This window comes from Sphingobacterium alkalisoli, assembly GCF_005049105.1.
Taxonomy (GTDB): Bacteria; Bacteroidota; Bacteroidia; order Sphingobacteriales; family Sphingobacteriaceae; genus Sphingobacterium; species Sphingobacterium alkalisoli.
Genome location: NZ_SUKA01000001.1, coordinates 576714 through 634384, shown reverse-complemented (window position 1 = coordinate 634384; position 57671 = coordinate 576714). Strand labels below are relative to the sequence as shown.

Sequence of the window (57671 nt, the reverse complement as noted above, 5' to 3'; positions counted from 1 at the left end):
TTTAACTGTTACCGGACTCCAAAGCCGTCATAAATTATTGATAGACGACGAAGTGATAGGTGTGTGGTCGGCCGCCGACTTTGCCAAAGGTATCAACCTGGCAACACACACCAATACGCCACAGTACCAACAGGCGCTACGGGTAATGCATCTAAATGAGGCGCGTTGGGAGATCGAGCGGCAGTTTAGAGATTACGCCTGGGTACAGTATAATTTCTTTCAGCCCCGCGGTCTGCTCGATGCGAATAATCGAAAAGCAATCGAGGTACTCGATCAACATGTAAGTACGGACGGATGGCTGAGGGCCAAGCGGGATCTATATGCAAAAGCGATGTTTCCTGAAGTTAGAAATGCATGGCGGGGGCAAATGGACTTGTTGCTGGATGCCATCAAAGATGTAAACACACCGAAAAAGAGAACACTTAGTCTCGTACGCGTAAAGTAACGGACACGAAAATAGTATGATAAAAATTATAAGTATTACGCTTTTTACCACGCTGCTGCTGTTTGCCAAAGCCTATCCGCAACAACCCTACTTTGTAGACGGATACCACGGCGGCATCTACGGACATTACCCCATGTGGGTGACGCAGTTTATGCTCGACAAACTCGCCAAGCATCCTGAGTGGAAATTAGGCTTGGAAATAGAGCCCGAAACATGGGATAGCGTGCAACGTAATACACCCGACGCGTACCGTGGTTTTAAACGGATCGTAACGGATCAGCGAATTGAGTTTACAAACCCGACCTATGCGCAGCCATACTGTTACAACATTTCAGGAGAGAGTATTATCCGACAGTTTTCCTACGGCATCAAAAAAATGCAGGAACATTTTCCTGAAGTGAATTATACAACCTACGCGGTCGAGGAGCCTTGCTTTACCAGTAGCTTACCCCAGATATTAAATCAGTTTGGGTTCAAGTATGCGGTTTTAAAGACACCGAATACCTGTTGGGGGGGCTACATGAGGGCACACGGAGGACAGCTAATAAACTGGATCGGTCCCGACGGCTCATCAATACTTACGGTACCTCGCTACACCAGTGAAGCATTGGAGAAGAACTCCACCTGGCAGACAACGGCCTGGAACAATGCCTTGTCTTTTTTGCAAGCGAGCACTGCACAAGGAATTACGAATCCTGTAGGAATGTGTTACCAAGATGCAGGTTGGCGCAATGGCCCCTGGCTCGGACACGGCGACCATATCAAAAATAAATCTGTCTACGTAACATGGAAAGAATATATCGAACAGATCTCTGCCGGAAAAACGGACGACAACTGGCATTTATCCCAAGAGGACATTTTGGTTAATCTGATGTGGGGCAGTCAGGCCCTGCAACGGATCGCTCAAGCGGTGCGCAAATCTGAAAATAAGATCGTGATGACGGAGAAAGTAAGTGCTATGGCAAACATCGACAACCAATACATTCCGGCAAAAGATCGTATGGATGACGCATGGCGCACGCTTATGATGGCACAGCACCACGATTCCTGGATTGTGCCGTACAATAAATTGGATAAAGAGCAGACCTGGGCACAGGCTATAGACCGATGGACCGACCATACGAATAGGCTATCGGACGTCATCGTAGCAGAGGCCATGGAAAGTTATCATGACACGAACCACCGAACGGATCAGCTGGGGTATATTCGGGTTTTTAACACCGTTGGTACAAATAGAGCGGAGGTCGTGCGGGTGGAAATACCACAGCAGTACAGCACCATGTCAGTCGGTCTGTTCAATAGTAAGAATGAACCCGTTCCTAGTGTATTGCTGCAGGAAGATGAAGGCTTGTTTCTCACATTTAGGCCAGCGGTTTCCGGATTTGGTTATTCGACATATGCCTTACGGACAGAAAAACAACGCGATAACAAGCGCCAGGGCATAAGATTCAGTGCACAGGGGGATTGTATCATAGAAAATGATCGGTATCAGTTTACACTTGACCGGTCTAAGGGGGGAACAATTAAAAGTCTTGTCCTTAGACACGCCAAAAACAAAGAATTTGCAAACCTGGACACCACATACCGCCTGGGTGAAATAGCGGGCCACTTTTATGATGAACAACAGCTCTATTCATCAAAACAACAGGAGGCACGTTTTACGGTACTCCAAGACAACGATTTTCTGAAGCAGGTAAAAGTGGAGGGCACCATCGCTTCACATCCTTTTACGCAAATAATAACGCTTGAAGCGGGGCAAAAGCGTATAGACTTTGACTTGAAAATCGATTGGGAAGATAATGTGGGGATCGGAGAGTACAAACAGGAACACAACTGGACCGATAACAGAAGAGCGTATACCGATGATCGGTATAAGTTAAAAATCATGTTTCCCAATAGTTTGACCTCCCCCACACTTTACAAGAATGCACCGTTCGACGTATGTGAAAGTAGACTGGAAAATACATTCTTCGGAAAGTGGGATGAAATAAAGCATAACGTTATCCTGAACTGGATTGACTTAACGGAGGAAGATAATGAATATGGATTGACGGTATTATCTGATCATACAACCTCGTACGTTTGTGCCCCCGAATACCCATTAAGCCTTACTGCGCAATATTCGGGTATCGGACTGTGGGGTGTAAATTATGGTATAACGGAGGCGTTGCATATGAAATTTGCGCTGGTACCGCACACCGGGAAATGGGATGAGGCCAATATCCCTCTCGAAAGCGCCTCTTGGAACGAACCTCTGCTAGCGGGGTATCACACCAAGGTGGCGTTGAAAGACAGAACATTTGTCGATACGCATGCATCAGGCTTTGAAATAAGCACAATGCAAGTAGAAGGCGAAAACATCTTGCTTCGTCTGTTCAATTCCACCGGCAATCACAAACCGCAACGGATAACATTGCAGTTTCCCGTATCACGCATTCAAGAAGTCTTATTAAATGAACAAATAGTACAGCAGGTGCCTTTCGAACAGCACGGGGATCGCTCTATGGTGGATATTACTATGCCGCGCTTCGGAATAAAAACACTTTCCATACAAAAAACAGATAATTAATAACATAATGACACAAAAAATCACATCCTGTATCCTGGTCTTTTTTGGGTTTTGGTTAAGCTGCTGCTCTAATCCAAAAGAGCCTGAGTTCTTACCCGCACAGTATGTCAACCCATTTATAGGAGCGAGCACCAGCGTGGGGGCCGCCGGGGTGTACCATGGATTAGGTAAGACCTTCCCGGGAGCCACAACACCCTATGGCATGGTACAGGTCAGTCCAAATACCATTACAGGTGGCGACAATGGCTCAGGTTATAGCGATGAGCATCAAACGATCGAAGGCTTTGCTTTTACGCAAATGAGTGGTGTAGGCTGGTTTGGAGATCTGGGGAATTTTCTGGTGATGCCGACTACAGGAAAGTTGAAAACAGTGGCCGGAAAAGAAGACGGCAATATTGCCGGCTATCGCTCGCATTACAGCAAAGAGACGGAAATTGCACAAGCGGGCTATTATGCGGTAAATTTGAGTGATTACAATATAAAAGTCGAGACTACGGCTGCTCCACACAGCGGCATGATCCGCTTCACCTTTCCCCAAAACAAAGAATCGCGGATACAAATTGATTTGGCGCGCCGTGTCGGGGGTACATCGACCAAACAGTATGTACGCAAAGCAGATAGCCATTCGATCCAGGGATGGATGCGGTGTACACCTGAAGGGGGTGGCTGGGGAGATGGCGAAGGTAATGCCGATTACACCGTATATTTTTATGCTCGTTTTAGCAAGCCGCTGGACAACTACGGCTTCTGGAGTGCGGATATTAAAGCAGACTGGAGTCGGAAGCGAGACGATGTGGTAGCTATCCCCTATTTAAAAAAAGTGGACGAGGCAGATATAATTGTTGGCCAAACCCAATTGGAAGGCAAGCATCTGGGATTCTTCTCTGAATTTGAAACGCAAACTGATGAAGTGGTTACATTACAGGTCGGTATTTCGTTCGTGGATATGGAAGGAGCAGAAAAGAACTTTAAAAGGGAATTAGCAGGTAAGGAATTTGATGCCGTCAAAGCGGAAGCTACCTCTTTGTGGAATCAGGAGTTGAGCCGGATTAAGATACAGGGCGGTACCGAAGAGCAAAAGACTATTTTTTATACGGCCCTCTACCATACCATGATCGACCCCCGCTCCTTCACGGATGTAGATGGACGTTATATCGGTGGAGATAAGCAAATACATAAGAGTACAGGATTTACAAAACGAACGATATTCAGCGGTTGGGATGTTTTCCGAAGTCAGTTTCCCTTACAGACGATTATAAATCCAAGGTTAGTGAGTGATCAGCTAAATTCCCTGATTACGCTTGCCGACGAGTCTGGAAAAGGGTACTACGAACGTTGGGAACTACTGAATGCTTACTCAGGATGCATGATTGGCAACCCTGCCCTATCGGTACTTGCAGATGCGTATGTGAAAGGTATCCGCGACTATGATCTGGAAAAGGCATATCAGTATGCTGTACAGACCTCCAAGAAATTTGGCAACGACAAGCTGGGATACACAGGGCCACCATTTAGTATTTCCAACACCCTAGAGTACGCCTACACGGACTGGTGTATTGCACAGTTGGCAGAAGGTCTCGGAAAGAAACAGGAGGCCGCGCTTTTCCGTCAGAAGGGACAGGCGTATCACCATATTTTCGACCAGGAAAAAGGGTGGTTTCGTCCAAGAACGAATGATGGCTCGTGGGAAGCTTGGCCTGAGCAAGGGAGAACGAAAGAATGGTACGGCGCTATTGAATCAAATCCATACCAACAGGGGTGGTTTGTACCGCATGATATTCCGGGAATGATCGCGCTCATGGGCGGCCGCGACAAGACTCTTGCAGACTTGACGAATTTTTTCGAAAAGACTCCGGAGCATATGCGCTGGAACGATTATTATAACCATGCGAATGAACCTGTACATCTGGTTCCCTTTCTTTTTAATCATCTCGACGCGGCATGGATGACCCAAAAATGGACGCGCCATATCTGCGAAACGGCCTACAAGAACTCGGTAGAAGGTATTGTCGGCAATGAAGATGTGGGACAAATGTCGGCTTGGTATGTGCTGGCTGCTGCGGGAATACATCCCTCATGCCCTGGAAGTACGCGCTATGAAATAACAAGCCCGCTTTTCGACGAAGTAACGTTCAAAACCGATCCAAAGTATTTTTCGGGAAAACCTTTTACCATCAAGGCGCACAACAACACAGCCGAAAATATATACATACAAAAAGCATTGCTAAATGGAAAACCACACGATAAATGTTATTTAGATTTTCAGGAAATGGTTTCCGGCGGAAAACTCGAACTGTTTATGGGCAAGGAGCCTAATCCAGAGTGGGGAGTCCAAAAGAAAATATAGCACAGGATGAATACGAAATTTTTAATTTGGATAACGGGTGCCTTACTGGGTATAGGTTGCGGTTATTCGCAGGAGAGTGATTTGGTAAAGTATGTGAACACCTTACAGGGCACGGATTCAGAATGGGCACTATCCTATGGAAACACCTACCCTACAGTCGGTTTGCCATTCGGAGTACATTTCTTTTCGGCGCAGACCGGAAAAAACGGAGATGGTTGGAAATATCGGTATCAGGACAATACAATTAGGGGCCTTCAACAAGTGCACCAATGTAGTCCATGGATGAACGACTACGCTGTGTTTTCCCTGATGCCGGGTGTCGGAAACCTGATCGTTGACGAAGAGGCAAGGGCATTGCCATTTCATCATAGCAACGAAATAGCGAAACCGAATTATTACGCCGTAAAATTTGATAACGGTATAAAGGCAGAAATCAGTCCGGTCGAGCGCGGGGGACATATGCGGTTTAGCTTTCCGAAAAAGGAGAAAGCGCATTTAATAGTAGACGGATTTTTGAAAGATAGCGAAATAAAGATCATTCCCCATGAACGTAAAATTATTGGATATGTAAACAATGGCCGTTTTGTTCCCGAAAATTTTAGAAATTATTTTGTTTTAGTTTTCAACCAGGATTTTAAGGCTCATGGTACCTGGCAAAATACAAATGGAGAAATAAGGGCGGGCAATACGTATGATGCAGGTAAAGGCATAGGTGCTTATCTGGAATTTAAGTCCGGCGCGAAGGTAGAGGTCAAGCTGGCCTCCTCGTACATCAGTCCCGCACAGGCGGAATTAAATCTGGAACAGGAACTAACAGGCAACAAAGATTTTGAAGTCACCCAGAACAAGGCGTTTGCGATCTGGAACAAGTTGCTAAACCGTGTCGTCGTAGAGGGGGGGACAGAAGAAGAGAAAGCGACCTTTTATTCTTGTTTGTTCCGCGCAAACCTCTTCTCGCGCAAATTCTATGAGATCGATGCAACAGGTAAGCCCTACTACTATAGCCCCTACGACGGAGCGGTACATGATGGTTACATGTATACCGATAATGGATTTTGGGATACGTTCCGTGCGCAATTTCCCTTGAGCAACATCTTGCATGAGGAGATGCAAGGCAGATACATGCAATCTTTGTTGGGCGCGCAGCGGCAAGCAGGCTTCTTCCCTACCTGGTCTAACCCAGGCATGTCTGGCGTAATGATCGGAAACCATGCCATCTCCCTATTAACCGATGCCTGGGTAAAAGGTATCCGTACTTTCGATGCGGATAGCGCACTAACTGCTTACTATCATGAAGCGACAAATAAGGGTTTCTGGGGAGGATCTAATGGAAGAGAAGGCTGGGAAGACTATTTCACCAAGGGGTACATTCCGTATGGCGACATACATGAGAGCACAGCCAAGACACTTGAATACGCATATGATGATTTTTGCGCGTATCAATTGGCCAAATTAACGGGTAATACATTCTATGAAAATGTGTTTGCCCGACAAATGTATAACTATAAAAACGTATTCGATCAGAATGTCAATTTTGTAAGGGGACGATTGGCCGATGGCAACTGGCTTCCCGACTTCGATCCCGTGGAGTGGGGTGGCCCTTTTACTGAAGCCAACGCCTGGCAATATACCTGGTCTGTTCTACATGATATTAATGGACTGATCGATCTCATTGGAGGCGAGGAAAGTTTTAATACAAAATTGGATTCCTTCTTTACAATGGAGCAGACGATTAAATACGGTAGCTATAAACAGGAGATCCATGAAATGCGGGAGATGCTGTTGGCAAAAATGGGCCAATATGCCCATGGAAACCAACCTACACAACACGTCGCGTACCTCTATAATTATAGCGGACAACCCTGGAAATCGCAAAAGCAAGTTCGCCTGGTTATGTCAAATTTATACAATGCAACCGAAAGGGGCTATCCGGGCGACGAAGATCAAGGTCAGATGTCCTCCTGGTACGTGCTTAGCGCTTTGGGAATCTACAGTGTTTGCCCGGGGACAGACGAGTATGTGATCGGAAGCCCCCTGTTCGAGAAAGCGACCATTACCTTGGAAAATGGGAAACGTTTTGTTATCCAGGCGACAAACAATAGTGCGGAAAATGTCTATATCCAGTCGGCGCATTTGAATGGAAAGCTTTACGATAAGAACTTTATTAAATATGAAGATATCATGAACGGAGGAGAACTGAAATTCGTTATGGGCGAAACGCCGAAGATGAATCGGGGGGTCTCTAAAGAGGCAAGACCATTTTCGTTGAGTAAACTAAATTAAGAAGCATGCCAACATAATTTAAAAACCAATGCTGTCGAAAGCTAATAGCTTGAGCAGCAACACATAGTCATTATAAACCATTGTAATATCATTGTTATAGATCAAGTTATGAAAAAGAGGTATTTACTTCACGTAGCATTTGCTACGCTCGTATTCGCGTCCTGCAACAAACAGGGTTTTTTGGATCAGACACAATCCACCGATTTGAACGAGCAGGTCGTGTTTTCCGATAGTGTCTATACGATCAACTTTCTGTCGAGCATATACGCCGATATTGGTTTCGCGACCTGGCCAAGACGATTTGGAGGAGGGGGATTGGATGCGAGTACAGACGAAGCCGAAGGTGCAGGGCTGGGCAGCATCAATACGTTTATTCAGTTTGCTACGGGCACCGTGAATTCAAATTTGATTACCCGTGATGCCTGGGCAAATAGCTACACCAATATCCGACGGGTCAATATCATGCTGAAAAATCTGCCTCAAGCGAAGTTCGGGGACGATATAAAGGTAAGGGTAAAAGCAGAATCACGTTTTTTAAGGGCATACTATTACTTTATCCTGTTAGAACATTATGGCGGTGTTCCCTTAATGGGTGATAGCGTGTACCGGGCAAGCGATCAGATTCCTTTTGCACGCGACACCTACGAAGATTGTGTAAACTACATCGTCTCGGAGTGCGACGCGGCAGCGGAAGATCTTCCGTGGATACAGGAAGGAGAAAATTACGGACGGATTAATAAAGCCGCCTGTTACGGTTTAAAATCGCGGGTGCTCCTTTATGCGGCGAGTCCCCTGTTTAACGGTGAGGGGTTCGTGACGGCTGGGCCCTTGCAGGCTATCGTAGGCTACCCGAATGCCGATCAAACACGGTGGAAACGAGCTGAAGATGCTGCCGCCCAAATTATGGAATCAGGTCAATATGCTTTACATGTGGACAATAACACGGAGCCAGGATATGGATTTTATCGGGTGTTTCAATTGCGAAAAAACTCAGAATACCTATTGGCAAGAATGCAGGATGCCAACAGGGATTTGGAAGGCATCTGGCATCCGCCCACCTTTGGACTGGGCAGTCCGGGTGCATATCCTTATCTGGAGACAGTCAACGCCTTTGGCATGAAGAACGGGCTACCCATCGACGATCCACAATCGGGCTATGATCCTGCGCAGCCCTATAAAGACCGGGATCCTCGTTTGGCAAATACCGTGACCCGAGATCAGTCCCTGGTGTTTCATAGAGATGGGTTGGCGAGACGGCCGGTCAATATTTATATTGACAAAACGAACCCAAGTAATATCACCTCTGGTCAGGATGCGATTTATAAGGGTACCCCCACGGGCTACTACACGTATAAGATGGTTCACCGAGAGGTAGGGGCAGACTGGTTTAGTACGGAAACACCACGTTGTATGCCTATTATACGTTATGCGGAAATCCTGTTGAATTATGCGGAAGCGCGTAATGAAAGACTGGCCTCGCCCGATGATGAAATATACGATGCCGTAGAATCCATTCGGGAACGAGCGGGACTATCTCCTTTTGTCTTGCCTACGGACTTATCGAAGGCGGAAATGCGGGACATCATCCGTAATGAGCGCCAGAAAGAGCTGGCCTTTGAAGGACATCGGTTCTTTGATGTGCGCCGCTGGAAAATTGCCGAGGTCGTGGAAAACAGTCAGTTACACGGCACAGAGCCTGTCCGCACTTCAGCAGGTACGGCATACAATACCATAAATGTTAGAAAGCGTGTATTCAACAACCGTATGTACTTATGGCCTATACCGCAGTCTGAAGTGGCTAAATCGGTAGAATTATTACAGAATCCAGGATATTAAAAGAAAATAACGATGCACATGAAACGATTATCACATTGGGTGTTTACAGTGCTTTCACTGATCACCCTTTCTTCCTGCGAAGAGGAAATGTCGAACATAGTAACCGACGAGACAGCGAAAGATGTAACAGGTAACTGGAAGGTACTGAAGCTTACACGTAATGGAGAAGACCTCAGCAAACGACTGGATCTTAATGATTTTCAGATCAGTTTTAAAACAGATGGGACCTATAGCCTGTCGGAGCAATTACCTTTTGTCGTGAACGACGCTGGGAACTATACGCTGAGTGATCCACAATTCCCCTTCAGCCTAATACTGCAGCCCGAAGGGGAAACCACTGAAGTCCCCGTAAAATTCCAATTTCCGGTTGTGAAAGGTAAGCGCCAATTAAGCCTCACCTTCAGCCTGGGATGTTCCAGCAATACGTACCAATTCGATTTTGAACGACAAAATTAAAAATTATGAAGCGACCATTTCAAAAATTGACCTACCTATATCTCCTGATTGGACTAGGTATGACCTTATTCCTGGTGCACTGTGGTCTCACAGCATTGACCGTAACGGTACCGACACAAGCCAAGGCAAATGAAATTGCTACTTTTTATATGCACTCCGGTGCCGAACCCCAGATCGAAGAGCCAAATACATATACTACCCAATTGCTGGCGGGAATCATGGTGCCAAAGAGCTGGAATGCCCGAAAAAATGCGGTACTAACCTATACAAGTTCGAAGGGAAATGGAACCTTACGCATGATACCCGACGCAGAAACAGAACCGGTTTCGGGACTGAGCTGGCACGAAGCCGCCAAAAAGATGTTCGGAATCGGACCAAACCTTATAGACGACTTCGAATGGATCATCTATAGAAGCACACAGTCTTTCACCTTTGTTAACAATGAACATCAAACTGCTGATCTGAGTTTCGATGTCAAGGTAGAATGCCGTGTAGGACCTGAAAATATGTTGGCTAGCTTGGGCTTCTATGTGGGATCCTCGATCGAGAACCTAAGACCGGAAGATACCGATTATAAAAAATACACCTTTTCCAATCCATTGGAAATCATCGAGGGAGAGGGCGACCTGATTGATTTCGTTAACCCCCAATTGGGCACCGTACAGCCCGTAAAAAGCCTAGATAACGACATCGTCACCTTAACGTTTGATGCAGGAGTAACAAACACCGATTTGGATGATATGGACGAGATATATTTAAGTGCAAAGGCATTTGATGAAACCGGACAGCTCCTCGATGAAATAACTACGCGGGATGATAAAACGAAGCTCACAGACGTGGGAGGTAAGAAATTCATTCTCGATCTATGGCCCCGTGGTTATTTCAATATTCAGAAAGAATCACGAATTGCCAAACTTGAATATTTTTATACGGATGCCACCGGTACAAAAAAGGTTGGATATGGAAATACAGATGAACCTTTCACGTATACATTTCGTTGCGAATAGCCTCAGTGAGATCGAATACACATCAAAATTATGAATATGCTATATCATTATATAAAATTAAGTACGCTAGGACTACTACTGCTTTACTCAGGAACATACTTGGGCTATGCAGGTTCGGTTACAGAGACGGACGGCGTTGCTTTGCGTTACGCAATTCAAAAAAACGATCCGATCAAGGTGGTCGATGATTACGGAAAGCCGCTCATAGGAGCTAAAATATACACTCCCCAACGGGAATTACTTGCCACTACGGATGAGTTTGGGGAAGCCCGTATACCCCCTTCTGCAACAGACTCGGATATTCTTGTGCAACATCCGGGATATTACCCGAAAACGGTGAAGCGAGGGTCAACCCCTACCGTAGCACTAGTTGCCAACTATTTGGTAACAACCGATACAATTGAGGTGCTTTACGAAAGAAGGGATAAAAGGAGCCTTTTGGGTGCGGTGTCTACGGTAAATAACAACCAGTTAAAGAGTACACCCACACCGTTATACCTCAATGCCTTAACGGGAAGGCTCCCGGGGTTTTATACACAGGAGATCAGTGGTTTTAGATCAGCTCGAACTGCACCGATTTCCTATGTGGATTTGGCGGGTTCTCTACCTAGTGAAGCTACCCGATATAGCTCCAACCTAAACGATAATAGTGAGATTTCCTTTCAATTACGTGGCCAAAATCCGATTACTATTATCGACGGGGTGCAGCGGGAAATCTACTCCATCGATCCCGAAAGTATCGAGTCTATCACGGTAGCAAAAGATGCGCTGTCTTCTATCCTACTTGGGCAGCGAAGCTCCAGAGGTGTGCTCCAGATTACAACCAAGCGTGGTAAGGAGGGAGCTCCACGTGTCTCATTTTCCGCCCAAACGGGAGTACAACATGCATTGAAGCGTCCAGAACCATTGAGTGCGCATCAATATGCGTACTTATATAATGAAGCACTATTAAACACAGGCCGTCAACCGGTATATTCTCAGGATGATTACGAGGCCTTCAAAACCGGAAGTTCGCCTTATATATACCCGAACGTAAACTGGTATGACGCTATTTTGAAAGAAAACAACCCGATATCAAAGTATAATCTGGGTGTCAACGGAGGGATAAAAAATGCACGGTATGCACTTTCTCTAAGTTATTTGCGCCAAGAAGGTATGTTTCAATCGTCTGACGAGTTTGATTACGATACCAATCTGGATCAGCAGCGCTATCTTATTAATAGTACAATCGATGTGGACGTAACCAGTGATTTCACCATAGGATTGCAACTTTTTGGACGAATTCAAAATGGAAGACAGCCAGGTGCGGGAACCCAGAATATCTTAAACGGACTCTTCTCTACACCCAACAATGCCTACCCCATGTTTAATCCTGATGGGTCTTACGGAGGTTCCTCGGTATTCAGGACAAACCTTTACCAGCAGGCGACTGGTTCGGGCTATCTACTGGACAACACACGGGATATTTTGGCAAACCTTGATCTAAAATATAAATTTGACAGTTGGTTGCCTGGTTTATATGCGCAAGGGAAAGTGAATGTTTCTTCTACCTCGTCTAGCTTGGTGGACCGAAACCGCAGGCAGCCCGTTTTCGACGTACGTAATAATGAACAAGGCGACCTGACTTACGTTCGTTTTGGTGACATTGCCGACCAACCTAACGCATTCTCCACAACATCAACTGCTAACTTTTTCTATTTCCAGGGCGCGCTTGGTTACGATACACACATCGGTGGTGTACACCAGATTGGCGGAAAAATCTTCGTGGATCAACAAACATCGAACTACCAGTTCGACCTACCATCGATCTATACGAATATTGCCGCGACCGGTAGTTACGCATACGACAATAAATACTTTGCTGAATTGGCACTGAATTACTCGGGTTTCAATCGCTTTCAACCTGGAAATCGATTTGGGCTGTTTTATGCCGCAGGTCTTGGTTGGGACATGGCACGGGAGTCTTTCCTGGCAGATCAGTCTGAGTGGTTGGACCAGTTGAAGTTAAAGGCTACTTACGGACACACGGGCAACACCAATGAAGGCGCATTGGGGTATTACAGCTGGCGCACTTCGTATGGCCAGGGGGGTAGCGACGGCTATAGGTTTGGCTCGGAATACAGTTATGTGAACAGCATGGTCGAAAAGGGCTTGGCAAATGTGGATGCAACCTGGGAAAAGGGAAGCAAACTTAATGTAGGATTGGATATTTCCCTATGGAAGTCTATGTTCAAATTGAATGCGGCTTATTTTCGCGACAGCTACTCCGATCTGTTACAACAACGTGGGTCGACGATCGAGCTGATCGGCATAGGCTATCCAAATGAGAATATTGGCAAAAATCTGTATGAAGGGCAAGAACTGGAAGTGACCTATCAGAATCGGGTTGGCGGCTTCAACTATTTTATAGCGGCGAATGTTTCACGTATGCGCACGGAAGTGCTTTACATGAATGAAATTTACCAGCAATACCCTTGGAACCACCGTACAGGTATGCCGATAGGACAAACATTTGGCTATCAAGCGGATGGTTTGATACAAACACAGGAAGAGGCGGATGCGGCACCAAAGTTGGCTGGGAATGTAGTATATCCAGGAGACGTCAAATTGATCGACCTCAACGGCGATGGTGCGATTAACATATATGATCAGACGGCGATCGGAAACACAGAGCCTATTCTTTATTTTGGGACAACACTAGGTTTTAATGTCGCCGGATTCGACTGTAGTATATTGCTTCAGGGAGTGACAAACCGAACTTATCAACAGACGGATTATTCTTTTGGTAGTGATGGCGATAAACAGGGATATAGCTACATGCTAGGCAGATGGACTCCAGAAACGGGCGCCACAGCTACGTACCCTCGTCTAACCATTGGTCTGGATCCGACAAACACGCCGTATTTGAACAACTCCAGCTATTGGACACGTTCGGGGGCTTATTTGCGCGTTCGCAATGTGGATGTTGGCTATACGTTTCCATTTGCATTAAGCAAAAGAATCAACGTTTCGGCATTGCGTGTTTTCGCAAACGCACAAAATCTGTTTACCACCACACCGTATGATAGGCTGGATCCGGAAATCTATAGTAATACAGCTTATCCTATTCAACGGGTGATCAGCTTTGGTGTGAATATCAAATTATAACCTTAGACACATACAATATGAAGTATATAAATCTAACAGGGGTTGTTGCCCTTATCGGTCTTACCGTCTCCATGTACTCCTGTAAAAGTGACTTAGAGACGGAACCTATTGAACTGCAGACACTCGAAGAGATATTCAACCCAAGAGATTCTGCGGGCGCAAATGCGGAAAGGTTTTTAGCAGACTGCTATCGGTTTCTGCCCAATACAGGAAACAGGGTGGGTGGAGACTTTCTGGACGCCGCTACCGATGATGCGGTATCTTCTAACCCTACAAATACGTCGGTGCAACAATTGGCGCTAGGTACATACACGGCGGATAGTTACCCGGATAACTTCTGGACTAACGGATACCAAGGGATTCGCAGAACAAGTATTTTTATCCAGAATATCGACAAGGTTCCGTTAAAAGGCAAATTGGAGAATGGTACCCCATTCAACCGTGTATGGAAAGCGGAAGCTCGCTTTATCCGGGCGCTATTGTATTTCGAGTTGGTAAGACGCCACGGCGGAGTACCATTATTGGGCGACAAGGTGTACCAATTGAATGACGACATAAACTTACCTCGACAAAGTTTCCAGGAATGTATAGATTTTATCGTAAAGGAATGTGATCTGGTAAAAGATAGCCTGCGGGTAGATCCTTTTAATCTTACGTTCTACGGACGGCCCACGAAAACAGCGGCAATGGCGCTAAAATCCCGGGTACTGCTGTATGCAGCGAGCCCCTTGTTTAACGGGAACAACATCGATCCTCAAAATCCATTGACGGGTTATACGGACTTTGCGATAGCTAGATGGCAGCTTGCAGCGGAAGCAGCAAAGGCGATTATGGATCTGGAATTGTTTACGCTCGAACCGGAGTTCAAAAATGTCTTCATCACCCGGAACAATGAACGGATATTCTCGAAACAAGGCGATAATAATACCAGTATAGAAAATAACAATGGTCCTATCGGATATGCTGCGGGAGTCAACAACGGGCGAACTAGCCCAACACAGGAATTGGTGAATGCTTTCGGTATGGAAAATGGATTACCGATCACGGATCCCAATTCGGGATATGATGAAAACGATCCCTATGCGGGAAGAGATCAACGATTTTATGGGACAATTTTCTATTCTGGCGCTATGTGGCTGAGCCGGCCGGTGCAGACCTTTGAAGGAGGAGCAGACAAACCGGGTGGAACAAGGCAGCAAACGAAAACGGGTTATTATTTACGAAAATTTATGGGAAACTTTGAATCGGCTACCAACTATAGTAACGTAAACCATGACCATATCATTTTTCGCTATGCCGAAATCCTCTTAAATTTTGCGGAAGCACGTAATGAGCATCTAGCCGATCCAGATCAAGCGGTATACCAGGCCGTAGAGCGCATCCGGCGGCGCGCGGGACTTGTACCCTTCGCGCTTCCGGCAGGACTGGATAAAGATCAGATGCGCGGGATCATCCAAAATGAACGCCGCAAAGAGCTCGCCTTTGAAGAGCACCGCTTTTATGATGTGAGGCGATGGAAACTGGCCGAACAAGAATTCAATAAAGAACTGCATGCCGCAATTATTTACCAAACGGGTACGGGTACGATCCGCCAGGAAACACCTGTTTATAAAATGAATTTCGAAAAACGGATGTATCTGGCTCCCATCCCATTCAGTGAGGTGATCAAAAATCCGAGCATGGTACAGAATCCGGAATGGTAAGCAAATGATTTATTTTTTATTAGCTAACACAACATGAAAAAAAATATTTATCTCTTATTAGCAATCCTTATTACCCCGTTACTGACGTGGGCGCAGTCTACTGTCACAGGTATTGTTAAAAATACTGCAGGCCCACTGGCCGGTGTGACCATTTCGGAGAAAGGAGTAGCCAACATGGTTCAGTCCGACGAAGATGGACGCTTTAGTATACCCTTACAGGGAAATAGCGTCCTTGTATTCAGAAGCGTGGGCTATGCATTGCAAGAGCGTACGGTTAAAGAAGGTGACGAACTGGAAATTATTCTCCAATCCAACAGCCAAGATCTGAACGAAGTGGTGGTAGTGGGTTTCGGAACAACAAAAAAACTAACAAATACAGGTGCAGTAAGCTCTATTAAAGGTGCAGATATAAGGCAGGTACCTACTTCCAGCGTACAGAATGCGTTAACCGGAAGGCTACCGGGTTTTGTCGCTGTGCAACGATCTGGACAACCCGGAAGGGACGCTTCTGATTTTTATATCCGGGGTGTCAGTTCGTTAAATCCAGATGGTAACCAACCACTGATTATCGTCGATGATATCGAATATACATACGACCAGTTAGCGCAGATTAATGTGAATGAAATCGAAAGTATCTCCATTTTGAAAGACGCATCGACAACGGCGGTCTTCGGTATCAAGGGGGCAAATGGTGTATTGGTTGTAAAGACACGTCGTGGAGAATCTGGAAAGCCCAAGATCAATGTACGTTTAGAATCCGGCTTGCAGAGCCCGGTGACCCGATTGAAATTTGCAAACGCCTACGAAAGTGCTTTACTCTGGAATGAAGCGATTGCTAATACGGCAAACGACAACACTTATCAACCGTTTAGCGAAGAAGCCTTAGCTCATTTTCGCGATGGGGATGATCCCTATGGACACCCGGATGTAAATTGGTATGAGCGTATTTTTAAACCGAATAGTCTGCAGTACAACAGCAACGTGGACATTACGGGAGGTAGCGAGAGCATTAAGTACTTTATATCGGGCGGTGCTTTTTCGCAAGATGGAAACTTGTACGATTTTGAAAACGAAGAAAATAAGGTTAACAGCAACTATTACTATCGCCGTTTCAACCTGCGATCAAACCTTGATGTACAAGCTACAAAGAGTTTGAAGTTGCGATTGGATATGCGCGCAAATTTCAATCGGATAAATACACCGCGAGCGGGAAACATCGTTGGAGAGGTTTTTGATTTCAACAAAATCCGCCCTTGGTCGGCCCCTTTTCTAAATCCAGACGGCTCGTATTCCTATGCCAGCGATACGCAGGAGCTACTACCAACCGTCAATGCGCGCTTGGGAACGTCGGGATATTATTTGGACAGGCGCAACGATATCAACATGCTTTTTGGCGGTACACAGGAGTTGAATATCATTACGCAGGGCCTATCGCTATCGACAAGGATAGCTTATGCCAGTATCGAATCGAACGGGCGTGAGCAGGGCCGGGATCAAATACCGGTATACCGGTATTTTCCCGATTCGGACTCGTATGTCTTAAAAGGCGGTGCGCCGTATGTTATGGACAATTATACGCTCCGCGCATTTCAAGGTGATTACAATAGCCGTGTAAATGTACAGGCCAACCTCAACTACAGTAGGAATTTCGGTGCGCACCACGTCAATTCGTTATTACTCTACAACCGTGAATCGTATAATAGCCGAGGAGATAAGCGTACAAACTGGATCCCGCAAAATTTTCAGGGTTTTACGTTAAGAACGGGCTACGGTTATCAGGAAAAATACCTCGTGGATCTGACGCTGGCGTATAACGGTTCAGATCGATTTCAGGCGGACCAACGGTACGGATTTTTTCCTGCTGTTTCCGTGGGCTACAACCTGGCAAAGGAAAAGTTCTTTGAGGAAAGGTTCGATTTCGTCGACTTATTCAAGTTTCGTGGCTCATATGGTATCGTCGGTTCGGATAAGGTTGCTGGCGACCGCTACTTGTTCCAGCAGGTTTATAATGAAGGCGGAAGCTATTCCTTTGGCGTAGCGCATCAACCTGTAGGCACAATCTACGAAGGCAATCTGGGCAACAGCAATGTAACCTGGGAAAAACAGTCTTCTTTTGATATCGGATTGGATATGAATTTATTTAACAATAGGTTCTCACTGGCTGCCGATTATTTCAACAACATCCGATATGATCAATTGGTGATTTCGCAATCGCTACCCATACACATTGGTGTAGGCGTGTCTCCGACCAACATTGCACGCGTCAGAAATAGTGGGGTAGAATTTGAACTCAACTACAACGACCATATCGGTGAATTTAATTATAACGTAAAGGGTGTCTTGACCTATTTTAGGAACAAGATTTTATTTCAGGACGAACCGATGCCGGCCTTCCCCTGGTTACAGCTAACAGGACACCAAGTAGGCCAGCCCATGGGTTATCTGTTCGACGGATTTTATACGGAAGAAAATCTGGACGACAGTCCTAAACCCGCAGGTGGATATGAAGTCCGTCCCGGTGATTTGCGCTACAAAGACCTTAATGGTGACGGACTGATTGATGACTACGACAGAAGTGTCATTGGGAGACCGAACATCCCCAATACCAGTTTCGGACTGACATTAGGGGGCAGCTATAAAGGTCTTAGCTTTAATATTTTGTTGCAGGGGACAACAGGCTACAGCTTCAGTGTACAGGGCAGTGGTATAGAACCGTTTAAAAGCCAATTCCAACCTATTCATCAGGAACGATGGACTCCGGAAACGGCCTCAACGGCGAAGTTCCCACGGTTGACAACTAATCCGACGACGGTTAACAGCCCCTCCTCATATATGTCAGACTTTTGGCTCATTGATGCCACTTATCTGCGATTGAAAACAATAGAGCTTGGATACCAAATGCCTGATCGTTGGTTGCCGATGAAGATCAGTAATGCACGTATCTACTTAAGTGGATATAACCTGTTGACCTGGACAAATTATTCGCTGTATCAACAAGATCCTGAGGTTACATCAAATACGGCTGGGGATGCCTATCAGAATCAACGTGTTATTAATTTAGGTATTCAGATCGGCCTTTAGGGTCAAATTTTTATTCGAAAAGTATCATGTTTCCGACACTCTCACATCTAGTCAACTATTTATTTGGTACAGATTTTTCCTGGCCTATACCTACTTTTGGCTTTTTTGTAGGGCTGTCGTTTGTACTCTCCTATTTGACATTTAGAAGTGAGTTTGCTCGAAAAGAACAGATAGGTGATATTCATGCATTCCCAGAACCAATGAAATCTAGGGTGAATAGAACCTGGCTTATTATACTGGGGTACGGCATCACTGGATTTCTGCTGGGCTTTAAAGGTACTGCGCTGTTTGTGAATGCAACAGCTTTTTTTAACCGTCCTTTTTCCTGGATATTTTCTGGTGAAGGTCACTTGTCGGGAGGACTGATACTATCGAGTTTGTGTATGGTCTATATTTTCCTGACTTACAGACGATCGGAAAGAAGGATAGCGCAGGATGAGGTACAGATGGTACGTCCGAGAGAGCTTATGCCGACATTGGTTCTGTGGGCGGCCATTACCGGATTTATCGGCGCAAAACTGCTTAATATTTTTGAAGACTACGGTTTATATCAATCGCACTCCATCTGGGATATGTTGCGCTTTAGTGGGTTAACATTTTGGGGAGGCCTTTTATTTGGCGCGGCGAGCTACTTGTATATTGGTATGCGGAAAGGGATCCACTGGCGGCATTTAGCAGATATTGGTTCGCTCGGTATGCTGGTAGCGTACGGCGTGGGAAGGATGGGATGCCACCTCTCTGGTGATGGCGACTGGGGAATTGTAAATACCGTAGATAAACCTTTTTCTTGGCTGCCTAACTGGATGTGGTCTTTCGATTTCCCACATAATGTAATTCATCAAGGGGTGTATATACCGGGCTGTGCGGAGACATATTGTTATGTGCTGCCGGAGGGTGTTTTTCCCACATCGCTTTACGAGTCTACTGCTATACTGCTCATTTTTGTTATACTATGGATGATTAGGGATAAGATTAAATTACCAGGACTCCTTTTTACCATTTATCTTTTTGTGGTGGGTACGGAACGGTTTCTCATTGAGTTCATCCGCGTTAATTATAAATTTGATGTTTTTGGTTTTCCCCTTTCCGAAGCGCAGCTGATCAGCTTGGGGATACTGCTATTGGCTGTTTTCATGGTCGTCTACTTATATATAAATCGCCACAATAAACTAACGAAATCTAAAATTCAACTTTAAATCCAACAAATTATGATCAAAAATCTTTTGTATTTAGTTGTCCTGCTCTTACTGGGATCCTGTAAAGTAGACTATGAGTTGCCGCCACATCCAGGGCGGATGATTAAAAATTTCCAGCTGGAAACGGGTCAATATGGTAATGCCAGCATTTTTTCACGGGATGATGTTCATCAGGTCTTGGTGAAAGTAACATCCGATGCCAACCTGAGCGCGCTAAAACCGATTATTGAAATTTCGGACGATGCCACAATCCGACCTGCATCAGGTGAAATAATCGATGTTTCGGCAAATAAAACCGTGACCTATACGGTCACTTCGGCATCGGGGCAACGCAGGGAATGGAAAGTGGAATTTGCCGTCTATGATTCTGAAATCAGCGAATACGACACCTATAGCATTTCAAGCATACTAAACGGCAGGGTAATGCAGATAGAGGGCGATAACAACTTCAATGAAAAATATGTAGAGGATGCGGGGGTAGATGTCGGAAATTCTGAAATAACCAATGGAGAAAATCTTCAAAGATGGCAGGAGTGGGATATTATTTATCATGCTACAGAAGAAGACATAAAATATTATAAATTCAGAAATCTCCATAGTGGAAAGTTCTTAACTGCAGGTGCTGCCGCTGGGGAGCAACTGAAACAGAAAAGAGCGTCCGCAACATCCTTGGACGCACAACTGTGGAAGATAGCGGAAATTAATCAAACCGGAAAATATGAAATATCGAATAAAACTAATGGGCTGTATGTTTCCATGACCAGTACACCAGATAAGGTATATATTACGCAAGAGCCGAAAGCGGATGATGATCGGCAGAAATGGGATATCGTTAAACTACCAAAAGATAGCTACAGGGACGATGATGTATGTCATTTCTTTGAACGCACAACGGGTTCGGTTGCGTTCGATCAGGGAAACAGTATTCCGCTTTCTGACGGTAGGGTGCTATGGGTAACACAAGACGCGTGGCACCACGGTTCAATGGCTCCTAACGGCAACTTGTATGGTAACCATTTTATATCCTATACCAACTCGATTATTATTCAGCCTTCTAATGACGATTGGAATCCGGCTGCTCCAATGATGACGGCAGACGGGCGGTCCAATGGAGGGGTTGGCAATTTAATTCCTAAATACCCCGGTAAAACATGGAGCTGGCCAGGAGCCGGAGTTGAAATCGATAATGTGGTGTATATACATAATACGGAGGGCGAGGGTCTGGGATCGGAAAACGATCACCAATCGCTTTATAAATTAACTCCTATTAGTTCCACCCACTGGCAGACCGAGCGGACGACACCGGCGGGCTTGACTGCTTCGGAAAAGTTAATGCGGTTTGCCAACGGAATGGTGAAGGCAAATGATGGTTATGTATATGTGTATGGTAGCCGCTCCATCCCGGAGAGCTTTGGTTTTGAAACGGAACTTTATGTAGCGCGGTTCCCGCAAAACGATCCTCAAAACTGGACATTTTGGAACGGAGATTCTTGGGGAGCGACAGCAAGCACCGCGACAGGAGCTCCTATAAACTCGGGAATGGGTACCAATTATGTGAGCTATCTGAATGGAAAGTATATACACCTTACTATGGATCAGGGGTTCTACTGTGGGATAACCTCCATCAACATGTATATTTCCACAGCCAGCAGTCCGATAGGACCATTTACGCCGAAAAAATTAGTCCATAGCTTTACGGAGTTCTATAAAGGACAAAATGCGAGAGTGTATACTCCATTGATTCATGCATCTTCTGGTAATGGGAAAGATGAATTATTAGTTACCTACAGCATGAACTTCGGTGCCTGCGTGGACACTGGAGATGGGGCAATTAAAGAAAGCGACGGCAATTATGACCCTTATTATTACCGGGTAAAGGGTGTACGTATACCGTATGCTAGGTTTGACTTGTAGCGCTTTAAAATACAAAAGACTTCATCAGCTAAACGTATATTAGTTGAAAAAAAGAGCCTGAAATCATAAACTGACACAGGCTCTTTTCCATTTATCTCGCGATCTTACTTATTTTGCAAATCTGAAGTTTGAAAAATAATAGACCATATCTGCCGGCGGAGCAAACGTCAATGAAGGTTCTCCGCCAATGTTAATGACAACAACCCTATTGTGTCTATCTATCAGGTTTGATAAATCAACAGTGACATCTGTCCATTTCTCCAAATTCTCATCGCTAATCCTGAAGGCGTTGGCATCGGGAGCCCAATATTCTTGACCAAAAGAGCTTTCTGTATTGAATGCCCAGGTGTAGTTCATAAATCTGGGCCATATTCGCTGATAAGGCGCATAGATCCCATTAAACGTTGACTTCGCTGGCATATACACTTTAAATTTAAGATATTTGTACTCAGCGATATTAAAGCGATACTCTTTCGGAAGCACAAAAATAAAAGATCCGCTTCTCCCCTTTAGCGTTGCCTTAATGGGATTCACGATATTCGTTCCCGCCGGGTACGAGGTGGCGGGATTGACCAAGTCCAGTGCCCAGGCCGTAGCATCCTGTATTTTTCCGTCTAAGAAAAAGTTCATAGGGATCAGCGATTCATCCGGTGTTGTCACCCACTCGATAACTCCAGCTTCATCAAACGGTCGTAAGAGGTGATCTATTCCCAATGAATTAGGCACGTATTTAACCTTCTTAATAATACCGAGATTCATCAAATCGACCATGGTCTGGGCATTTGCGTCTGAAATCGGAGAAACTTTTCGGATGAAGGGCAGATAATCACCGCCACCAATGACTTTGCTGATGTTGTTACGGTTATAGCTAATCGTTTTTAGATCGAAGATGTCGCCTCCTGTTAGATCAAGTTCTTCTATATTAGGAAAATAAAACAAGTCTTGAAGCGTATTGGTATGCACTGGAAAAACCAGCTTCTTGTAAGACGATACGCCCTCGGAGGTGAAAACCGTAACGCCATTGGCCGCTAAAATATCTTGCTCTGCGGGATTAAAAACGGTAGAACTCGTCGGCATATTTATATTCAGCGAGGTCTCAATCTTTAAAGAGTCCAAGATTGTCGTACCATTAACTTTGGGAATGACATTATAACTTAGCTGTATGTTAAACTGCTCACCGGCATTCAAATTCGCAGCAAAAATCCGTGGATTAGCGCCTTTATTTCCGGTTATTTTTTTTCCGTCTTTATCCGTGTATTCGTAATCTACACTTCGATACTCCAAAAGAATTGAAGATAACGCACTAGGCCAATCGATCACAGCAGCATTCGGCGAGGTCAATACCCGGGGAGATGCAACGACAAGATTGTCCAAATCGCCTGAAGTAAATGGAATAACGGCGATCTCTTGTGGAACCGATTGATTGTCGTATTGATCTACGGTATATACTTTAATTCGATAGAGCTTCGACTGCTTCAAATCAGGCACATTAATCCACGACACGAGCGAGTCGATTACGACCTGCTTGCCATCATATTCGATGACGGTCTTCGTAGACTTCCCCATCGAAATTTGACTTGAAGGTATTCTCCCAGCCTTCATCAAATCCAATTCTACCCGTTCGAATCCTATTTTGGCGGATATGGTATCGTATTTTGCGGGGTATATCACCTCTGCTGAGTACGGTTCAACATTATCATACATTCCCTTACACGCGAATATTAAGCTCAGGACACCTACAAAAGACAGGTAGATTATCGCATTCTTTGATAGATTCTTCATAATTGAAAATTAATTTCTTTTTTTACCATATAAGGTTATTTCCGATAGGCAATTCGCATCTTCTAGGGTATAGTTTCCGTTAAAGCTCTTCACCGCCTCGTACCTGAACCATCGTGTTGGTTTGGTATATGCTGGCTCATCCGGATACATATAGGCCATATCTCCAGCCTCCCCTTTCTTTACAAACTCCAATTCAGTCAAACCTTGTGGAACGATAATTTTGCTTTGCGACACAAACTCCCAGGAACTAGTCGCGTCGTCCCAAATGTACATATTGTACATGCCGACATTTTCATCTCTATAATACTGTCCTCTGGCAATGTTCGCTAATCCCCCAGAGTGACGCTGTACCGTGATGATACGACTCAATTCATAATAGCCACCTAGATCGATAATAAAGTTCCAAGGCATATTCCCATCTGCCGTTCTTCCTGTTTTTCCACGACTACCGGTATGCATAAAGTTGAGGTTGTCTCCCCTGTCGATGATATCGTCAATGACATACCGATTACGTCCTTCTAACGCATTGCCGAAAACCATAGGAACACCACCGACCGAATCATTGGCATTAGGCAGCATCCATTCTGATTTCTCAATTTTATTATCTTCAAATAGTGAAATACTACCTTTGTCGATAGTTTCGGTGATGTTACCGTACATATCTTCTACGCGCACTTTAACAGCGACTTTTTCGGTAGGTGGTAAAAATAAATCGTTAACAAATCTCCGATCTTCCTCCAAATTGGATGAAAAAACGGAAGTTAATGTGCGTGTAGCGCCATCCTGGTTAAAAGTGAAATCGACATACACATTTATATTCTGCTTGAGCTCATTTGTCCAATCTAAAAAGAAAGAGCTAAACCCCGGCTTCACTTCCATAGAATTCGCTACGCGACTAAAGGCAGGCTCTAACGGTATAACCGGAACGTCCAGTGCCTCTGACCTATTGCCAGCTCGATCTACCGCAAAAAGCTGAACGGTATATTCCTCGCTGCTCGGGAAACCATATACATCTAACGAGTCAACAAAATAAGAGGCCGCGAATGTGAAAGCCTTACCCTTTGGATTTGTATAAACGGCTTCTATGCTCATTAAATCTTCATCATCTGGAAGTGTATAAAAAAATCTAGCTCCCCCAAAAAGTGCTTTGTACGTTTTTAACGTAACCTTGCCGGGCGGGTTGCTATCATCGCTATTGGGCTTAAAACGCTCGAGCTCTTCACAGGAAAACAGTAACAAGGAGGCGAGTGTAATATATAAGAGTTTAAGATTCGTACTTTTCATATGTATAGAATTACGTTGAGCTCGCAAGCTCGGTTTGATTTTTAATTGCCAAGGGACTATTTTAAGCTTACCAACCTGGATTCTGAATCAGTTGCCCGTTGGTATTCATCTCATTAAGGCTTATAGGCCACAAACAATCGGTGATGGTAAATCGACGTTCTTGCTTCACCTCCAATACAAAAAATGCAGATGCTGTTGTTCCCGTATGTGTCCATCCCCAAACGGGAGAAGAAAATGCGGAAGTTGCCTTCTTATGACGCCACATATCCCAGAAATGTATTCCCTCAAACGCAAACTCGATGCTTCTTTCCTTCAAAATAATATCCCGAAGACCTTCTTTAGTCTGATGCTTATTCACCGTCCGGGTTAATGAGGCGTCAGCCCAAATGGCTTCAATATCCGGTATGCCGGCACGTGTCCTCACTTTGTTGATCTCGTCATACACCTCCTGTGAAGGTCCTGAATATTCATTTAATGCTTCTGCTTTCATTAAATATAGGTCTGCCATCCGAATAATGGGGTACGGGAATTTAATTGTCCGTTGCCACGCTCCCGATTGCGACTCGGGATGTACAAGTTTCTGTGTCCCTATACCGGTGGTCATAAAGTCCGTGGTGTGTTGCGATGAGTTATAGCCGCCGTGGGAATTCCCAAACATCATTGTATTTATCCGTACCGCATGTGCCCGCCAATATCCCGCAGTGATCCCCAGGTTGGCATAGAATCTAGGCTCTCGGTTCATGTAGAGTTTTATCGTTTCGGCTCCCGGTTGTAGGTATCCATTCCATGGCGTATAGCTCGGTTCAAGCTGTCCTGGAGTACGTACAATTTCGTGCTTGTTATCGAAATCGTACGTCAGATCCTCTTCAATAGGGAGCCCGTTTTCCGTGTAATACCGCTCGGCCATGCTATAGGTGGCTGCCATCCATTGCCAGGAAAAACTCGATGAATTAACCACCCCGTCGCCATATCCTTCTGGTAAGCGGATATTGCTGGAGTGAGCCAGCTCTCCCGAGTTGTAATAATTCAGGTTGGAATTGCCCCAAACCAACTCTCTATTCCAAGGATCTACAACGAGCATCCGCAGATCATAAAGGGTCTTCATCCGCTCGTTGTTCGCTTCAAATGCAGGTCTGTCATAAATAAAAGGCTCTCTTTCATAATGATATAAGCCTAACCCATTTGTTTCGCATAACGAAATAGCTTCGTTGAGCGCATCGATGGCGTCTTTCCATTTCTCCTGATTTTCCTGTAACGGAAAGAATGGTTGCCCATCTTTGTCCATAAAATCGCCAAAGTATTCCTGATTACCGTTGAAGAAGGGACTTGCACGAAAAACTAAGACACGTGCTTTAATAGCTCTTGCAGCTACTTGGTCAATTTGCCCCAGATTATTAGACGTTGCGCGCTCTACCAAACCTGGGATAGCTTCATTCATTAAATCCAAGATATAGTTAAAACACTCCTCCACTTTGGTTCTCGGCAGGAATAGCTCTTCTTTTGTGGATTCTGGAGAAGCCATGGTCTTTGGAATAACAATAGGACCGTAGCGCTGTACCAGTAAAAAAGCATAATACGCTTTCAGAAATTTCACCTGTGCTTTCCAGTCTGTTTTTTCGCCATCCGACATGTCTTTAACGTTATCGATATGCATTAAGAACACATCTGCTTGGCGCATGCCTTCATACAATGGTTTGCCACCCTGCGTACCGGACCAGTAGCCAAGCTGCGGATCTGTTTGGGACTGTAGACCACGCATGATGCGCATGGCACGTAAATCGCCATTGTTGTTGTTCAAATCGAGGCGGCCGATCCATTCGTCACCTAAGCTCCAAGAGGTCACATGTGTACGTTCGTCGTTTGGTAAATAGCTGTACACTTTAGCCAATGCATTGTAGGCATCAATTTTAAGATTAAAAATATCCTCCAATTTCAGGGTATTATCGGGTACCACATCGAGGAACTTCGTACAAGAACCCAGCATGATTATGGTAGCCAGTAGTATGTATTTGATCGCTTTCATCTTTATTTGGTTCTTTATGGTTAATACGTGAGTTGAATACCTACATTAAATCGTCTATTCGGCGGATAGCCTAAGCCATTCCGTCCCACTTCAGGATCCCAAAGCTTAAAGGGGCTGAGCACAAAAAGATTCTCCGTACTGAAATAGATACGGCTTCCAGGATTTATACCAATTCGCTTCAGTGTTTTGGGACTAAAACCTATCTCTAACGATTTCATCCTTAAAAATGACCCATCTCTTAACCACCACGACGATTGTCTCGTATTGTTGGCGAGCGGTTCTGTCGATAACCGAGGCCAAAAGGCGTGAATATTTGGATTGGTCTCGCTCCAGTAATCATCGGCAATAATGGATAATGCATTTCTTCTAAATGCAAAAGGTGCAATACCATATGATCCATTACCCGGGTTCGATTCATCTGTTGCATTGATGAAGAAGGAGACATTTCTATTTCCTTGGAAGAAAAAGGAGAAGTCAAAACTCTTATAACCCATGGACATACCAAAGCCATATTGTATCTCTGGCACCGTTGGATATCCCATCGATATACGGTCGTTGTCATTAATGATACCATCGCCATTGATGTCCTTATATTTGATATCACCTGCCATATATTCGCCGAAATCTTGTTTAGGCGAATTCTGTATTTCGTATTCGTCGACGAAAAGACGTTCGGCCAATAACCCCCATTGTTGATTGATGTTCTGCCCTTGTCTTTTCAGGTAGGTGTCCGGATAATCGCGCTCATCCAATTCCAAAAGTTTGTTTACGGCATAGGTGAAATTTGCACGACCGGAAATCCATAAATCCGCTCCAAAGAATTTCTGGTAATCAATAGACCCGTCGAAACCTTGTGAACTAACCTTCCCAACGTTTCCACTGACGCTGGCTTCTAGCCCTGCAGAGGCAGGAAAGTTCTCCCTGTTCATATAGATCTTGCTTCGGACATCTTTGAAGAAATCACCCGTAAACTTAAGCGATTCATTCATAAAATTCATCTCTAATCCGAGGTTCCATTTTTCAGATTGCTCCCAAGTAATGTCCGGGTTAGCGTATCTATTGACATTAAAACCCGTATAGGCATTCATGAAGCTCGTGCCCCAACGATACGCTCCGCCGCCAAGCGCGATATCGGATAGGTAAAAGAAACGGCCAGAGCGTTCTGCAATGGCGTCATTCCCCACCAATCCCCAGGTTCCCCTGACCTTGAATGTGCTAATGGCGCTTTTTAGTGGTTCCCAAAACTTTTCGTTAGAGATCATCCAGCTACCGCCGAAGGAGGGGAAGAACCCATATCTTTTCTCACCGGTAAATTTCTCTGAACCATTGAAACCATAAGCTATTTCGGCAAAATACCGGTTGTCGTAATCATAGGTTAAACGCCCGGAGTTACCCATATTACGCTCTGGCAAGGTTTCATAAATTGATGTGCTGTTCCCGGCTGTCAATAATTTTTCTTCCATCATTCCTACCGTCATAGCCCCAACATTATGCGAGCCGAAGGTCCGGTTCCAATTTAATCGGGCTTCAAAATAATAATGCCCATTTGCATCCCTTCCTGGAATGACGTCGCCTAAATAAGCTTGCCCTGTAGTAGGATTCAATGGATATAGCGTATAGGCGCCCGTAATTTGATTATAATTTTCTAAGTCATAGAAAAATGGAAAATAAGTACGGGTGCTGGCGTATCTACTCCAGGTACTAACGGAGGCCTTACCCTGAATTTTTAAGCCTTCGGTCAGGAAACTAAGATCCTGGGAGAGTGTTGCCTGTGCGACGATACTGCTTTCGTTTCGATCTTCATAGCCACGAACCATTTCAGCATACGGATTCACTTTCACGTTTCCGGCTACAGAAGTACTTCCGAAAAGGATATGGTCGGTAAATTCGTTGGCTGGATCGGGCTGATAGACGGCGGGAAAATCTACTGGATTACTGTTCATAATCATTCTAAAAATATTACTTGCCGATTGGTAAGGACCGGTATAACGATCAAATCTACCTTGGATTCGGGTATCTAAGGTGGTTGTTTTCGTCAGTTTTAGAATTACATTCGACCGGATAAATAGCCTGTTGATATCAATGTTATTATTAAAATTATTTCTGTTATCTACCTTTAATAAGCCTGTTTCCTTGTCGAAACCAGTTGACACGTAGTAAGTCGCTACCTGACCGCCGCCAGAAAGATTTACATTGGCTTTGGTATTGGTCGTAGACGTTTTGAACAAGGTATTAAACCAATCCACGTTGGGAAAAATCATCGGGTTTTCGCCGTCTATAGTAGACTGAATTTTTTGTTGCGTATAGTAGGGTCCTAAAACGGGACTCCGGGTCACACGGGCTTCGTTATACAACCTCATGTAGTCTATTCCCCCGATCATATCAACCATCTTCGTCGGAGAAGCCGTATTCACATCTACACGGGCATTCATCCGTACAGGTCCTTCTTTACCCGCTTTAGTTGTAATCATAATAATTCCGTTTGCTCCTCGAGCACCATACAATACCGTTGCTGAGGCATCTTTTAAGATGGAAAAACTCTCGATATCGTCTGGTAGTAGGCGAGAAAGTACATCCGTAGTGGATTCGAATCCATCGATAAGAATTAGCGGGGAAGTTTGGTATCCAAACGTAGTGACACCTCGTATAAAAAATTGTGCATTATCGGCGCCAGGCTCTCCAGAGGTTTGGTAAGATATTACCCCAGGTATTCGTCCAGCAAAAGAACCTGTTAAGTTGGAAGCCGGAATTCGTAAATCGGCGGCTTTCACCGTCGTAATTGCTCCTACAACTGAAGATTTCTTTTGTGTTCCAAACGCAACGACCGTTACCTCGTCAATATTACTACCGTCTTCGTACATCGTTATCTCCAAGATGTTTCGTTGGTCGACAACCTGGCTTATCGGCGACATACCGACAGAGGTGAACGTCAGGCTGTCGCCAATATTGGCTGTAATGACGAATTCCCCATTGGCGTTGGTTACTACGGATGGCACTTTGTTTTTTAAGACGCTTACTCCTTGCATAAGTTCTCCATTGGTTGCACTTTTAACAACTCCGGTGATCTGCTTCTGCGAAAAAGCTAGAATAGGAGCAAGCAGAAAAAGCAAAAAAAACAGCAACTTTTCTTTAGGTCTTTCCATAAGAATTGGTTTATTTTTGGTTTATATTAAGTTAGTTATACAGTAATTTTAGTATATAAATCGTAATAATAATGTACTTGAAAATGCACTAGGTTTACTCGTTTGTAATTTGGCCGTTACAAAACCCGGTAGTCAAATTTATAATTTAGTCGCTTTAAAAAATTGCAAATTTGGATCAAAAAATTGATTAATTGTATCAATCTTATCCAAAGTATAAGAGGGGCCAGCTTAACAGGAGGTGGGGTAGATTAGAGAATCCAGACACCCGACAGTTTCCAAAAGCCTTCACCACCGTTATTATCTTATTCAACAATTTATATTTTTGGCAAGACAGTAACGGTGTAGAAATAGATTTGTTATGGAAAAAAAAAGTAGATGTTTTGCAACTGAAATAAAGGCCACCAAGACAATAAAAAGCGTGACAATTACGTTAGTCGCGATCACAACTACGGATTGTTAGAAAATAAGGAAGCATTTGCCACTAAAGCCCTTCTATTCATTCTAAGCATATCGCACACCCATTGTGCAAAGTCCTCTGGTTGTAAAACGCTTTCTGGATTGCCATCCGTAAGCCCGCCCTGGATACTCATATCGGAGGCAATGGTACTTGGTGTCAATGTAATGACACGGATATTTTCTTTACGCCATTCGGCCATCATAGACTGTGAAAGGGAAACAACAGCTGCTTTCGAGGCAGCATAGGCTGACATATTAGCTCCTCCTTTTAAGCCTGCTGTAGAAGCGACATTCACGATATCGCCTTCGCCTTTATCTTTCAAAAAAGGATAGACTGCTTTTGCGACATAATAGACTCCAAAGAGATTGACGCGAATTACATCCTCCCACTGTGTAGAGGGCATATCTGTGATCTTTCCAAAATCGCCCACCCCAGCATTATTAATCAGTATATCTACACCGGCTAGCTTTTCGGCCAGTTTCTTGACACCCTCCTGAACAGCGGCCTCGTTGGCTACATCAAATACCGCATAAGCTGCGTTAACGCCGATATTGTGTAGTTCGGCAAGCGTAGCTTTCAAATTCTCTTCGTTACGCCCAGTGATTCCGACATGTACACCTTCTCTGGCAAGTTGCAAAGCAACGGCTTTTCCTAGACCTCTACCTCCACCGGTAACAATTGCCTTTTTTCCTTTTAACGTAGTTATCATATGTTTGATGATTTTATAATAGATAAACCCAAAAATAGGAAACAGCAGCTATTAGAATGTTAAGATTATGTAATTTCATTACTAAGTGTATACTCAGTGGGAGATAGGGGACAAATAAACAAGCCTTCTTTACTTTAAGTTGTCTCAAAGTAAAGAAGGCTTCGTGTATAGTTATTTTACTACGGTCTTGAAATCTTGAACTCGATACCTAAAGTTCCGTAGACACCTGCCGTAGCCGGAGGCACCGACACGACTTTAATCGCTACGTAAAGATCTCTATCCGAAGAATGAAGGAGAATAACATCATCGACCAACAGTCCTGAAACCCGATTTAAACCTGTTGCAGCTGAATTCTCATAAGCTGCAACCATCTGGGTTCTATCCATCTCGTCTAACTCATTGTACAGCTCAACCGCTGCCGTACCCCTGTTTAGCTTTAGTCGTGCAACATTACGGACGGGCCAAAAACTTATCGCGGATTGCCAAGCGCTCGCAAAAACTCCAAATCCTGTACCATCCATGGTAAACAAGTTAGATCTTGATCCGGAACCCAATGTATAGCACATATCAATATCCGTTCCTGTTGGTCTTGGCACATCGGCTTCTAGGAACACCCGAACCCAATGAAAATCGATGTACTCGGCATTGGTGTATGCACTACTCACCAAAGTGAGGGTGTTCCGTTTCGTTGCAACTAGATCTACTTCTACCGGATCCGTATAAAAATACTCAAATGCATTGGGATGCGCACGAAATACGGTTCTTACCGAAATTGATTCATTTGGATCAGCATCACGAACCACACTGGCGAACGTAGATGAAGAAACTAAAGTCTTCTGTTGTACACCGGCCTTGTCCGTAAAATCGATTTCGACACCAAACAACGTCTCGGACGACATGGCTTTCCATACCAAAGCCACAGAATCGCGGAAAATAATACTGTAGTCTAGTTCCCTATGCGTTATCGTGGTTCTATAAGCAGGGCCTGCAACTGTAGTGCTCAATTCCATAGGAAGCGAGCGATGCCCTTTTCTGTCAATGGTATAGGCATTGAACACATAATCGCGCTCTTCTAAATTATCAATTATAACGGATTGGCTTTCCACATCGTGATCAATAGGAAAAACCATTGAGTCTGTCGAATTCCATCGAATAATCAAATCTCTGGCTTCAGCGTCCTTTGGTGTGAGCATCCCAATCTGTACACGTTGATCACCTGGTTGTACCCAAATCGAATCAGGCTTGCCAATATAGGTCCGCTCGATGATGTAATCTTCATAGAAGTGATCCATCTTTGTACAGGAGCTGAAAAAGATCATTCCTGCACAAAAAATGCTACCGATTATCAAAAAAATATTTTTTTTCATAACATTCTTATTTCTTAGCTGTTATTATTTGTTACTATTTTATTGGTCTTCCCCAAAACTCCAGTTCCGGGTAATACACCTGTGTACGGGGCTCCCAGGTACTAAGCGTTTCAATACGGATATAACGTACCCCCGGTATTTCCAACTGAAAGTCGAAATCATTTCCAGCCTGTGCAGCTGCTAGATCCTCCTCCGTCAAGCCAGGATTCCCCGTTGTAGGAGGACGCTTCGATGGTCTCCAATCATCCCATTCACCTAGCAAATGCCACTTATCAAAATCGGGATCCAGTGTTGTATTCCCCCAGATACGTATATGTTTTGCATTAGCCGATTGATAATAGAGGTTTCCATTCTGCCAGTATTTAAACCGGCTTAACTGGTACGTCTGCAATAAATCGATCGTAATAACCTTAGGGAATGGCGTACCATCGTTCAACGAGTAATATCCATCTGCCCAAGAGAATCTTATACCGTCAAACAAACGTCTCAAGCCATATGACGCTTGGCCTATTGCATCCCCTGCTAAGACAATCTGATTGAAATTTTGATGTGTAAGCGGTAGTTTGATCTCTTCCCAAGGTTCAAAGACGGAACTTACGGTATCACTAAAATTTTGCCAAGGATCCCGTGTATAGACGCCAAATTCAGTTTCCACAGGAGTCTGATTACGAAAATTGAAATTAAAGCTGGGACTTTCCGTAAAAAACACTTCTACATCCACCCATTCTCCGGAAGTAGGATCCTTCTTCACCACGCCAATCATAAGCTGTGCACTCGTCGGATTCTCTCCTGTTACCCTACCGCCACCCCAATCGGCGGCAACATTCAATTCAGCCAACACCGTTTGATAGGGCGGGGTTCCTGGATGTACCGTAATGTAGACGGGCTCAGACTCTTGCTCATCTTTGCCTATCGCATAGAGCGCCACCGAGTACTCCCTCGATTGCGCAAAACCGTCGACCATCAGCTTATTATCATATTTGGAGGCCTTTGCTTCTCTTGTCACTCCATGTTCTACTGTATAGACCGCCTTTACATAGGCCGTCCGGGGGTCGTCAAGCTTAAAGGTAACTGCTGCCGCCCCCGGCAAGTTTTCGACGCTATATTGTGATACGGCATTGGGCGTCTCACCCAAGAAGAGTGGTTCATGTTTCTCCTCACTGCAAGCGAGCAACATAAAAAGCGAGAAGAAACCAATCGATAATTCTAAAATTTTCATAATACTATTAATAATGATGTATATAAAAGTAAATTATTTTCCATCAAGAGCCCCTACCATCCCGGGCTTTGAAGCAGGTTTTCATTACGCTGCAATTCATATTCGCGGATCGGCATAAAGTAATCCCGCTTCCTGAACTGACGTTGGAATATCACCGTAAGTTTGTAAAACTCCTCTGGTAAAACACCGCGCTTATCCCATCCCAAAATCGGTTGACTCAGTATGTTTTCCGCTGTTTTCCAACGCAACAAATCCCAGTATACCTGCGACTCGCTATTAAGCTCAATTCGGCGCTCTTGGCGTATAATATCTCTTAGTCCTTCCTTGGTACTGTATTTCCCTGGTTGGGTAGAATAGAGATCCCACGAATCTTGTACAGTCGGGATGCCAGCTCTAGTACGGATAGTGTTCAGATAAGAGAACACCTCGTCATCTGGTCCGCTAAATTCGTTTGCTGCTTCTGCATATAAGAGGTACAACTCGGTTAAGCGCATATTCGGGAATAAGTAACTCGTTACAAAATAACTGCTTCCCTCCAAGTAGTTTTGATAGTTGATCGGCTTTTTGGGATAGTAACCTGTCGGTGAATGGGCAGATGTTTCCCGCACCGATGTATAACGCCCGCCCCTGATTTCTAAATGAAAGTTTGCTTTATCATCATATATACCCTGTCCATACCATATACCGCCATCGAAACCGATATTGGCATAAAACCTAGGCTCGCGATGAAAGTGGAGCTTGATTGTTTCATACCCCTGTTTCACATGGTGGTTATTTTGTACATCTCCTGTACGAAAATCGTACCGTCCGTTATAATCCCAAGTTTTATCCTGATTAATCGGCAACCCTTTATCGGTATAAAACATTTCGACAATTTGCAATGGAGGTCCATAAGCTCCCGCAGTACTCGCACTGGTCAGATCCGGACTCCAAGATCGCGGTGTTATCGCACTCTGTTGCGCATTCCCACCAGTATTCGGCCATATCACTTCGCCATTGACATTAGCATCTCTCGTGGCAAATGCTTCCCGTATATTAAGTTCAAAAAGCGTCGTATCGGAAAGATCCAACGTCGGTCCAGGTGTAAACTCATAGAGTTTCATACCAATGCTTGTCGCATTGTCAATAGCTTCTTTGGCCGCCATCATCGCTCTCTGCCACTTTTCGGCGGAATAGGTCTGGCTGAACAAAGGCCCCAACTCAGGATCGATATAATCGGCATAATCCGTATTTCCGTTAAATAGTGGACTTGCAGCCGTCGCCAGCACCTTTGCTTTTAGCCCCATAGCCATTAGCGTGTTAATACGGCCATACTCTGGGCGATCAATCTGCTGTAAGGGTAGATTAGGTAGGTAAACTAACGCCTCGTCCAGAAGTTCTACAATATAGTCCACACAGACATCTACGGGCTGACGCCGGACACGCACTTCGGAGATCTCCGCATCGCTCTCTAAGTTCTCCTTAATCAACGGAATAGGCCCGTACAGCTGCATCAAAAAGAAATGGTAATAGGCCTTCAAAAACTTAACTTCGGCGGTCCATTGGTCGCGCTCCGGTTGCTGCATATCGGGAACCTGCTGAATATTCTCCAGAAAAATATTACAGTCCCTGATGGCCTGAAACATATCTTTTCCACCAGCCCTTCCTTCCCAATAATTCAACAGCGGCTCCGATACATTTTGCTGTCCCATAACAAACTGGGAGGTATTGCTCGCGTTATACGCCAAAGGCCACATTTCGAATCCCGCGAAAGATGGACTTTGCGAGGTGAGCTGCCCATGTTGTGGCAAATAAGAATAGCAGGTATATAAGTAACGCTTCGCTTCGATCCGTAAAGCAAATGAATGCTCTATTGTTCTCACATTATCTGGCACGACATCCAGGTAGTTGCATCCTGAAAAGCCTTGTAAGGTTAATAAAACCAGTGATATTTTTATAAATTTCTTCATAATCATCTTCATTAAAAGTCCATTTTTACACCTACGTTAATGACCCGTTGAATGGGGTATCCTAGGCCATTGCCTGCCATTTCTACATCCCATAATTTAAACCGACTAAAGGTCAACAGATTAAGCCCATCTCCATAGACACGCAGGGATCCGAGACCAATCCTTTTTAACAGCCCCGTCTCCTTTTTCTCAAAGGTATAACCAACGGTCAACTGCTTGAGTCGTAAAAATTCACCATTTCGCATCCACCAAGTACTAGTTACCTCGTTGTTTGGATTCCCAGCTTGTGAACTCAACCGCGGAAAGAGGGCGTACACATCCCTGTTCTCCTGTGACCAATGGCTGTCTGCATAGACCTGTAGGACATTGTTAGCAATTTCGCCATTTACAACCTCAGCACCCGGCACACCATTAACAGGATAGCGATAGCTTCTAAAAGGTCCTGTAGCTTCCGGATCAATAAAGAAGGACTCTCTGGCTAAGCCTTGGAAAAAAACGTTAAAGTCAAAGCCTTTGTATCCCAAAGAAATACCAAATCCATAATTGATTTCCGGCACCGTTGGATATCCCAACGGAACTGCATCCAAGGAGGTAATCTTACCATCTCCATTGACATCGACATATTTAATATCTCCAGCCATAGCAGGCTTACCAGACACACTTCCCCCAAGCTGCTGCTCAGGCGAGTTCCGTACTTCTTGATCATCGATAAACAGCCGCTCGGCAATATATCCCCGGGCTATATTGATTGGATATCCGGCCCGATAAAGCCAAGGATATTCATAGGCAGGTTCTTCATATACCTCGAATTTACTGGTCGCATACGTAAAGTTTGCCATACCTTGTATCCACAAACCGTTATAGAAGCTCTTTTTGTAACTTGCAGACATGTCAATGCCGGATCCTTTTGCCTCGCCCATATTGGCATATATAGACGCAGCCAATCCCATTGTCGCAGGAATATCAGCTCGTGGCATAAATATATTTTTTCGCTGTTCGGTAAACCAATCAGCCTGTATCTCCACGGCATTATTAAATAGCCCCAACTCAAGAGCAACATTCGACTTATAGGCTGTCTCCCAAGTAATATTTGGATTTGGATAGCGACGAACAGCGACCCCTGTCAACGATTCGTCCTGAGCTGGACCAAATACCCATCCACTACCATCGACTATCTCAGACATATAATAAAACCGTTGATCGGGAGAGCCAATCGCATCGTTTCCAACCAAACCATAGGTACCCCGTAGCCTGAAATTTGATATAACAGGTTGCATGGACTCAAAAAAGTTTTCCTTAGACACATGCCAGGCTAATCCGACGGAAGGAAAAAAGCCATACCGATACTCTTCCGAGAATCGTTCTGAGCCATTGTACCCAAAGTTGGCCTCTAGGTGATATTTACCTAGGTAACCATAAGTAAATTTACCCGCTACTCCGAGGTTTCGGTGTGGCAAAGACAATTGAAGGCTACCTGTATTGCCCGCAAGCTCACTGTTCATGGTACCTACTAACAAACCAGTAACTGAATGTTCCCCAAATTTCCGTTGGTAATTGGTTATACCTTGCATAAAAAATACAGAAGTTACATCTTTTCTTCCTTGGCTAATATCATATTCTAGGGTTTCTCTACCTGTATCTTGATTATGTAGCGTGTATAAATTATTACCATTATTATCCGATCCACTGTACTCATACGTGAATGGAATGTAAGATCTGCCTATTTGATAATAGGCATACCGTTTTGTTGACACTCGACCTGTAAAGGATAGACCTTCGGTAACAACATCTAGATTCTGGTTTAGCTCCAGCTGCGCCTGCATCCTGGATTGAGAATATTCACGATATCCCTTGACCATCTCAGCATAGGGATTCAGATACTTTCCTTCGTCGGCATTACCAAACATAATATGATTCAGATACTTATAATTTTCACCCGGATCATAGTAAGGCTGAAATCTCGTAGGTACCGCCCGCATGATATCGCGGTATGCTTTCGTACCGCTCTGCAAGGGACCAATATAGTCATCAAAGGTACCGCTCAAACGAACAATCAATTGGGTTTTTTCCGTTAGATTGATATTAACATTACTCAAGAGTGAATACGTTTTTAGATTCACATTACTATTAAAGTTAGACACCTGGGGCACTTTCAGGACACCATTATCCTGATTAAAAGCACCTGAAACATAATATTGCGCAATGCTTCCACCTCCCCTAACGCTTAAATTTGCGCGTTGATTCATTGCATAGTTGTTCAGAAGCTCCTTCTGCCAATCCACAGCTGGATATTCCAATGATCCTCCAGGCGGCGTAAATTCGATTTGTCGTTGACTATAGTCACCCCTTGTCAATGGATCTCTACCCACGGTTGCCTCATTAGCCAGTTTCATATAGGTGATCGGATCGACCAGCTCTACATTGCGTGTAGCTGTAGAGAGGGAATTTTCGAGACGGAAATTCACACTTAAACTCTCCCGGCGTCCCTGCTTTGTTGTAACCAATATGACGCCGTTTGCTCCTCGAGCACCGTATAGTGCAGCGGCAGAAGCATCCTTTAATATCGAAAAACTCTCGATATCATCTACCTGCAACCGAGCAAAGTCCGTTTTTGTAGATTCCACATTGTCAATCAAAATAAGTGGATCCACCTTGTAACCGAATGTGGTTACCCCTCGGATAAAAAAGTCGGCATTATCTGCCCCCGGTTCGCCCGATCGCTGAAAACCGATGATCCCTGCAGCCCGTCCGGCAAGAGCCGTGGTAAGGTTACTGGAAGGGATTTTTAGATCTGAAGGGTTGACCGTGGTAATTGCACCAACGACATCCTCCTTTCTGGCCCGTTGGCCGAAGGCCGTGACAACGGTTTCTCCGATCAGGTTCGATGCTTCGGCAAGCCGAACATCAATTTTGGTTTGGCCGGCCACGGTGATCTGCTGTTGGGTGAACCCCACCATACTAAAGGTCAAAACCGCGTCTTTGACAAATTCATTAGGTATCGCCAAAACATATCGACCATTTTGGTCTGTCGTGGTTTCAATTCCGGAGCGAAGCCGTATGGTAACCCCCGGCAATGGAGCCCCAAGCGTGTCGGTAATTTGTCCCGTAACCTCTAAGGGATCTTGCAATGCAATCGATATAGTGCTAACATCTTTCTCCATCGCCATCGACGTGGAGTGAAAACTGAGAATTAACCCAAGCAGCAATAAAAAAAGCCATTTTTTCATAAGCTAGATTTTAAATTAATAAATATGGTTGTCAATATTATCCCTTAAAAGACAGAGATTTACATTTGGCTATACAAGTATAGGAAATAATTTCTGACTTATGCATGATATTGTATTTTTTTTTAACAAAACGCAAAAAAAAATATTAAAGATCCATAAATCAAGCTATAAAAATGCTCCATTGCATGTATTAGCACCTTTATGCAACTAGTTTTATTAAAATCGAAATAACACGCAGGGCTATTATCGTGCCTTTACTTGTCTGAAAAATAATTATAAAATTGACGCGAAACATCTGCCAATGTTTTCCGCGCATCGGCATCTTTCAACTTTCCAGACAGCAATACCAATACATAACTGCGACCACCGGGCAGATATACGATGCCCGAGTCGTGACATATCCCTTCTATAGATCCTGTTTTGTGTGCTACCTCAACATCGTCAGGCAGCTGTGCTGGAATAATGCTGTTGAATTTTTGTGCCTTTAGAATTTTTATCATCCCTTCACTGGCGGTTTTATTAATCAGATTGCCCTTGGCAATTCGTTCGAAAATCAGCATCAGATCGTAAGCGGTCACCTGGTTGTTCAACCCCTTCTGAAAGGCTTTAGAATCCTCCACCCCGCGTAACACGCGAATATCATCTGCCCCGATGCTTTTCATCGTCTTCATCACATTCTTAGCGCCAACCTGATCAATAATAATGTTGGTAGCCAAGTTGCTGCTCGCTGTAATCATTCGGAAAATAAGGTCATGTCGGGTCATTTTCTTGCCCAAGCGCGCATATAGGTCACCCTCACTATCGGTATTGACCGGCAAAGAAAACTTGCTTTTGTCGACAATACTCTTGAAGTTGTTATACACCGTAATCGAATCTGACAATGAAAATTTCCCTTCAGCGGCTTGTTTAAAAGCTTCTACCATGACAGGCGTTTTCATCGTACTTGCTGCATGAAACATTTCCTGCGCATTGAATAACAGCTGCTCTCCGGTCTGCAAATCCATAAATGCATAGGCAAACCGGCCTTCGGGTTGCTTTGCCATTATTTTTTGGATGCGTGATTTCAAATCGGCGGTATCCAATATAGCTCGCTTATCAGGAGTTAGTGCTACGCGTCCCAACGTACCTCGCCCACCGGACCGCTCCCCTACAAACCGTCCTTCGCGAATGGATTTGTCGGCATTCAGTACAAACGTCAGGAAAGGCCCCTCTCCACGATCTGGATTGTCATAAATTAATCGGAACATGTCTCCATGGAAATATTGCAACGTTCCGCAATACTGCGGTGATTTGACAAAATCGAGACGCAGTGCCGAATCGCTCACCATACTCACCGTCACACGTCCAAAAAGCTCGTCACGGTAAACACCTGCATAATCTGCCAAAGGCAGTGAACGCTTGAGCATAGGATCGGGAACTACTTTTTTATCGGCAGGTTCCGTCGAGTCTGCTCGTCCCTGTGAACGGTCTAGCTGTTTTTTGTAACCGGCTATCCAGTCAAAGGATTCGGCCCCTAGGTAATAGTCGAGCACCTGGTTGATGATTGCCCAATACGCCCCCGAAGAAAGCTGATTCGTCAATACCACCACACCGAGCCGCTTTTCGGGCACCATCGCGATCTGCGACACAAAACCGGTGAGTAACCCGCCGTGGCCTACCACTTGCTCGCCACGGTAATCATACGTACGGAAGCCCAGCGCATATCCATAAAAATGCTTTTGATTGGGCCTTAGCCATTCCGGTTCTTTGCTGATGGGCATGGTACGCACAATTTTCCAAAGTTCGCGGGTAGCGGTAGGCTTGAAAATCCGACCATTATTGGGTGTACGTCCTGAATCCAGCTGTGTAATCAACCAATTGGACATATCCACAGCAGAAGATGCAATGCCGCCAGCCGGATTGCCATTGTCACCGATATTACTATCAAAGTAGTTTTCAACGACACGCAGCTTCCCGTTGCGCCGCGTATGCGCATAGGCTATATTGGGTTGTTTCTTCAACGTCGAATACCGGTTAATACTATTGTGCATACCAACTTTGTCGAAAATTCGGACCTTAACAAAATCTTCCCAAGACATACCAGAGACAGCCTCAACCAATTCGCCCGCTGCCACGTATAAAATATTATCATACGCATATACCGATCGGAAATCATGAGCCAACGGTACATCTTTGAGCTTCTCCAACAATTCTTTGCGACTGAAGGTAGAAGGCGGGAATAGGAGAAAATCATTTGTATAAGCAGGTAGTCCACTGTGATGCACTAACAAATCCCGCACCGTCAAATGTGTCGTTACATAATCATCCGAAAATTTGAGATAAGGAAGGTATTTCGTGACCGGGTCTTCCCAACCGAGCTTCCCTTCTTCCACGAGCATAGCCAATGCTGTCGCTGTGAATGCCTTACTATTGGAGGCAATAGTAAATAAGGTATTTTCATCAACCGGATCCGGACTGTCCATCCGCTTTACGCCATATCCCTTTGCCATAAGCACCTTACCGTCCTTTACAATACCTACACCAACTCCTGGTACATTAAACTGCTCTAGCACTCGATTGATATAGTTGTCTAAATCCGGAGGAAGATCTGGGCCTTGTGCCATCGCAAAACTTACCGAAATACTACAAAAAAGAAGCATTAAACTTTTTCTTAGCCTACTCGTATTCATAATTTAGTATCTATTAGGGTTTTAAATGTTTTTGAAGAAAATCGGCTATCGCTTGATCCACTAACACCTGATTTTTGTACAACATCCAATGGTGTGTATCATCGGGTACAACAATGGCTTCAAAGGGTTTTCCTTTTTGCTCGAACCGTCTGATGAGATCTGTTGTTTGCCCGAAATCGACATTGGCATCATCATCGCCATGGATGAATAACACGGGAGACCTCCAACTATCGACGTAGGATACTGGTGAAGATGTTATGGCTAGTTCAATCGCTTTTGCCACATCGGGAGCAGGTTCTGCACTGGATGAGGAGGTACGACCGATGTAATTATGCACACCATGGATATCTACACCCGCTGCAAACAGATCCGAATCTTTACCCAAAGCTAGCGCCGTAAGGAACCCACCGTAAGAACCGCCATACACGCCTATCCGCTTATGGTCAACTTGAGGCAAGGCCGCTAACCACTCGCCAGCTGCTTTGACATCCTGATATTCGGAAGCTCCGTATCTTCCCGCAAATGGGGGCCTATGAAAATCAAACCCATAGCCTATCCCTAAGCGGTAGTTTACCGAAAGGACGATAAAGCCTCGACTGGCTAAATATTGGTTCAATGCATAGGTATTGGAATAGTAATCGCCATAATGCCAACCTAGCAGCATCTGCCGTTGAGGACCGCCATGGATAAACACAATCGCGGGCTTCTTGCTTCTCCCTTCTTTTGGCTCGAACAGTTGCGCATAAACCGTCACACCATCCGCGGCTTTAAACTCGACACGTTTTGGGGTCACCAAAGGGGCGCTTGCCAAAGAGGCTGGGATCAAGTGTTCGCCGAGCAGTCGTATATCTTCTTTGGAATTAGGCCAGGGAAGTACTGCAGGCACGGATGGGCGGGTGGCCGTCGCGCTAAGGAATATCAGGTGCTTCCCGTCTCCCGTAATGGTGGGATATGTTTCTATACCAGTTCCTGGGGTGACGACCTGCATATCGGCTCTATCTACTGCTGTACGAATGAGGTGTCTACGATCGATATCGTCTGCATCCGGCCCTGTATTGGCGCTGGCCAAAAGCCAGCTCCCATCGGGTGAAGGCTTAACATGTTCTACCATGAAGTTACCGGGTGTTAGTAGCAGGGCTTCACCACCTCCTTCCGGGATCGAATACAGATGTTGCCAGCCATCATGGTATGACAGAAAAGTGATCCGTCCTTTGGTTGACCAATACAGGTTGCCACCTGACGCAGAACCTTCCGGCGTTTTCGGAGAACTCCACAGCTGCTTGATATGCCCATCTGCCACATCTGCCTTCCAAATGGACCAGGGACTGATCGTTGGAGCCAAGATCGAATCGGGCGCTCCACCACCTGCCTCTCTTCTAATAAAAACGATTTCCTTTCCATCTGGCGACCATTTTGGCGATCCATAACGGGCAAAAGTGGGGGATATCCACTGAATAGGTGTTTTCTTATCACGATACACACCAAGTAACGAATGTCCACCACGCGAGGAGATAAACGCCAAGCTCTTTCCATCTGGAGACCAATCTAAAGAACCAATGGATCCGCGTGCGTAGAACAACTGTTCGGCTTTGCCCGATCCGTCGATCGGACATACCCACACTTGCCCTTGCCGCGGAAACGATATCCGCTTGCCATCGGGTAAAATTCGGGGATTATCTGCATCTACGAGCAGCCTAGGTTCACCGCCCTCGAAGGGCATGCTCCATATCTGAACTTTCGTAGCAACCGGTAGGGAGGCGGGATTACGCGGCGTACTCGAATTGGAGCCGCCGTGGTCGCCTCCTTTAACAAAGACCACCCACTGCCCATCTGGGGAAAGCTGTAGACTCGTGATTTCATCGCCTAGATCCTCATCATAAGCAGTTAGTTTACGGAGTTCGAATTGGGGTCCTTCGGCCACATAAATGTTGCGGCGTCCCTGTTCGTTAATAGCCACGGCTATGCGGTTGCCTGTAGCCGCAGAGACTAACTCGGAAGGGAATGGATAGGAGGTAAATTGCTCCATGGTGAGCTCCTGAGCCCAGAGGGTGATACTTGTGCAAATCCAAAGAAGGAGTAAAATCAAATATTTCATAAGTTATGTTGTTAATTAATAGATTCTGCCTTACCCGGGCGGTATTCTTTAAGAAGCTGTTGCTTGACGGCTTCCTCCGTAAACGCCACCGGCTTCAATTTGTCATTAGCGAACAACTCCAGCTGATCGTTATAATGAGGGGAATCCGTTTGGTTACTTTGTCCGTAAGCCAACACCGAATATGCACGGGGCGTATCACCGAACTCAATGGCTAGTATCCAGCAGTCACCTCCGCTCACTTGACGTTTCTGTTTGTGCTCTTGATGTGTTTCAAAGTTCAATACCCTGAAATTACCCATATCGCCGGAACCGCCACCTACAGGATATTCCTTGGATCCCATACGCGCCCGATGAACATCCCCCCAACGAACGTCCCACGATCCAAATTCCTTTTTACAGTTTTCTACCGCCCATTCGAATGCATCAACAGCACGGGATGGACTAGCCAGTCCATTGGGTGTAGTGGTAGGACGCTCTGGAGACCATGGTTCGGCAAACAACGAATCTGCTTCGGCAGAATATCCGGCTGAGACGGGTGTTGAGGGCACCGTGTTTCCACCGTTTGAAAGCCTTAAATAACGGTGCCACCAAATCTCGAACAACAGACCTCCACGGCTATCCGCTGCTGATGTATTATCCCATCCATCCAAAAGGTCTATTGCTTTAGCTACTTCCCCTGTGGCTCCGACTCGCTTTACTGCAGCGACCAAATCGTCCTTTACCCGATCAGCAAGCAACATACGCTTGCTATGTTTCTGCCGGATAACATCTTCCAAAGAAAACTTACGCTCGTTGGCAATTAATTCAAGCGAATGCTGACTCCGTAAACGCAGCTTCGGTTCAGGGAAATTAACCGGAAAGTCCGCCGGATCAAATATGGCATTCAGATTGGTATAGTGGAAGGGGTCATTTTCGTTACGAAGATATCCGCCTTCAGGGTTGGTCAATTGGGGTAGCTCATCCCACGGGACTATTGTTTTCCAGATCTGATCGGTACGTGTTGCCAAAACGGCTACGGTATCTCCACCTGACGAATGAGGTAAATGTGGTACCATGGCATTCCATACATAAAAAATATTACCCTTAGCATCTGCGTAGGTAAAGTTAGAAGTTGTCTTGGCGTGTAATCGCATCGCTTCCTTCCACTCGTCGAGATTACGGGCCATCATCATCCGTAAAAACTGCTCGCTGGTTCGGTATTCACCATCTCCGGCAGCTCGGATGATATAGATATGGCGTTCGTCACGATGGATGACAGGACCAAAAGGGGTAGAAACAAATTCCCGCTTCGCCTTCCCGACAGCATCTCCCTCCTTGTACGCAACAGTTACTTCCTTCTTTTCAAGGGGATGTGCTATACCGTCTAGCAGGAAATGATCTGGACAGCCAGGAACGATTTCCAATGCGTAAATTTCATCAATATCTGGATAATTGTTGGTCGTCGACCACCCTAAGTATTCGTTGAATCCACCGATAATACCGATGGGACTACCGATGCGAAAATCACCGTAAAAATTGAGCTTCCCTGGTACAATCATATGTGCTTCGTAATAGCCGGCACCCCAAGATAAATGTGGATTACGAAGTAAAATAGCCTTTCCTGAGGTGGTCCGGCTTGGTGCCAGTGCCCAGGCGTTGGAGCCATCATCGGGATGACTTTTTTCATCTCCTAACGGCAACCGGGCCCAAACTGCGTAATTTGCTTCGCTTTCCAGCTTATGCCGCTGTTTCTGCTGTTCGATAAAACGCTTGACAGATGCGTTACTGTGCCCCCCTACCCCCTTGGCGTGTACATCAGTTCCCGAGAAATTGGGTTGGATCCAGCTGGGGAATTCCTCGGGATGCAACTCTATGTATCGGTTTACGCCTTCGGCAAACCCTTGCAACATATCGCGTGTATCGACGTGTAACAACGGATACGTTTCGGAAGCGCGTACATGTCTCTGCAGTGCGGCCGCATCCTCGTCAATCTGCGCTTCAGGATTGCGAACGGTATGGTAGCGCCCCCACTCGCCCCGTGCTTGCACTAAATCACTAACCACCCGTGTTCCGTAATCTTCTAATTGAAGGTAGCCCATTGCATAACCCGCTGCTCGCAGGTTATCCGCATAAATGTGTGGCACACCATATGCGGTACGCCGGATGATAACCTGGTCCGACAACGATTGAGCAGAAACAATAGATGGAATGCTGAGAAATAACCACAACATAGATATCCCTATTACGAGCCTATACTTCATATCGGTATTTTTTTATATTATTTAATGGTTTCCGCATTGATGGATTCTTGAGGTCGGTGCAAAGCATTAATTAGTTTAAATGTTTCAGGAATAGCAGATTCCATACGATGTACAACTTCGTTAGGGATATTAGCATGATCGAATGGTACTACTTTCACATATTCCTGGATGTCGCCGACATTCCGTCCATATTTATAATCGTACGTAAAACGTCCCAGACTATCCATTTTTACAGCCGGATTATCAGGGTTAGGCACACTGATAAAAAATTTACTTCCCTTTAAGTTGCCCGACGGGTTGAATAAACGCTTATCTTGCAAATAGGCATGAAGCTCATGGGATACGTTTTCGGCGGGATCAATCAGAACGACATTCTCGTCCATAAAGGGCCGATAAATGTATTTACCGTCTCGCTGATAATTGTAAAGCTCCGCAAGAACTTTCTGGATTTCGTCGGTAAGATAAGGGTAGTGTGTACATCCCAGCAACAAGGCCTTTAGCGGTCTTGCGCCAGCATGGTTTCGCAATTGTTCCATCAGGGATACTAAATGGTAACGTATGTAGTTTTCGGTAGAATTCAACTGCAGAATATTGCAATCCATGGTTGATTCTTTATCACACAACATATCGCCATCACGAAAATCGAACGCATAAACATCCATCAACGCTTTGTCAATCGCATAATCGGGATGCGTCAATCCCGGCCCACGGTAATTTGAGCGGGGTGATGCGGATTGGTGGTTGATAAAATCGGGTTCTTCATCGACGGCTTCGGCCACGCCATGCCCGCCTTGGTTATAGACCTGAATATCGCCGGAGTAGCCCCGCTCATTCTTAATGCGCAGAATCGTGCGCTCGTATCCATTAGAAGCGATGGTACCTACGGTAGCAAAGACACCAATAGAACCATCCTCCGTTGGACCGAATACATCCAAGGCTCCTCTGGCTCCTGCATCGATGACCCCAATAACCGGTATATTTATTCCTGCTTTCTGTAGAAAGGCTTCGATGCTCTCTTTTCCGTAGGCGGTAGCCGTATTACAGGCGATGACCAGCGCTTTGATTTGTTGTTTCTTACCCAAAGAGGACTTAGCTTTTGCATCAGGATAATACCGATCCGACAGTAAAAACTGTACATCCTTTAAGATGTGCTCGGTCAGCAAATCGGTTTTATGCTCGCTGTGGTAATTTCCGTAAGGCATATTGGCTTGGTCGGCTAAATAAATAAATCGCTCCTTTCCAAAATCGACCTGGCCATCGCCCCCCTTTGTCTGATCACCATTACCATAAGCATCAAATCGTACAATAGCATCTAACACAGTCAGTCCACCGGTTCCAGAATCAAACACACCGATCGGCAGTTGTGCGTCATCAGAGGGGTATCGGTCGAAATCAATATAGTAGAAACTTGACGTATCGACTAAGACAGCGTGTTCAATGGGCATAAGCTGCTGAGCTGAGAGTTGACTACTAAAACACCAAAGAAAGAGTAAAATCACATATTTCATAGTATTAAATTTTGGCTAATTGCAAAAAATCATTCATTCAGCTAAGGTTACATCGTTATTCTGTAATCATAGTTATCCCACTAAATGGCAAGGATTTACATTTGGTTAAGCAAGTATAACAATTAATTCACAACAATGCATTATTTTGTTACTTTTGTTACAAACACGCATAAATCATATTATAAATATGAATAATCGAACAATCCATATGCGGAATTGCACTTATTAGCACCTTTATGCTACAGAATAAAAAGATGATGAAACAAAGCGCAAGGCTTTAAGTGAAGATAAGAGATGAATTATTTCATCATTCGAAAGGTTACTGACAGGCTATTTTTCTGTCAGTTTCTCCTTCAAGGTGATTTCATGCGTTAGGTCAAGACGCAACGGGGTAATAGAAACCATATCATTTTCGACAGCCCAACGGTCGGTACCTTCATCTGCCGGCTCTAATGGTGAAACGGTAAACCAATAATGCTTTCGACCCATCGGATCGGTACCGGGGATAATCGTACCATCATACAACCTGACGGATTGCCTTGTCCATACAATATCCGTAGGATTGGCAGGGAAGTTAACATTGTATAAAGCTAGTTCATTGTCTTGCAGTAACAACTCAAGCGTTCGTTCCACGTAGGATTCTAACGACTCGAAGTCAGGCTCGGTTTTACCCACAGGCGTACTCAACGCAATACCTTTGATTCCAAAAAGTACGGCCTGCTTAGCGGCAGCCAATGTGCCGGAGTGCCACATGGAATTTCCAAGATTCGGACCCATATTTATTCCGGAAAGCACTACATCTACATTGCTCCACAGATGCATGCCCATGGCTACACAATCGGCCGGCGTGCCATTTACTCGATACGCTTCGATATCTTTAAATTCTATCGGTGATTTTTTATAGCTTAAAGGGCGTGAGTGTGTGACGGCATGCCCCATGGAAGATTGCTCCACATCCGGTGCTACTACCCGTACTTCCCCGAATTTTTTAGCCACTTTTGCAAGGGATGCAATCCCTGGGCTATAAATACCATCGTCGTTTGTAATTAAGATCCTCATAGTTTCTAGCAGATAAATATTTTATATACCTAACAACAAATGACCCGAAGTAATTGTTTATGTATAAATTCTATTCATGCAACAAGCAATTTTATTACATAACCCAGGAGCAGGAGACGAAGATCATTTAAAGTCGGATCTGGTTAAATCTATTGAGGCCGCAGGCTATGGCTGTGTCTATTTTTCTGTAAAAAAAGAAGATACTTGGAAACAACAATTGGATCAGGCTGATTTTGCTGTGGTAGCCGGTGGTGATGGCACCGTACGAAGGGTGGTAAAAGAATTGGTAAAAAGAAATGCACTCGACAAAAAGTTACCTATCGCGTTATTACCTATGGGTACAGCTAACAACCTATGCAAAACATTAGGCATTGACAGAGATCACGATTCTGAACATCTTATTGAAAATTGGGGAAAAGCGACGCTCCAACGGTTTGATGTCGGCATCATTAAAAACGCGGATACGACAGATTTCTTCTTGGAAGGTGCCGGGTACGGTGTTTTCCCAAAATTGATAAAAAAAATGGAAAGCATAGACATTAGTCATGTCGAAACAGCGAAAGATGAACTGCAGCTCGCGCTCGAGGTTTTACATGACATTATTTTATCTGCGAAGGCAACCAATTACCGGATTAAAGCCGACAATAACATTTACGAAGGTAAATCTCTTCTGTTGGAGGTAATGAATATCCAATCCATCGGACCAAATCTGATTTTATCTCCTAGTGCCGAAACCGATGATGGTCTTTTTGACGTGGTGATCGTCGACGAAGCGCAGCGGGAAGAATTTGCACAATACATCAAAGAACTGATAACCGATGCGGAAGCGACATTTAGCTGGAAAACATTTAAAGCCAAGGAGCTAACGATCGAATGCGATAGTAAGCACATGCATGTTGATGACGAACTGGTATTGCCGTTAAAGAATCCACTTTTGTTGGAAGTACGGGATAATGTACTTGAATTTTTGGCTTAAGTATCCTTATCTTTATCGCGTATTATAAAACATATTTAGAAACATGAAATTAGTTAAAACCACGATTTTATTTGCTGCCCTCGTTTCTGGACAGATTGCCCTGGCGCAATTTAAGCAAGCGCCATTGGCTTATTCTTACGACGCATTAGAAGGTGCGATTGATGCGAAAACTATGGAGATCCACTATTCGAAGCATGGCGCTGCCTATACGGCCAACCTTAATAAGGCTATCGCGGGTACATCATTGGAAAAAGAAAATTTAGAGAACATCCTATCCAAGGTTTCAACAGGCAGCCCTGCTGTCAGAAATAACGCTGGTGGACATTATAATCATGAGCTTTTTTGGACAATATTAACACCCGAAAAAAATACGCAACCTACTGAAAAACTTGCTAGCGCAATTAAAGCCTCTTTTGGATCATTAGACGGCCTGAAAGAAAAGCTTAGTAAAGCTGGCGCAGATCGATTTGGCTCAGGATGGGCATGGTTGTCTGTAGGTAAAGATGGTAAACTCTTTGTGTCTTCGACTCCCAACCAAGACAACCCACTAATGGATGTGGTAGAGGAAAAAGGTACTCCTATCCTAGGTATCGATGTGTGGGAACACGCATATTACTTAAGGTATCAAAATAAAAGAGCGGATTACTTAAGTACCATATGGACGGTGATCAACTGGAAGGAAGTAAGTAAGAAATATGATGACGCACTTAAAAAATAGCCTGCTTGGTACGCAAAACAGAAGATCCCCGCTTTTGCCGGGGATTTTCTATTTGAGCATTAATCCCTAAATAATCGTTCAAATAGAAAAAAATTGGTGGAAACGGAAAATTTCAGTACCTTGACTCAAATTTCCTGGAAATCAATGGCTATATATAAATTTAGCATACAATTATTAGCAAGCGGATGGTCCGCAATTTATTAAAAATGAATCCTCGAACAAAAATAAGGTGTAATTCTCCCATACATAAAACAAATCCCGTGTATCGTGCGTTTATCGCAAAGCTAAGGTTTTCAAATTTCGGGTTTCATCCAGGTCATAAGATGTATTTTGATTCGATCGCCGGACAACCTAAGGCGCTGACATGCTCTCTTGAAAATCTTTCAACATGCTACTCACGACGACACCCTAATCGCTTATCGCATTAGAAAAAACTTAATCAAAATAGAGAATAAAGATGATACTAGGAGCTATAAATTGGTTTAATAATGAAAAAGGCTTCGGCACGATACAAACAGTCTGCTCGGGTTCCGTCTTTTTACATATCAATAGTTTCTACCGAAAGCCCCTAGGCGAGCTAAAACGAAAACAGATCGTTGCTTTTAAAAAGAAAACAACAACTGACCAAGGTGAATCGCGGGCAACAGGGTGTAAACTTTTAGAAACAGCTGCGGACTTTGGGATACTAATGACTTTATTAGGAGAGGATACATTGGTCGACATGAGAGCTCCCGTAACCCGAAACAACACTCCTGATCCGGACGATCAATACTACTGCCTGCTCAAACACGGCACCCTGCAACTTTTCGACAACAGACCGGAGCGAAGTTTTATCGATACCGTACTTCATTATTTTGACAAGCAGCTGGATGAAGCAAAATTTATCCAATTTTGCACCTACCTTGAACAGATAGCGATTCCGTTAATAAAAACAGACGATAGGGAAATGCTTGAACAGACCCTCTATTGCCATTTTTATGCCAACCTGACTGCTGGAATACTTTTTCAGGCGTGGAAGCACAATGCATTTCGGTACATTGCCTACACGGAAGGGATGGATTATGAAATACCTGAGGAGATTATAGCGGCGCGCCGTAACGAATTAGATGAATCCGAATGGAACCGAATTCGGTTATATAGCTATGGTGCTAATTTTCTCCCTTCAACCTAGTTTTATAGCTATCGGATTTCGACCTTCTCGATGCAATTTTTATTTTTTTGGTTTAAGCCATTTGAATTTAAAGTAAAAATATCTTACTTTAGAGGGCGATTCCAATAACCATATATATTATGAATATATCCCTCAAAGAACACGCTTTCAAAACTTTTGAAAATCCGCAGGTTTTGAGTTTTCAGGAAAGGATGGTGATGCACCAACAGTTCTTAACTTATTTGGGGAATATTGAAGCTAGCTGTCTCCATGAAAGACTGCCGTATCCGGATGAGTGTATTGGCGGTCCACACTAAAGAACAATTAGACAGACCCTTAATAGTTTCGATATGCTGAAACAAAAATTTAATATATCTTTATTACATGATTGAGAACAAAAAAACAAAAAAATCTTTAATCACTAAATCAAAGTTATTAGGTGCGGTAGAAAAAGTACTTACCGAAAAAGGTTTTACGGAGTTAAAAGTGCAGCCTATATGTGATGCTTCAAATGTAGATAAAAAATTAATTTATTTCCATTTTGGAGATCTGGAAGGATTGCTCACCGAATTTCTCCGAAGAAACGATTTTTGGCTATCAAAAATGGAGGTTCCGAAAGAGATGAATAAAGAAACGGTCAAAGAGGTTTTGACCAATCAATTCTCGTCTATCTACGAAAGTGATCTACTGAAGCAGCTATTAATTTGGGAATTAAGTGAAGGCAATGAAACATTGAAAAAAATTGCCCGAGATCGAGAACAGATTGGAAACCAAATGATCGCTGATTTCATCAAACAACAGGATTTCAAGACGGACATTCCACCATTATTGGCATTGCTGGTGAGTGGGATATATTATCTTACTATACATTCGGCTATAAATGGAAGCACATTCTGTGGAATTGATATAAATACCGAATCCGACAGAGAACGCGTGCTTAATACGATTACGGGATTAATCGACCAGATCAAATAATGCCTAATTTGTACAGATCGTTTTCATAAGTCGCTGTAAAGTCAGTGTTGTATATACTTTTATCGTGTATACAACAATCCCACTGCTAGATGCAATGTATATATTGCTATGGATCTAAGTAAAGTACTACTACACGGTTAGTAAGGGAGTTTATCAAGTAAGTATTTTATAGCTTTGCGCAATGAAGCTTATTATTTTTGATTTAGACGGAACACTGATTAACACCTTAGCTGATCTTGCTAAAAGTTGTAATCATATTCTTAAAGCACATGATTTTCCGACACACCCTATTGATGACTATAAAATATTTGTGGGGAACGGCATACGAAAACTAGTCGAACGGGCACTCCCAGAGAGCGCTAGAACGGATGAAACAATCGACAGGTTGAAAGTGGAATTCACAACATATTACAACCTGCATGCTAAAGACTTGACACAACCTTATGATGGTATCGTACCTTTACTGAACGCACTGAAACATGAAGGGTTTAAGATCAGTGTAGCTTCTAATAAGTATCACGAAGCTGTAGTACACCTTGTCGACCATTATTTTCCAACAATCCAATTTGATCTTGTCTTGGGTCATCGGGATAATCATCCAGCCAAACCAGATCCTGACATCGTTTTTGATACGTTGCGAAGGTTGAACGTGAGTAAAGCCGATTGTTTTTATATTGGAGATTCTTCTGTAGACATGCAAACAGCTAATTGTGCCGACGTGACTGCTGTAGGGGCGACGTGGGGTTTCAGAACAGAAAGCGAACTCAGAGAGCATGGTGCAGATCATATCATACATCGCCCCCTTGACCTGCTAAATATTATATAACGTAACGCTTTAGGCTGAGATACGTTCAAACTCCTCTCTCCTACCAATCGGGATATATTTTGAATATTTTTTCCGAGGCAGTTATAAAGAGGTACTCTTTTTCTTTTCCACCAAAGCAGACATTAGCGGTCCAGTTTGCTGGCACATCGATATGGTGTATTTTTTGGCCTTGGGCATTATAAACTGTTACGCCTTTACCTGATAAATAGACATTGCCTTTCCGGTCTATGGTCATCCCATCGGAACCTTGACTGCAAAACAGTTTCTTATTAACAAGGGTTCCTTTTTCATCTATATCGTACACATACGTCTTATCTGCTCGGATATCGGCTACATAAAGAAGCCGTCCATCTGCTGCACCTACAATCCCATTGGGCTTTATGAAATCTGCATCCAACTGCGTGAGTACGTCATCTTGAAATAAATACAGGGCTTCCTCCTCGATTTCTTTACCTTTACGGGTCCAATACTCGCGCTGATAATGGGGGTCTGTAAAGTAGTAACCTCCTGCAGGCGAAACCCATACATCGTTTGGACCGTTTAGTTTCCTGCCCTTATAGTGATCCAACAAAACTTCGACTTTGCCTTGAGGTGAAATCCGCCACAATTCATTTTTCTCATCGGCGCACGCGATGATGTGGTCATCTTTGTCAATATACAACCCATTGGATCGACCCGCTGGTTCTAGAAATACTTCTAATTGGCCATCAAAAGTGTACTTCCAGATGCTGTTATTCGGCTGATCGGTGAAATAAACATTCCCTTTTGAATCAACTGCCGGCCCTTCCGTAAATGTAAATTGATCGCCGATCAAAATAAGCTTGCCTTCGGTCTGTCCTTTTGCGTAAAGCATACAGATAATAAGTATAAAAGTTATGGTTACTTTCATCCTTAAATTTAACTAATTTTTTCAACTTCCGCCTTCAACTTTTTAGGCAAGGCTTCTACTACCAGATTGTAACTGTGATCAATCAGCTTTTTTAAGAATTCATCATCAAGCTCGCGATTTACGTATACCGTATTCCAATGCTTTTTGTTCATATGGTACCCCGGCAACACACTTTGCTCATACTGCTGTCGCAGCTCAACTGCATACTCGGGGTCGCATTTAACATTAAAGCTCAAATGATCTACCTGATCCAGTCCTACAAGTAAGAATACTTTCCCCATAACTTTGAATACCAGGGTATCCGGCCCAAAGGGTAATTCCTCGGTCACACCCTTTTTTCCTAGACAATATTGGTGAAGCTCTTCTATATGCATAGTCATTAATAATATAACACCAATTTAGTAATAAAACCTGACAAAAAACAACTCACTAATAACTAGTTACCGGTTACCAATAACGCTACAAGCTCTCGCTGAATCTCTTGTCCCTTGTCCTCATTATACCAGCGTTGTAAGGCTTCTTTTATTTCGTCAAAAGATTTTCTATCAGATTTCATTGCTTGAAAGAGAAGACTTGCTTTTTCCGGTCTTGGCCCCCAGACACCTAAATCTTTCTTATCTGCATTACGGATTATCAGCTTCGGAATAGATTTACCGCCGTTGGTTAAGTAATCATTAATCAATAAAGGAGGGGAATCCCGCAGTTGAATTTCCAGCTGTATGTACGGATTATTCTTCACCATGTTATAAATCTGCGGAACGGAATGTGCTGCATCTCCGCACCAAGGCTCGGTGATCAAAATCCACTGTTGTGGCAACTGAATAGCATTAATAACGGTTTGTGTATCCACATTTGCCTCAAACTTTTTTAACCAACGGTTCATTCTGGACCAGTTCAACTTGGTGTAGCTTAAGTATTCAGGATCCGCATAAATAGGGTGATCTGTCGGATTTGCTACTATAGACTCAAAGTAAGTAAGGTATTCTTCAAATATCATTATTTCAATTTTGATGCAAAAATAGAGAATCTTATCCACCTAAAAACCATAAAAATGTTGCAATTCATTTAACACTAATTAATACTTCTACCCACTATCTTTGAAAAGATATCAACCAATTTAATGAAAAGGATTTCAGCATTATTCATATTTCTATTCTTAGGTCACCTCGCCATAAGTCAGGTCTCTGTCGCCGGAAAAATCGCCGATCAAGCCGATGATGGTCCGTTGGCCAACGCCTCTATCGTTCTATTAGATCAAGATTCGATCATGAAATATTTCGTACGGGCCGATGAAAATGGAAAATTTCAACTTAAGAACGTAATAACAGGATCCTATCTGCTTTTGGTCTCTTATCCTAAATTTGAAGTGTATTCTCAACCAATAGTGGTAGAAAATGAAGATCTCAATCTGGAAAGTATTAAGATCAGTTCTCAGGCAAATCTTATTGAGGAAGTAATCGTTAAACAGAAATTACCAATAACCCTCAAGGGCGACACCATTGAATATGATGCCGGCAGTTTTGAAACTGAAAAAAATGCCAAGCTGGAAGACTTGCTCCGAAGGCTGCCGGGACTCACGGTATCTGCAGATGGTGCGATCACGGCCCAGGGTAAATCTGTTTCGAAAGTTCTGATTGATGGAGAAGAGTTCTTTGGCTATGACCCAAAGATTGCTATTCGAAACGTAAGGGCCGATGCAGTGGACAAAGTACAAGTATATGAGCGGCGCTCTGAACAGTCCGAACTTACGGGTATTGACGACGGCGTACGTCTACAAACGGTGAACGTGGTACTCAAAGAAGAAGCTAGAGAAGGTGTTTTCGGTAATCTAGAAGCGCTGTACGGCACCGACAATTTATACGCAGGCAATCTTTTTGCAGCCAAGTTCAACCGAACAGAACGCATGGGCGTAACGGCCAACACGAACAATATGGGTGCATCGGGCAGAGAAGGAAACCTACGCATGAATAATCAGATACAGGGCGAACCTGTCTTCACCTCCATAGGCGCGAACTATGAAAATCAATTTTTTGACAGAAAGCTGAATGTAAATGCGAACTATAATTTAAATGATAACAGCAACCGCAACGAGAGAGACAGCTTTAATAAACAGATCCAGTCGAATGGAGAAGTAAGGGAGACGACCCGTACTTCTAGATCCATGAGCAACAATCAGTCTCATGGTGTCCGATCCCAGTTCAGAATACGTATCGACTCCACTCAGAATATGGACGTGCGTATCAATGCAGGTTTATCCCAACAAGAAAGCGGAAACAGTTCCAACAGCAAGACGCGTGGAGAAGGGGGGAACGATATTAACGAATTTGAAAGTGATCAAAATACAAAGACAGATAGCAGATCAAACGACATTCGCTTAAACTACAGAAAACGGCTGAATAAAAAAGGAGCTTCCTTAAATGTACATGTAAGCAATGATTATTCGAAATCGGACTCCGAAAATCGCACGGACGAAACGACAACACAATTTATAGAAAATACAGAAACAAATATCGACCAAAGACGATTGGGTGATAACTTTTCCAACAATTTCTCGGCGGAGGCCAACTTCGGCAATCGCTTGAGCCAACAGATTAATTACTCGTTGGGGTATAGCTTTTCGAACTCGAATAGGAAGAATTTTCTTGATGCTTTTGATCTCGACGCCAACGGCACCCCATCGGAACTCGATCTCAATTATTCGCAGCGCCAGCATGATTTTTCGACCAACCAGGGAATTAATGCAACGATGAACTTCAACCATGAACTTCTCAATATCAATGTGTCGAACAAAACGCTTTATAAAAATCAAAATCTGGAAGACAGCTACCGTGATGTAGACTTATCTCGGAGTTTCTGGGACAATAGCTTCAATATGGATATCAACTATCGACTTTCTTCCAGAAAGAATCTACGGGTTTCTTATCAAAATAGCAATACCATTCCATCTTTCGAGCAGCTACAGCCCACGCAACCCCGACGCAACGAATTGTTTATACCCATCGGGAACCCCGATCTGGAACGAGCAACAAACAATAATTTTCGTTTAAACTACAATACCATCAGCCTCCTAAAGGGTACCAATCTAAACCTAAATGGAGATATTGGATTTGTTGTAAATCCTATTATCAACCAACTACAAATTGACCGGGAAACCAACGTAACAAGAAGCTCATACGTCAACATCAGTGACAAATCCACTTGGCGCGCTAGCATGAATGGGAATTTTAACAAGCCTATGTTTAACAAGCAGGTGCAGTTTAATATTTTCTCCAGCCTTAACTATCAGAACAGCTTTAGCTTTATTGAGAATTCAGAATCTATGTCATTCGAACTAAATAATCTTCAAAACACCAACGGTAATATTGGTATAGGCGTGAACGAACAGAATGCGAAAGGCTTTGACTTTGAGGTTAATGCTCGTA

36 protein-coding genes (2 of these 36 cut by a window edge) are annotated in these 57671 nt (G+C 44.1%); 19 read left to right on the top strand and 17 right to left on the bottom strand.

Going from position 1 to position 57671, the window contains the following annotated elements; all coding sequences use genetic code 11:
* The 12 genes from FAZ19_RS02385 to FAZ19_RS02330 form a co-directional block, all read left to right on the top strand.
* Window positions 1–445, top strand: the 3' end of a protein-coding gene (locus tag FAZ19_RS02385) for an SGNH/GDSL hydrolase family protein (protein ID WP_136818997.1). 950 nt of this gene lie to the left of the window's left edge; only the last 445 of its 1395 coding nucleotides appear in the window; the start codon falls outside the window, past its left edge; it ends in the stop codon at window positions 443–445.
* Window positions 446–461: 16 nt separating this feature from the next.
* Window positions 462–3014, top strand: a complete 2553-nt coding sequence (locus tag FAZ19_RS02380) for a glycoside hydrolase family 38 N-terminal domain-containing protein (RefSeq protein ID WP_136818996.1) — start codon at window positions 462–464, stop codon at window positions 3012–3014.
* 7 nt (window positions 3015–3021) lie between these two features.
* Window positions 3022–5361, top strand: a complete 2340-nt coding sequence (locus FAZ19_RS02375) for a GH92 family glycosyl hydrolase (RefSeq protein WP_136818995.1) — start codon at window positions 3022–3024, stop codon at window positions 5359–5361.
* A 6-nt stretch (window positions 5362–5367) separates the two neighbouring features.
* On the top strand, window positions 5368–7644 hold the full coding sequence (locus FAZ19_RS02370) for a GH92 family glycosyl hydrolase (RefSeq protein ID WP_136818994.1): 2277 nt from the start codon (window positions 5368–5370) through the stop codon (window positions 7642–7644).
* A gap of 108 nt (window positions 7645–7752) precedes the next feature.
* Complete coding sequence (locus FAZ19_RS02365) at window positions 7753–9480, top strand: RagB/SusD family nutrient uptake outer membrane protein (RefSeq protein ID WP_136818993.1); 1728 nt, start codon at window positions 7753–7755, stop codon at window positions 9478–9480.
* An 18-nt stretch (window positions 9481–9498) separates the two neighbouring features.
* Window positions 9499–9936 carry a DUF5004 domain-containing protein gene (locus FAZ19_RS02360; protein WP_136818992.1) on the top strand — a complete coding sequence of 146 codons (438 nt, stop codon included), beginning with the start codon at window positions 9499–9501 and terminating at the stop codon, window positions 9934–9936.
* 5 nt (window positions 9937–9941) lie between these two features.
* On the top strand, window positions 9942–10943 hold the full coding sequence (locus FAZ19_RS02355; protein ID WP_229707288.1) for a DUF4961 domain-containing protein: 1002 nt from the start codon (window positions 9942–9944) through the stop codon (window positions 10941–10943).
* A 30-nt stretch (window positions 10944–10973) separates the two neighbouring features.
* The gene (locus FAZ19_RS02350; protein ID WP_229707292.1) at window positions 10974–14090 is read left to right on the top strand and encodes a SusC/RagA family TonB-linked outer membrane protein; all 3117 of its coding nucleotides are present in this window, start codon (window positions 10974–10976) and stop codon (window positions 14088–14090) included.
* Window positions 14091–14107: 17 nt separating this feature from the next.
* Entirely contained in the window at window positions 14108–15793 is a 1686-nt protein-coding gene (locus tag FAZ19_RS02345) for a RagB/SusD family nutrient uptake outer membrane protein (RefSeq protein ID WP_136818989.1), read from the top strand.
* Between the two features lie 33 nt (window positions 15794–15826).
* On the top strand, window positions 15827–18874 hold the full coding sequence (locus FAZ19_RS02340; RefSeq protein ID WP_136818988.1) for a SusC/RagA family TonB-linked outer membrane protein: 3048 nt from the start codon (window positions 15827–15829) through the stop codon (window positions 18872–18874).
* Between the two features lie 26 nt (window positions 18875–18900).
* On the top strand, window positions 18901–20070 hold the full coding sequence (locus FAZ19_RS02335; RefSeq protein ID WP_136818987.1) for a prolipoprotein diacylglyceryl transferase: 1170 nt from the start codon (window positions 18901–18903) through the stop codon (window positions 20068–20070).
* A gap of 12 nt (window positions 20071–20082) precedes the next feature.
* Complete coding sequence (locus tag FAZ19_RS02330) at window positions 20083–21984, top strand: RICIN domain-containing protein (RefSeq protein WP_229707293.1); 1902 nt, start codon at window positions 20083–20085, stop codon at window positions 21982–21984.
* Window positions 21985–22092: 108 nt separating this feature from the next.
* Here the strand turns inward: FAZ19_RS02330 and FAZ19_RS02325 are convergent, their stop codons facing one another.
* The 14 genes from FAZ19_RS02325 to surE all read right to left on the bottom strand — a co-directional run bounded on the left by FAZ19_RS02325 (window position 22093) and on the right by surE (window position 48715).
* Window positions 22093–23766 (bottom strand): DUF4998 domain-containing protein, encoded by a 1674-nt coding sequence (locus FAZ19_RS02325; protein WP_211245414.1) that lies wholly within the window; start codon window positions 23764–23766, stop codon window positions 22093–22095.
* Window positions 23767–23775: 9 nt separating this feature from the next.
* The gene (locus tag FAZ19_RS02320) at window positions 23776–25050 is read right to left on the bottom strand and encodes a DUF4959 domain-containing protein (protein ID WP_136818986.1); all 1275 of its coding nucleotides are present in this window, start codon (window positions 25048–25050) and stop codon (window positions 23776–23778) included.
* A gap of 67 nt (window positions 25051–25117) precedes the next feature.
* Window positions 25118–27073, bottom strand: a complete 1956-nt coding sequence (locus FAZ19_RS02315) for a RagB/SusD family nutrient uptake outer membrane protein (RefSeq protein ID WP_136818985.1) — start codon at window positions 27071–27073, stop codon at window positions 25118–25120.
* Window positions 27074–27093: 20 nt separating this feature from the next.
* Window positions 27094–30216, bottom strand: a complete 3123-nt coding sequence (locus tag FAZ19_RS02310; protein ID WP_136818984.1) for a SusC/RagA family TonB-linked outer membrane protein — start codon at window positions 30214–30216, stop codon at window positions 27094–27096.
* A gap of 446 nt (window positions 30217–30662) precedes the next feature.
* Window positions 30663–31382: a 3-ketoacyl-ACP reductase gene (locus tag FAZ19_RS02305; RefSeq protein ID WP_136818983.1), complete on the bottom strand. Its 720-nt coding sequence runs from the start codon at window positions 31380–31382 to the stop codon at window positions 30663–30665.
* 179 nt (window positions 31383–31561) lie between these two features.
* A complete protein-coding gene (locus tag FAZ19_RS02300; RefSeq protein WP_136818982.1) occupies window positions 31562–32749 on the bottom strand; it encodes a DUF4998 domain-containing protein in 1188 nt (395 codons plus the stop codon).
* Between the two features lie 34 nt (window positions 32750–32783).
* On the bottom strand, window positions 32784–33968 hold the full coding sequence (locus FAZ19_RS02295; protein WP_136818981.1) for a DUF5000 domain-containing lipoprotein: 1185 nt from the start codon (window positions 33966–33968) through the stop codon (window positions 32784–32786).
* A 53-nt stretch (window positions 33969–34021) separates the two neighbouring features.
* A complete protein-coding gene (locus FAZ19_RS02290; RefSeq protein ID WP_169305539.1) occupies window positions 34022–35917 on the bottom strand; it encodes a RagB/SusD family nutrient uptake outer membrane protein in 1896 nt (631 codons plus the stop codon).
* Between the two features lie 11 nt (window positions 35918–35928).
* Window positions 35929–39144 (bottom strand): SusC/RagA family TonB-linked outer membrane protein, encoded by a 3216-nt coding sequence (locus FAZ19_RS02285; RefSeq protein ID WP_136818979.1) that lies wholly within the window; start codon window positions 39142–39144, stop codon window positions 35929–35931.
* Window positions 39145–39398: 254 nt separating this feature from the next.
* Window positions 39399–41813, bottom strand: coding sequence for a serine hydrolase (locus FAZ19_RS02280; RefSeq protein ID WP_136818978.1), 2415 nt, complete (start codon window positions 41811–41813; stop codon window positions 39399–39401).
* A gap of 13 nt (window positions 41814–41826) precedes the next feature.
* On the bottom strand, window positions 41827–43908 hold the full coding sequence (locus tag FAZ19_RS02275) for a S9 family peptidase (RefSeq protein WP_136818977.1): 2082 nt from the start codon (window positions 43906–43908) through the stop codon (window positions 41827–41829).
* Window positions 43909–43919: 11 nt separating this feature from the next.
* On the bottom strand, window positions 43920–46148 hold the full coding sequence (locus FAZ19_RS02270; protein WP_136818976.1) for a penicillin acylase family protein: 2229 nt from the start codon (window positions 46146–46148) through the stop codon (window positions 43920–43922).
* A gap of 17 nt (window positions 46149–46165) precedes the next feature.
* Entirely contained in the window at window positions 46166–47656 is a 1491-nt protein-coding gene (locus FAZ19_RS02265) for a glutamate racemase (RefSeq protein ID WP_136818975.1), read from the bottom strand.
* Window positions 47657–47986: 330 nt separating this feature from the next.
* Complete coding sequence (surE, locus tag FAZ19_RS02260) at window positions 47987–48715, bottom strand: 5'/3'-nucleotidase SurE (RefSeq protein WP_136818974.1); 729 nt, start codon at window positions 48713–48715, stop codon at window positions 47987–47989.
* Between the two features lie 76 nt (window positions 48716–48791).
* Between surE and FAZ19_RS02255 the strand changes: the two genes are divergently transcribed.
* The 6 genes from FAZ19_RS02255 to FAZ19_RS02235 all read left to right on the top strand — a co-directional run bounded on the left by FAZ19_RS02255 (window position 48792) and on the right by FAZ19_RS02235 (window position 53360).
* Window positions 48792–49691, top strand: coding sequence for a diacylglycerol/lipid kinase family protein (locus tag FAZ19_RS02255; protein WP_136818973.1), 900 nt, complete (start codon window positions 48792–48794; stop codon window positions 49689–49691).
* 43 nt (window positions 49692–49734) lie between these two features.
* On the top strand, window positions 49735–50409 hold the full coding sequence (locus FAZ19_RS02250; RefSeq protein ID WP_136818972.1) for a superoxide dismutase: 675 nt from the start codon (window positions 49735–49737) through the stop codon (window positions 50407–50409).
* A gap of 457 nt (window positions 50410–50866) precedes the next feature.
* A complete protein-coding gene (locus FAZ19_RS02245) occupies window positions 50867–51580 on the top strand; it encodes a cold-shock protein (RefSeq protein WP_136818971.1) in 714 nt (237 codons plus the stop codon).
* A 119-nt stretch (window positions 51581–51699) separates the two neighbouring features.
* The gene (locus FAZ19_RS23760) at window positions 51700–51876 is read left to right on the top strand and encodes a hypothetical protein (protein WP_169305538.1); all 177 of its coding nucleotides are present in this window, start codon (window positions 51700–51702) and stop codon (window positions 51874–51876) included.
* 67 nt (window positions 51877–51943) lie between these two features.
* Complete coding sequence (locus FAZ19_RS02240) at window positions 51944–52534, top strand: TetR/AcrR family transcriptional regulator (RefSeq protein ID WP_136818970.1); 591 nt, start codon at window positions 51944–51946, stop codon at window positions 52532–52534.
* A gap of 181 nt (window positions 52535–52715) precedes the next feature.
* On the top strand, window positions 52716–53360 hold the full coding sequence (locus FAZ19_RS02235) for an HAD family hydrolase (RefSeq protein ID WP_136818969.1): 645 nt from the start codon (window positions 52716–52718) through the stop codon (window positions 53358–53360).
* A 40-nt stretch (window positions 53361–53400) separates the two neighbouring features.
* Here FAZ19_RS02235 and FAZ19_RS02230 read toward each other — a convergent pair whose 3' ends face one another.
* From FAZ19_RS02230 to FAZ19_RS02220, 3 genes are all read right to left on the bottom strand, one after another.
* The gene (locus tag FAZ19_RS02230) at window positions 53401–54213 is read right to left on the bottom strand and encodes an SMP-30/gluconolactonase/LRE family protein (RefSeq protein ID WP_229707295.1); all 813 of its coding nucleotides are present in this window, start codon (window positions 54211–54213) and stop codon (window positions 53401–53403) included.
* Window positions 54214–54257: 44 nt separating this feature from the next.
* Window positions 54258–54623 (bottom strand): MmcQ/YjbR family DNA-binding protein, encoded by a 366-nt coding sequence (locus FAZ19_RS02225; RefSeq protein ID WP_136818967.1) that lies wholly within the window; start codon window positions 54621–54623, stop codon window positions 54258–54260.
* Between the two features lie 62 nt (window positions 54624–54685).
* Complete coding sequence (locus FAZ19_RS02220) at window positions 54686–55246, bottom strand: thioredoxin family protein (RefSeq protein ID WP_136818966.1); 561 nt, start codon at window positions 55244–55246, stop codon at window positions 54686–54688.
* A 123-nt stretch (window positions 55247–55369) separates the two neighbouring features.
* Here FAZ19_RS02220 and FAZ19_RS02215 point away from each other — a divergent pair, with 123 nt between their 5' ends.
* Window positions 55370–57671, top strand: partial view of a TonB-dependent receptor gene (locus tag FAZ19_RS02215; protein ID WP_136818965.1) — the 5' portion only. 389 nt of this gene lie beyond the right edge of the window; the window shows 2302 of its 2691 coding nt (coding positions 1–2302); it begins with the start codon at window positions 55370–55372; its stop codon lies off the right edge, out of view.

Excerpts from the sequence above, each read along its gene's own strand:
- FAZ19_RS02380 (WP_136818996.1), top strand. The coding sequence starts at position 462 with ATGATAAAAATTATAAGTATTACGCTTTTTACCACGCTGCTGCTGTTT.
- FAZ19_RS02375 (WP_136818995.1), top strand. The coding sequence starts at position 3,022 with ATGACACAAAAAATCACATCCTGTATCCTGGTCTTTTTTGGGTTTTGG.
- FAZ19_RS02370 (WP_136818994.1), top strand. The coding sequence starts at position 5,368 with ATGAATACGAAATTTTTAATTTGGATAACGGGTGCCTTACTGGGTATA.
- FAZ19_RS02365 (WP_136818993.1), top strand. The coding sequence starts at position 7,753 with ATGAAAAAGAGGTATTTACTTCACGTAGCATTTGCTACGCTCGTATTC.
- FAZ19_RS02360 (WP_136818992.1), top strand. The coding sequence starts at position 9,499 with ATGAAACGATTATCACATTGGGTGTTTACAGTGCTTTCACTGATCACC.
- FAZ19_RS02355 (WP_229707288.1), top strand. The coding sequence starts at position 9,942 with ATGAAGCGACCATTTCAAAAATTGACCTACCTATATCTCCTGATTGGA.
- FAZ19_RS02350 (WP_229707292.1), top strand. The coding sequence starts at position 10,974 with ATGAATATGCTATATCATTATATAAAATTAAGTACGCTAGGACTACTA.
- FAZ19_RS02345 (WP_136818989.1), top strand. The coding sequence starts at position 14,108 with ATGAAGTATATAAATCTAACAGGGGTTGTTGCCCTTATCGGTCTTACC.
- FAZ19_RS02340 (WP_136818988.1), top strand. The coding sequence starts at position 15,827 with ATGAAAAAAAATATTTATCTCTTATTAGCAATCCTTATTACCCCGTTA.
- FAZ19_RS02335 (WP_136818987.1), top strand. The coding sequence starts at position 18,901 with ATGTTTCCGACACTCTCACATCTAGTCAACTATTTATTTGGTACAGAT.
- FAZ19_RS02330 (WP_229707293.1), top strand. The coding sequence starts at position 20,083 with ATGATCAAAAATCTTTTGTATTTAGTTGTCCTGCTCTTACTGGGATCC.
- FAZ19_RS02325 (WP_211245414.1), bottom strand. The coding sequence starts at position 23,766 with ATGAAGAATCTATCAAAGAATGCGATAATCTACCTGTCTTTTGTAGGT.
- FAZ19_RS02320 (WP_136818986.1), bottom strand. The coding sequence starts at position 25,050 with ATGAAAAGTACGAATCTTAAACTCTTATATATTACACTCGCCTCCTTG.
- FAZ19_RS02315 (WP_136818985.1), bottom strand. The coding sequence starts at position 27,073 with ATGAAAGCGATCAAATACATACTACTGGCTACCATAATCATGCTGGGT.
- FAZ19_RS02310 (WP_136818984.1), bottom strand. The coding sequence starts at position 30,216 with ATGGAAAGACCTAAAGAAAAGTTGCTGTTTTTTTTGCTTTTTCTGCTT.
- FAZ19_RS02305 (WP_136818983.1), bottom strand. The coding sequence starts at position 31,382 with ATGATAACTACGTTAAAAGGAAAAAAGGCAATTGTTACCGGTGGAGGT.
- FAZ19_RS02300 (WP_136818982.1), bottom strand. The coding sequence starts at position 32,749 with ATGAAAAAAAATATTTTTTTGATAATCGGTAGCATTTTTTGTGCAGGA.
- FAZ19_RS02295 (WP_136818981.1), bottom strand. The coding sequence starts at position 33,968 with ATGAAAATTTTAGAATTATCGATTGGTTTCTTCTCGCTTTTTATGTTG.
- FAZ19_RS02290 (WP_169305539.1), bottom strand. The coding sequence starts at position 35,917 with ATGAAGAAATTTATAAAAATATCACTGGTTTTATTAACCTTACAAGGC.
- FAZ19_RS02285 (WP_136818979.1), bottom strand. The coding sequence starts at position 39,144 with ATGAAAAAATGGCTTTTTTTATTGCTGCTTGGGTTAATTCTCAGTTTT.
- FAZ19_RS02280 (WP_136818978.1), bottom strand. The coding sequence starts at position 41,813 with ATGAATACGAGTAGGCTAAGAAAAAGTTTAATGCTTCTTTTTTGTAGT.
- FAZ19_RS02275 (WP_136818977.1), bottom strand. The coding sequence starts at position 43,908 with ATGAAATATTTGATTTTACTCCTTCTTTGGATTTGCACAAGTATCACC.
- FAZ19_RS02270 (WP_136818976.1), bottom strand. The coding sequence starts at position 46,148 with ATGAAGTATAGGCTCGTAATAGGGATATCTATGTTGTGGTTATTTCTC.
- FAZ19_RS02265 (WP_136818975.1), bottom strand. The coding sequence starts at position 47,656 with ATGAAATATGTGATTTTACTCTTTCTTTGGTGTTTTAGTAGTCAACTC.
- surE (WP_136818974.1), bottom strand. The coding sequence starts at position 48,715 with ATGAGGATCTTAATTACAAACGACGATGGTATTTATAGCCCAGGGATT.
- FAZ19_RS02255 (WP_136818973.1), top strand. The coding sequence starts at position 48,792 with ATGCAACAAGCAATTTTATTACATAACCCAGGAGCAGGAGACGAAGAT.
- FAZ19_RS02250 (WP_136818972.1), top strand. The coding sequence starts at position 49,735 with ATGAAATTAGTTAAAACCACGATTTTATTTGCTGCCCTCGTTTCTGGA.
- FAZ19_RS02245 (WP_136818971.1), top strand. The coding sequence starts at position 50,867 with ATGATACTAGGAGCTATAAATTGGTTTAATAATGAAAAAGGCTTCGGC.
- FAZ19_RS23760 (WP_169305538.1), top strand. The coding sequence starts at position 51,700 with ATGAATATATCCCTCAAAGAACACGCTTTCAAAACTTTTGAAAATCCG.
- FAZ19_RS02240 (WP_136818970.1), top strand. The coding sequence starts at position 51,944 with ATGATTGAGAACAAAAAAACAAAAAAATCTTTAATCACTAAATCAAAG.
- FAZ19_RS02235 (WP_136818969.1), top strand. The coding sequence starts at position 52,716 with ATGAAGCTTATTATTTTTGATTTAGACGGAACACTGATTAACACCTTA.
- FAZ19_RS02230 (WP_229707295.1), bottom strand. The coding sequence starts at position 54,213 with ATGCTTTACGCAAAAGGACAGACCGAAGGCAAGCTTATTTTGATCGGC.
- FAZ19_RS02225 (WP_136818967.1), bottom strand. The coding sequence starts at position 54,623 with ATGCATATAGAAGAGCTTCACCAATATTGTCTAGGAAAAAAGGGTGTG.
- FAZ19_RS02220 (WP_136818966.1), bottom strand. The coding sequence starts at position 55,246 with ATGATATTTGAAGAATACCTTACTTACTTTGAGTCTATAGTAGCAAAT.